49 protein-coding genes and 3 pseudogenes (2 of these 52 cut by a window edge) are annotated in these 56,580 nt (G+C 65.4%); 28 read left to right on the top strand and 24 right to left on the bottom strand.

The genetic code is table 11. The features are described 5' to 3' along the window. Window positions 1–1,977, top strand: the 3' portion of a protein-coding gene (locus tag PSEMO_RS24905; RefSeq protein ID WP_075805594.1) for a TonB-dependent receptor plug domain-containing protein. 411 nt of this gene lie to the left of the window's left edge; the window shows 1,977 of its 2,388 coding nt (coding positions 412–2,388); its start codon lies beyond the left edge, outside the window; its stop codon occupies window positions 1,975–1,977. Between the two features lie 32 nt (window positions 1,978–2,009). Here the strand turns inward: PSEMO_RS24905 and PSEMO_RS24900 are convergent, their stop codons facing one another. The 3 genes and pseudogenes from PSEMO_RS24900 to PSEMO_RS34400 form a co-directional block, all read right to left on the bottom strand. After that, window positions 2,010–2,468: a DUF3574 domain-containing protein gene (locus tag PSEMO_RS24900; RefSeq protein WP_075805593.1), complete on the bottom strand. Its 459-nt coding sequence runs from the start codon at window positions 2,466–2,468 to the stop codon at window positions 2,010–2,012. 274 nt (window positions 2,469–2,742) lie between these two features. Then, window positions 2,743–3,006 (bottom strand): annotated as a pseudogene (locus tag PSEMO_RS34405) (methyl-accepting chemotaxis protein); the annotation flags it as partial. A 12-nt stretch (window positions 3,007–3,018) separates the two neighbouring features. Beyond that, window positions 3,019–3,276 (bottom strand): annotated as a pseudogene (locus PSEMO_RS34400) (PAS domain-containing protein); the annotation flags it as partial. Between the two features lie 631 nt (window positions 3,277–3,907). On the opposite strand from PSEMO_RS34400, the gene PSEMO_RS24890 reads away from it, so the two are divergent. The 4 genes from PSEMO_RS24890 to PSEMO_RS24875 all read left to right on the top strand — a co-directional run bounded on the left by PSEMO_RS24890 (window position 3,908) and on the right by PSEMO_RS24875 (window position 6,812). Beyond that, window positions 3,908–5,176, top strand: coding sequence for an MFS transporter (locus PSEMO_RS24890; RefSeq protein WP_075805591.1), 1,269 nt, complete (start codon window positions 3,908–3,910; stop codon window positions 5,174–5,176). Beyond that, window positions 5,173–5,616 carry a GlcG/HbpS family heme-binding protein gene (locus PSEMO_RS24885; protein ID WP_075805590.1) on the top strand — a complete coding sequence of 148 codons (444 nt, stop codon included), beginning with the start codon at window positions 5,173–5,175 and terminating at the stop codon, window positions 5,614–5,616. The genes PSEMO_RS24890 and PSEMO_RS24885 overlap by 4 nt, the downstream gene beginning before the upstream one ends. Further along, the gene (locus PSEMO_RS24880) at window positions 5,613–6,275 is read left to right on the top strand and encodes a helix-turn-helix transcriptional regulator (protein ID WP_075805589.1); all 663 of its coding nucleotides are present in this window, start codon (window positions 5,613–5,615) and stop codon (window positions 6,273–6,275) included. The genes PSEMO_RS24885 and PSEMO_RS24880 overlap by 4 nt, the downstream gene beginning before the upstream one ends. 162 nt (window positions 6,276–6,437) lie before the next feature. Then, window positions 6,438–6,812, top strand: coding sequence for a GFA family protein (locus PSEMO_RS24875; RefSeq protein WP_075805588.1), 375 nt, complete (start codon window positions 6,438–6,440; stop codon window positions 6,810–6,812). A gap of 4 nt (window positions 6,813–6,816) precedes the next feature. Here PSEMO_RS24875 and PSEMO_RS24870 read toward each other — a convergent pair whose 3' ends face one another. Beyond that, window positions 6,817–7,689 carry a phosphate/phosphite/phosphonate ABC transporter substrate-binding protein gene (locus PSEMO_RS24870; protein WP_075805587.1) on the bottom strand — a complete coding sequence of 291 codons (873 nt, stop codon included), beginning with the start codon at window positions 7,687–7,689 and terminating at the stop codon, window positions 6,817–6,819. Further along, complete coding sequence (locus tag PSEMO_RS24865; RefSeq protein WP_075805586.1) at window positions 7,677–10,004, bottom strand: putative bifunctional diguanylate cyclase/phosphodiesterase; 2,328 nt, start codon at window positions 10,002–10,004, stop codon at window positions 7,677–7,679. The genes PSEMO_RS24870 and PSEMO_RS24865 overlap by 13 nt, the downstream gene beginning before the upstream one ends. 156 nt (window positions 10,005–10,160) lie before the next feature. On the opposite strand from PSEMO_RS24865, the gene PSEMO_RS24860 reads away from it, so the two are divergent. The 4 genes from PSEMO_RS24860 to PSEMO_RS24845 all read left to right on the top strand — a co-directional run bounded on the left by PSEMO_RS24860 (window position 10,161) and on the right by PSEMO_RS24845 (window position 13,976). After that, window positions 10,161–10,979, top strand: coding sequence for a molybdenum cofactor biosynthesis F family protein (locus tag PSEMO_RS24860; RefSeq protein ID WP_075805585.1), 819 nt, complete (start codon window positions 10,161–10,163; stop codon window positions 10,977–10,979). Continuing rightward, window positions 10,976–11,767, top strand: a complete 792-nt coding sequence (locus PSEMO_RS24855; protein ID WP_075805584.1) for an SDR family NAD(P)-dependent oxidoreductase — start codon at window positions 10,976–10,978, stop codon at window positions 11,765–11,767. The genes PSEMO_RS24860 and PSEMO_RS24855 overlap by 4 nt, the downstream gene beginning before the upstream one ends. Beyond that, window positions 11,764–12,534, top strand: a complete 771-nt coding sequence (locus tag PSEMO_RS24850) for an SDR family oxidoreductase (protein ID WP_075805583.1) — start codon at window positions 11,764–11,766, stop codon at window positions 12,532–12,534. The genes PSEMO_RS24855 and PSEMO_RS24850 overlap by 4 nt, the downstream gene beginning before the upstream one ends. Before the next feature lie 113 nt (window positions 12,535–12,647). Further along, on the top strand, window positions 12,648–13,976 hold the full coding sequence (locus PSEMO_RS24845) for a hypothetical protein (protein ID WP_075805582.1): 1,329 nt from the start codon (window positions 12,648–12,650) through the stop codon (window positions 13,974–13,976). A 214-nt stretch (window positions 13,977–14,190) separates the two neighbouring features. On the opposite strand, the gene PSEMO_RS24840 is transcribed toward PSEMO_RS24845, so the two are convergent. The 6 genes from PSEMO_RS24840 to PSEMO_RS24815 form a co-directional block, all read right to left on the bottom strand. Then, entirely contained in the window at window positions 14,191–14,382 is a 192-nt protein-coding gene (locus tag PSEMO_RS24840) for a hypothetical protein (RefSeq protein WP_075805581.1), read from the bottom strand. A gap of 110 nt (window positions 14,383–14,492) precedes the next feature. Beyond that, window positions 14,493–15,326: an alpha/beta hydrolase gene (locus PSEMO_RS24835; RefSeq protein WP_075805580.1), complete on the bottom strand. Its 834-nt coding sequence runs from the start codon at window positions 15,324–15,326 to the stop codon at window positions 14,493–14,495. A gap of 14 nt (window positions 15,327–15,340) precedes the next feature. Further along, window positions 15,341–17,698 carry a TonB-dependent siderophore receptor gene (locus PSEMO_RS24830; RefSeq protein ID WP_075805579.1) on the bottom strand — a complete coding sequence of 786 codons (2,358 nt, stop codon included), beginning with the start codon at window positions 17,696–17,698 and terminating at the stop codon, window positions 15,341–15,343. A gap of 78 nt (window positions 17,699–17,776) precedes the next feature. Beyond that, window positions 17,777–18,676 carry a DUF4880 domain-containing protein gene (locus PSEMO_RS24825; RefSeq protein WP_075805578.1) on the bottom strand — a complete coding sequence of 300 codons (900 nt, stop codon included), beginning with the start codon at window positions 18,674–18,676 and terminating at the stop codon, window positions 17,777–17,779. Further along, window positions 18,673–19,191: a sigma-70 family RNA polymerase sigma factor gene (locus PSEMO_RS24820; RefSeq protein WP_075805577.1), complete on the bottom strand. Its 519-nt coding sequence runs from the start codon at window positions 19,189–19,191 to the stop codon at window positions 18,673–18,675. Before PSEMO_RS24820 ends, PSEMO_RS24825 begins: the two co-directional genes overlap by 4 nt. 196 nt (window positions 19,192–19,387) lie before the next feature. Continuing rightward, complete coding sequence (locus tag PSEMO_RS24815; RefSeq protein WP_075805576.1) at window positions 19,388–20,167, bottom strand: IclR family transcriptional regulator; 780 nt, start codon at window positions 20,165–20,167, stop codon at window positions 19,388–19,390. A 325-nt stretch (window positions 20,168–20,492) separates the two neighbouring features. Here PSEMO_RS24815 and PSEMO_RS24810 point away from each other — a divergent pair, with 325 nt between their 5' ends. From PSEMO_RS24810 to PSEMO_RS24775, 8 genes are all read left to right on the top strand, one after another. Next, the gene (locus tag PSEMO_RS24810) at window positions 20,493–21,863 is read left to right on the top strand and encodes an aminotransferase (protein ID WP_075805575.1); all 1,371 of its coding nucleotides are present in this window, start codon (window positions 20,493–20,495) and stop codon (window positions 21,861–21,863) included. A gap of 35 nt (window positions 21,864–21,898) precedes the next feature. After that, a complete protein-coding gene (locus PSEMO_RS24805; RefSeq protein WP_178392055.1) occupies window positions 21,899–23,014 on the top strand; it encodes an ABC transporter ATP-binding protein in 1,116 nt (371 codons plus the stop codon). A gap of 87 nt (window positions 23,015–23,101) precedes the next feature. Further along, entirely contained in the window at window positions 23,102–24,151 is a 1,050-nt protein-coding gene (locus PSEMO_RS24800) for an ABC transporter substrate-binding protein (RefSeq protein WP_075805574.1), read from the top strand. A 28-nt stretch (window positions 24,152–24,179) separates the two neighbouring features. Next, window positions 24,180–25,397 (top strand): ABC transporter permease, encoded by a 1,218-nt coding sequence (locus PSEMO_RS24795; protein ID WP_075805573.1) that lies wholly within the window; start codon window positions 24,180–24,182, stop codon window positions 25,395–25,397. Further along, window positions 25,394–26,194 carry an ABC transporter permease gene (locus PSEMO_RS24790; protein ID WP_075805572.1) on the top strand — a complete coding sequence of 267 codons (801 nt, stop codon included), beginning with the start codon at window positions 25,394–25,396 and terminating at the stop codon, window positions 26,192–26,194. The genes PSEMO_RS24795 and PSEMO_RS24790 overlap by 4 nt, the downstream gene beginning before the upstream one ends. 488 nt (window positions 26,195–26,682) lie before the next feature. After that, window positions 26,683–28,011 (top strand): MFS transporter, encoded by a 1,329-nt coding sequence (locus PSEMO_RS24785; RefSeq protein WP_075805571.1) that lies wholly within the window; start codon window positions 26,683–26,685, stop codon window positions 28,009–28,011. 9 nt (window positions 28,012–28,020) lie between these two features. Next, entirely contained in the window at window positions 28,021–29,148 is a 1,128-nt protein-coding gene (locus tag PSEMO_RS24780; protein ID WP_075805570.1) for a class II histone deacetylase, read from the top strand. Between the two features lie 96 nt (window positions 29,149–29,244). After that, window positions 29,245–30,468, top strand: a complete 1,224-nt coding sequence (locus PSEMO_RS24775; protein ID WP_075805569.1) for an OprD family porin — start codon at window positions 29,245–29,247, stop codon at window positions 30,466–30,468. A gap of 93 nt (window positions 30,469–30,561) precedes the next feature. Here PSEMO_RS24775 and PSEMO_RS24770 read toward each other — a convergent pair whose 3' ends face one another. From PSEMO_RS24770 to PSEMO_RS24755, 4 genes are all read right to left on the bottom strand, one after another. After that, window positions 30,562–31,362 carry an IclR family transcriptional regulator gene (locus PSEMO_RS24770; RefSeq protein WP_075805568.1) on the bottom strand — a complete coding sequence of 267 codons (801 nt, stop codon included), beginning with the start codon at window positions 31,360–31,362 and terminating at the stop codon, window positions 30,562–30,564. 75 nt (window positions 31,363–31,437) lie between these two features. Beyond that, entirely contained in the window at window positions 31,438–32,778 is a 1,341-nt protein-coding gene (locus PSEMO_RS24765; protein ID WP_075805567.1) for an MFS transporter, read from the bottom strand. Between the two features lie 88 nt (window positions 32,779–32,866). Next, the gene (locus tag PSEMO_RS24760) at window positions 32,867–34,456 is read right to left on the bottom strand and encodes a GMC family oxidoreductase (protein ID WP_075805566.1); all 1,590 of its coding nucleotides are present in this window, start codon (window positions 34,454–34,456) and stop codon (window positions 32,867–32,869) included. Between the two features lie 162 nt (window positions 34,457–34,618). Continuing rightward, window positions 34,619–36,049 carry an NAD-dependent succinate-semialdehyde dehydrogenase gene (locus PSEMO_RS24755; protein ID WP_075805565.1) on the bottom strand — a complete coding sequence of 477 codons (1,431 nt, stop codon included), beginning with the start codon at window positions 36,047–36,049 and terminating at the stop codon, window positions 34,619–34,621. A 192-nt stretch (window positions 36,050–36,241) separates the two neighbouring features. Between PSEMO_RS24755 and PSEMO_RS24750 the strand changes: the two genes are divergently transcribed. From PSEMO_RS24750 to PSEMO_RS24730, 5 genes are all read left to right on the top strand, one after another. After that, on the top strand, window positions 36,242–36,634 hold the full coding sequence (locus PSEMO_RS24750; RefSeq protein ID WP_075805564.1) for a cupin domain-containing protein: 393 nt from the start codon (window positions 36,242–36,244) through the stop codon (window positions 36,632–36,634). Further along, the gene (locus PSEMO_RS24745) at window positions 36,631–37,398 is read left to right on the top strand and encodes an HpcH/HpaI aldolase family protein (protein WP_075805563.1); all 768 of its coding nucleotides are present in this window, start codon (window positions 36,631–36,633) and stop codon (window positions 37,396–37,398) included. Before PSEMO_RS24750 ends, PSEMO_RS24745 begins: the two co-directional genes overlap by 4 nt. A gap of 32 nt (window positions 37,399–37,430) precedes the next feature. Then, window positions 37,431–38,363 (top strand): DUF6282 family protein, encoded by a 933-nt coding sequence (locus PSEMO_RS24740; RefSeq protein WP_075805562.1) that lies wholly within the window; start codon window positions 37,431–37,433, stop codon window positions 38,361–38,363. Window positions 38,364–38,371: 8 nt separating this feature from the next. Beyond that, window positions 38,372–39,433: a dihydroorotate dehydrogenase gene (locus tag PSEMO_RS24735; protein WP_075805623.1), complete on the top strand. Its 1,062-nt coding sequence runs from the start codon at window positions 38,372–38,374 to the stop codon at window positions 39,431–39,433. Between the two features lie 263 nt (window positions 39,434–39,696). Beyond that, entirely contained in the window at window positions 39,697–40,863 is a 1,167-nt protein-coding gene (locus PSEMO_RS24730; RefSeq protein WP_075805561.1) for an MFS transporter, read from the top strand. Between the two features lie 21 nt (window positions 40,864–40,884). Here the strand turns inward: PSEMO_RS24730 and yghU are convergent, their stop codons facing one another. Continuing rightward, window positions 40,885–41,724, bottom strand: a complete 840-nt coding sequence (gene yghU, locus PSEMO_RS24725; protein ID WP_075805560.1) for a glutathione-dependent disulfide-bond oxidoreductase — start codon at window positions 41,722–41,724, stop codon at window positions 40,885–40,887. Between the two features lie 207 nt (window positions 41,725–41,931). On the opposite strand from yghU, the gene PSEMO_RS24720 reads away from it, so the two are divergent. Next, complete coding sequence (locus PSEMO_RS24720) at window positions 41,932–43,155, top strand: DUF1444 family protein (RefSeq protein ID WP_075805559.1); 1,224 nt, start codon at window positions 41,932–41,934, stop codon at window positions 43,153–43,155. 254 nt (window positions 43,156–43,409) lie between these two features. Next, complete coding sequence (gabP, locus tag PSEMO_RS24715) at window positions 43,410–44,810, top strand: GABA permease (protein ID WP_075805558.1); 1,401 nt, start codon at window positions 43,410–43,412, stop codon at window positions 44,808–44,810. 220 nt (window positions 44,811–45,030) lie between these two features. Here gabP and PSEMO_RS24710 read toward each other — a convergent pair whose 3' ends face one another. Together PSEMO_RS24710 and PSEMO_RS24705 are read right to left on the bottom strand one after the other, a co-directional pair. Then, entirely contained in the window at window positions 45,031–45,762 is a 732-nt protein-coding gene (locus PSEMO_RS24710) for a carbon-nitrogen hydrolase family protein (RefSeq protein ID WP_075805557.1), read from the bottom strand. Between the two features lie 23 nt (window positions 45,763–45,785). Then, window positions 45,786–47,639, bottom strand: coding sequence for an ABC transporter ATP-binding protein (locus PSEMO_RS24705; protein WP_075805556.1), 1,854 nt, complete (start codon window positions 47,637–47,639; stop codon window positions 45,786–45,788). A 229-nt stretch (window positions 47,640–47,868) separates the two neighbouring features. Here PSEMO_RS24705 and PSEMO_RS24700 point away from each other — a divergent pair, with 229 nt between their 5' ends. The 3 genes from PSEMO_RS24700 to PSEMO_RS24690 all read left to right on the top strand — a co-directional run bounded on the left by PSEMO_RS24700 (window position 47,869) and on the right by PSEMO_RS24690 (window position 51,839). Further along, window positions 47,869–48,354: a sigma-70 family RNA polymerase sigma factor gene (locus PSEMO_RS24700; protein ID WP_075805622.1), complete on the top strand. Its 486-nt coding sequence runs from the start codon at window positions 47,869–47,871 to the stop codon at window positions 48,352–48,354. Then, entirely contained in the window at window positions 48,351–49,292 is a 942-nt protein-coding gene (locus tag PSEMO_RS24695; RefSeq protein ID WP_075805555.1) for a FecR domain-containing protein, read from the top strand. Before PSEMO_RS24700 ends, PSEMO_RS24695 begins: the two co-directional genes overlap by 4 nt. Window positions 49,293–49,379: 87 nt before the next feature. After that, window positions 49,380–51,839 carry a TonB-dependent siderophore receptor gene (locus tag PSEMO_RS24690; RefSeq protein ID WP_075805554.1) on the top strand — a complete coding sequence of 820 codons (2,460 nt, stop codon included), beginning with the start codon at window positions 49,380–49,382 and terminating at the stop codon, window positions 51,837–51,839. 20 nt (window positions 51,840–51,859) lie between these two features. Here the strand turns inward: PSEMO_RS24690 and PSEMO_RS24685 are convergent, their stop codons facing one another. The 4 genes from PSEMO_RS24685 to PSEMO_RS24670 are packed head-to-tail and all read right to left on the bottom strand — an operon-like array spanning window position 51,860 to window position 55,001. Continuing rightward, window positions 51,860–52,399, bottom strand: a complete 540-nt coding sequence (locus tag PSEMO_RS24685) for a histidine phosphatase family protein (RefSeq protein ID WP_075805553.1) — start codon at window positions 52,397–52,399, stop codon at window positions 51,860–51,862. A 30-nt stretch (window positions 52,400–52,429) separates the two neighbouring features. Further along, complete coding sequence (locus PSEMO_RS24680) at window positions 52,430–52,933, bottom strand: flavin reductase family protein (RefSeq protein WP_075805552.1); 504 nt, start codon at window positions 52,931–52,933, stop codon at window positions 52,430–52,432. Window positions 52,934–52,954: 21 nt separating this feature from the next. Continuing rightward, window positions 52,955–53,989, bottom strand: a complete 1,035-nt coding sequence (locus tag PSEMO_RS24675; RefSeq protein WP_075805551.1) for a methionine synthase — start codon at window positions 53,987–53,989, stop codon at window positions 52,955–52,957. Window positions 53,990–54,017: 28 nt separating this feature from the next. After that, a complete protein-coding gene (locus PSEMO_RS24670) occupies window positions 54,018–55,001 on the bottom strand; it encodes a DUF1852 domain-containing protein (protein WP_075805550.1) in 984 nt (327 codons plus the stop codon). Window positions 55,002–55,123: 122 nt separating this feature from the next. Between PSEMO_RS24670 and PSEMO_RS24665 the strand changes: the two genes are divergently transcribed. After that, complete coding sequence (locus tag PSEMO_RS24665; RefSeq protein ID WP_075805549.1) at window positions 55,124–55,603, top strand: AAA family ATPase; 480 nt, start codon at window positions 55,124–55,126, stop codon at window positions 55,601–55,603. A gap of 419 nt (window positions 55,604–56,022) precedes the next feature. Here PSEMO_RS24665 and PSEMO_RS34495 read toward each other — a convergent pair. Together PSEMO_RS34495 and PSEMO_RS24660 are read right to left on the bottom strand one after the other, a co-directional pair. Then, window positions 56,023–56,100 (bottom strand): annotated as a pseudogene (locus PSEMO_RS34495) (hypothetical protein); the annotation flags it as partial. A gap of 187 nt (window positions 56,101–56,287) precedes the next feature. Next, window positions 56,288–56,580 carry the 3' end of a TonB-dependent siderophore receptor gene (locus tag PSEMO_RS24660; RefSeq protein WP_075805548.1) on the bottom strand. The gene runs 2,134 nt beyond the window's last position, so only the last 293 of its 2,427 coding nucleotides appear in the window; its start codon lies off the right edge, out of view; it ends in the stop codon at window positions 56,288–56,290.

The following is a 56,580-nucleotide window of genomic DNA, read 5'->3' as shown; positions in this document are numbered from 1 at the left end:
CGCGGCACCGCCCCGGTGGACTTCAACTCGATCCCCATCAGCGCGATCAAGCGCATCGAAGTGCTGCGCGACGGTGCCGGGGCGCAGTACGGCTCGGACGCCATCGCCGGGGTGATCAACATCATCCTCGACGACGCCCCCGAGGGTGGTGAGGTCTCCACTACCTACGGCGCCTACCACACCCACCAGGACGCCATCGGCCGCACCACCACCGATGGCCAGAACAGCCTGACCACGGCCAAGGGCGGCGTACGCCTGGGCGAGGATGGCGGCTTCCTGCGTGGCGGCGCCGAATACAAGGAGCGCAACCCGACCAACCGCGCCGGTTTCGACGGTTTCGACAGCACGCCAAACCAGCGCAACTATGTGATGGGCGACGGCTCGGCGCGGGACGTCAACCTGTGGTTCAACAGCTCGCTGCCCCTGGGCGAGCGCGAGCTGTATTCCTTCGGCACCTGGAACGAGCGCCATTCCACCGGCGCGCAGTTCTACCGCTACCCCTACGAGCAGCCGCAGTTCTACCCAAATGGCTACCTGCCGCAATCCCTCGGCACCAACCAGGACCTCTCCGCCACGGCCGGTTTCAAAGGGCTGCTGGGCGCTGGCTGGGACTTCGACAGCAGCCTGACCCACGGCCGCAACCGCTTCGAATCGGCAAGCCGGCGGACCCTGAACGTCAGCCTCGGCGCCGACTCGCCGACCCGCTTCGACACCGGCGACTACGAGCTGCGCCAGACCACCGCCAACCTCGACTTCAGCCGTGAACTGCGCCTGGCCGAGCGCTCCTTCGTGCTGGCCGTGGGCGGTGAATACCGCTACGAAAACTACCTGACCACGGCCGGCGACCCGGCGTCGTACTTCGGCAGCGGCGCCGATGGTGCCAACGGCCTGCGTCCCAGCGAGGAAGCCGACCTGGAGCGCAAGGTATTCGGCACCTATGCCGAGCTGTCCGGCGACCTCACCGACCGCCTGTTCGTCGATGCCGCCACGCGATGGGAGCATTACGACGATGCCGGCAGCAAGCTCACCGGCAAGCTCAGCGGGCGCTATCGCCTGACCGAGCAATGGGCGCTGCGTGGCGCGGTCTCGAACAACTTCCGGGCGCCGTCCCTGGCGCAGATCGGCTTCCAGCACACCACCAGCAACTTCGGCGATGGCGGCACCCTTACCGATGTGCGCGTGCTCTCGGTCAACGACCCGATCGCCAGGGCCCTGGGTGCGGAAAAGCTCGACCCGGAAACCTCGAAGAACTTCAGCCTCGGCGTCACCGCCCAGCTCAGCGAGCGCTTCGATGCGTCCCTGGACGTGTTCCGCATCGACGTGAAGGACCGCGTCACCCTGTCCCAGCGCATCGGTGGCGACGCCCTGGAGCAATACATCAATGACACCTTCGGCGTGGCCGGGGTGCATGACGTCAACTTCTTCACCAACGCCGCCGACACCCGCACCGATGGTGCCGAACTGGTGCTCAACTATCGCCAGCCGTTCTACGACGGCCAGTTGGCCCTGACCGGTGCCTACACCTGGAACCACACCAAAGTGACCAAGACAAAGGGCACGCCTTCGCAGCTCACCGCCCTGGGTATCGGCAACGATGCACTGGTGGGTGTAGAGGAGCGCAACACCCTGACCGACGCCGCGCCCAAGGACCGTTTCGTGGTCTCGGCCAACTGGACCAGCCAGCACTGGGGCCTGCTCGGCCGCCTGACCCGCCAGGGCGAGACCACCCGGGTCTTCGACTTCGGCGACAGCCAGCCGGAGCAGACCTATGGTGCGGTATGGCAACTGGATGCGGAGGTGCAGTACAAGTTCACCCCGACCTTCGATATTGCCGTGGGCGGCAACAACATCACCGACAACTATCCGGAGCGTTCGAATTCGACCATCAACTATGGGGGTAACTTGCCGTATGACGTGCTATCGCCGATCGGCACCAACGGAGCTTATTACTATGCCCGGGTAACTTACGGATTCTGACAATCAGGGGACTTCGGTCCCCTGATGCGTTTTCAGAAGGAGACTTGCGCCGGCTGTGACAGGCGCAGTACCGACAGGTCCCCGGTAATCCGTTTCCAGGCCAGGCGAATGGCCTCGATATCCTTGCCGGCCTGGGCGGTGTCGGGATGCAGGATCACGATGACGCGGGTGTCCAGGCGCTCGGGTTCCTTCGCCCCGTGATCCCGCCATTGGCCGTAGGCGTTCAGCACGCTGAAGCCATCGGGGAAGCGCGGGGTCACTTCCTGGTCGAGAAATTCGCGCCAGCGGGATTCGCTGATCACCTCCTTGCCGCCCTCGAGTCGACCGAGGGCGAAATACAATTCGGTGCGCTGCCAGGCGGCCTGGGCAGGACGGCTGGGGTCGCCTTGCAAAGTTGAACTTTCAGGGTGGGTTGTGTGAACGGGAAGTTGGGTATTGGCACAGCCGGAAAGTGCAACCAGCACCGAGGCAAGAACAAGACGGCGAAACATGGAATATCCTTTTCGAGTTATAGGCGAGGCACTATAGGAAGGAATATCCGGAGTTCAAAATAACCAATTAACAGTGAGATATAGCTGTGTTGACTGTAATGGCCTCATCGCTGGCAAGCCAGCTCCCACAGGGATCGCGTGCACCGCTGAACCTGTGCTGTACCTGATGCATCCATCACAGGCACAGCACAATCCCCAGAGCACCGCTGAACCTGTGGGAGCTGGCTTGCCAACGATGAGGCCATCACAGACAACACACCTCTTATCTGTCACTCAACATCGCCTGAATCTGCTGCGTCGCCTGCCGGGTACTCTCCGCCAGCTTCTTCACCTCCTCCGCCACCACCGAGAACCCGCGCCCCACCTCCCCGGCCCGGGCCGCTTCGATCGCGGCATTCAGCGCCAGCAGGTTGGTCTGCTCGGCAATGCTCTTGATCACCCCCACCACCGTGGCGATCTGCGCGTAGGTGGTCTGGTTCTGCGAGAGCATCTGCTCATGGCTGGCCTGGGCACTGCGCTCGTCGCTGATATCGCGCACCGCGCCGATCACCCGCACCAGCACGCCACGCTCGTCGCGCACCGCACAACCGCGCTCACGGCACCAGATATAACCCCGGGCCTTGTGCCGCATGCGGTACTCGAACACGTACTCGCCACTGGCCCCCGGCTTGAGGATCTCGCGGTCGAAGATCGCCATGATCTGCGGCAGGTCGTCCGGGTGGGTGATGCCGACCTGGGTGTCCCAGCCGTCCGGCATTTCCGTCGGCCCGTAGCCCATCACCGCACGGAACTGGTTGGAGATGCGCATATGGCTGTCCGGGTGCTGCAGGTCGCCCTGGACCACCTTGATGTCCCAGGTGCCCTCGGTGATGGTGGATTCCAGCTGCGCCCAGATCGCCGCCTGCTGGCGGTGCGCGTCGAGCTGCTGCTCCAGGTCGCCGACAAAGGCCTGCAGGTCGCTGCAACGCTGCTCCAGGCGCTGCACCTCGGCCTCGGCATTGCGGCTCTGGCCCCGGGCCTGCTCGACCTGCTGGCTCAGGTCACTGCCGAGGGCGCGCACCTCGTCGAGCTGTCGGCCATCCTGCTGACGGGCCATGGCCAGCTCGCGCAAGGCTGCCAGCACGGCCGGATGACGCTGCAACTGCGGCGTTTCCACATCGCCCCACAGCTGGCCCTGACTGACCCGCGCCAGCAAAGGCTCCAGCTCCCGCACCCAATGATCGTTCCTGAAAAACATCAGTGCACACCGTTCGGCAGTGAAAAACACCGAGTTGACCGGATTGTGCCGGTTACGTCTTGCATACGGGTGCCGGGCACTTGACCGTCGCTGCCAGAGGCCGCGCCGTGCCTGGCAGGCAGACACATGCCCACGACAGGCTGGGTCAAGACGGCGCAGGCGCAAGCGGGTAAAGTCGGGCGGGCCCGTTCTTCCTCCGGCCATGGCATCCCGTATCGTGAAACCCGAGCAACAATCCCGCCCCAACCGCTGGCCCGCCGTGCTGCGCTCCCTGCACCACCGCAATTTCCGCCTGTATTTCATCGGCCATGCGGTGTCCACCCTCGGCACCTGGGTGCAGACCGTGGCCCTGTCCTGGCTGGTCTACCGCCTGACCGGCTCGGCCGCACTGCTGGGCATCACCACCTGCGCTACCCTGCTCCCACAACTGCTGGTAGGCCCGATCGCCGGGGCCTGGATCGACCGCCACGACAAGCGCCGCCTGCTGATGAAGGTCGAAGCCATGCTCGGTGCCCAGGCCCTGTTGCTGGCGGCGCTGACCGGGCTGGAGTTGATCACGCCCACGCTGATCGTGATCCTCGCCACCACCCTGGGCATCCTCAATGCAGTGGACACGCCACTGCGCCAGTCCCTGCTCAGCCGCCTGGTGGACGACCGCGACGACCTGCCCAATGCCCTGGCCCTCAACGCCATGCTGTTCACCTGCTCGCGCTTTATCGGCCCGCCGCTCGCAGGCCTGCTCCTGGCGCTGACCGGCGAGGCGCTGTGTTTCGCTCTGAATGCGCTGTCCTATGGCGGGCTGATCCTCGGCCTGCTGCTGATCCGCCTGACACCGGGGGAAAAGGCCAGCGGCAGCATGCGCAACATGTTCCGCGAAGGGCTCGACTACGTGCTGGCCTCGCCCTCGTTGCGCGGCCTGATCTTCGGTGTGCTGATGGTCAACCTGACCGCCTCCACCTATGCCGTGCTGCTGCCGGTGTTCGTCCACGATATCTTCGCCGGCGACGCGCGCACCCTGGGCTGGCTGTGGGGTGCTGCCGGGCTGGGTTCGCTGTTGTCCACCGTGCTGCTGGCCGGCAACCAGAGCAGCGAGCGCCTGCGCGGACTGATCCTGTTCTCCGCGATCGCCAGCGCCCTCGGCCTGCTGCTGTTCGCCAGCAGCCGCAGCCTGCCGCTGTCGTTGCTGGCGATGCTGATCCTCGGCTTCGGCGTGACCATAAACAACGTCGGCACCAATATCCTGTTGCAAGGCCAGGCCCCGGAGGCGCTGCGCGGGCGCGTGGTGTCTATCTACACCTCGACCCGCTTCGGCTTCGATGCCATCGGCGGCCTGCTCGCCGGAATACTTGCCGCCCATATCGGCGGTCCCTGGGCGATGCATATCGCCGCCGCCCTGCTGGCCCTGTACTGCCTCTGGCAACTGTTGTTGCGTGCCCGTCCTGAATCCACCCTTGAGGAACCTGCCCCATGAGCGACCTGCTGCGTCAGCAACCGACCATCACCCTGCGCCTGGCCATGCAGGCCCTTGGCGCCGCCGTGGACTTCGCCGAACAGGCTGGCGTGCGGGTCAGCGTGGCGATCCTTGACGCCAGCGGCCAGCCGATCCACAGCGCCCATATGGACGGCGCGCCCAGGCCCTGCCAGACCATCGCCCTGAACAAGGCGCGGACCGCTTCCGGGTTTGGCGTGCCCACCTCGGCGTGGGAAGAGCGCCTGCAGAAGACCTCGCAGGCGGTACGCGAAGGGCTGCCACTGCAGGCGGACCTGGCGCTGTTCGGTGGTGGCGAGCCGTTCGTGCATCAGGGCCAGGTGATCGGTGCCATCGGCGTCTCGGGGGCGTCCGAGGCCATGGACGTGAACTGCGCCCGCGCCGCCGTGGACAAGGTCCGCGCGCTGCTGGAAGGCGCATGAACGGCGTCAGCACGGAAGAGCTCGGGCGTTACTGCCTGCACGCCTTCAGCCAGCAGGTGCCGGCCAGCCTGGCGGCGTTCTATCGGGTCGACGAGCAGTTGCTGGCCTGCGATTTCCAGTTGCTCGGCATGCAGCCGCCGATGCACCACCGCTATCTGGAACACTACCGCCATCTCGACCCGCTCAAGCCGGACAACTGCAAGGCCATCGGCTTGCCGGTGGTCTCGCTGCGCCAGGGGCTGGCTCATCACGATGCGGCCCATGGCCGTGAATACCTGGGTTTTCTCGACCAGCACCGGGTGGTGGATGTGGTGGAGATCATGGCCTGGGTCGACGGGCGGCTGGCGGCAGGGGTTTCGTTGTTGCGGGATGGTTCGCTGGGGGCGTTCAGGGTCGAGGAGCTGGAGCGCCTGTTGCCGCTGCACGGGTTGATGCAGATGGCGGCGCGGCAGTTGCCGGTAGCGGCGCCTGACCGGCTGGGCGGGTTGACGCCGAGGGAGCGGGAGATCGCCCTGCTGCTGCGTGACGGGGCCTGCAACAAGACCCTGGCGCGGCAACTGGAACTGGGCTTGCCGACGGTGAAGACCCATCTGATCAATCTGTTTCGCAAGGTGGGGGTGAGGAACAGGACGGAGTTGGTGGGGGTGTTGTTCCTTTAGTTTTCCGGCGCTGCTGATGGCCTCATCGCTGGCAAGCCAGCTCCCACAGGGATCGCGTGCACCGCAGAACCCTGTGGGAGCTGGCTTGCCAGCGATGAGGCCATTAGCAGCAACACATAATCCTGATCTAATCTCCCAGCTTGCCTCCAAAGGACTGCCCCGATGCCCCAAACCACCTACCAAGGCGGCTGCCTCTGCGGCTTCATCCGCTACAGCGCCCAAGGCCCCGCCGAGAAGCCCCACACCTGCTCCTGCCGCAACTGCCAGCAGCACAGCGGTGCCCTCACCACCCTCTGGGTCGAATTCCCCCGGGACCACATCGAATGGACCGGCCCAGGCGGCGCCCCTGCCCTCTACCGCTCCTCGGACTATTCCAGCCGCGCCTTCTGCCCGCGTTGCGGCAGCTCCCTCGGCGCGGTGGACGACGAACCGGTGATCGCCCTGCTGGTCGGCGGATTCGACGACCCGAGCGGCCCCGAGCTCAAGCCCGAATACCACTCCTTCGAAGACTGCCAGCCCGCCTGGTGGCGCACCTGACCACTCAGCCCCCTGGCCGCGTCTCCATCATCCGCAGCAGCGGCGCATATTCCGCGCGGCTCACCGGGGCGATGCTGCTGGCGTCCTGGGACGCGAGAAACGCCGCCAGCCCGTCCTGGTTCTCCAGCATCGCCTTGCGAATCAGCGCCTTGTACTCGGCGCAGAGATTGCCGCGGAATACGTAGGGGTCGTAGTAGATCCGCTCCGAGCGCCAGAGCACATTGAAGGTGTCCCGGTTGATCCTGCCGCTGTTGAGATAGGCATCGGCCCGCACGCTGGCGACGAACGCCGCATCCACCCGCCCTTCGAGCAAGGCGTCGATTGACTTGTCATGGGACCCGGAATACGCCACCGAACCGAAGAAGCGCGACAACGGCATGCCCACCTGGGCGGCGAACTCGACATTGGGCACCACGCTGCCCGAGGTGCTGGCCGGGTCGCTCAGCGCCCCGCGCTTGCCGCGCAAGGCTTCAAGATCTCCCGCAACCTCGCGTTTTGCCAGCAGCAATGCCTGATAGTGATGCCCCGCCGGGGTGAAGTAACCATTCTTGATCGCCAGGCTGGCGAACGGCTCGATCCGCGGATCACGCTGCTGCGCCAGCGCATAGGACGCCGGCCCCAGCCAGGCAATATCGACGCCACCGGAGACCACCGCATCCACCACGCTTTCATAGGACGACGCCGGAACGATGGACACCGGAATCCCCAACGTGTCGCTCAGCCGCTCCAGCAGCGGCTGATAGTCCTTCATCAGCTCTTCCATGCTCTTCTTCGGAATCACCGCGATGCGCAAGCTGGGCTGCCTGCACTCGGCGTAAACGGACAGGCTGAACAACGTGGCGAACATCAGGCAAAACAGTCGGGTCAGTGCTCGCATGCGGTTTCCGTCGCGTCCATGAAGGGAGGGTATTCGTGCAACTGGGCCACCGTCAGCGGCCGGCTGAAGTGGTAGCCCTGGGCATAATCACAACCGGCCAGGCGCAGATAGACCACCTGCTCGCGGGTCTCCACGCCCTCGGCCACCACCTCCAGCCCCAGACGCTTGGCGAGAATGATGGTGGACAGGACGATCGGGCTGTCGTCATGGCTGTTGGAGAGCTGGGCGATCAGCGAGCGGTCGATCTTCAGGCGGTTGATCGGCAGCGCCTGCAAATGGGAGAACCCGGAATAGCCCTGGCCGAAGTCGTCGAGGCTGATGCTCAGGCCGGCGTCACGCAGGGCCTTGAGGTGCTTGATGCCCTGGCCTTCGTCGTCGAGCACCGTGGTTTCGGTGATTTCCAGCTCCAGCCGGCGCGGGTCGACGCCATGCTGGCGGACCTCCTCCAGCAGCCGCGCACTGAAATCCGGCTGGCGCAGTTGCAAAGGCGAGACATTCACCGCCAGCCCCGAGGGAATCCCCCTTTCCTGCCAGCGCACCAGTTCCTCGCAGGCCAGGCGCAGCACTTCCCAGCCGAGGGCGACGATAAATCCGCTGCGTTCGGCCAGCGAGATGAAACGGTCCGGGTAAAGCAGGCCGAACTCCGGGTGCTGCCAGCGCACCAGGGCCTCGTAACCTTCCACCTGCATCGAATCGAAACGCACCTGCGGCTGGAAATGCAGGACGAACTGGCGCTCCTTCAAGGCCGAGCCAAAGGCCTGCTCCAGGGCGAACTCGCCGACATTGACCACGTTCAGCGACGGATCGAAGAAACGGTACTGCCCGCGCCCGGCCTGCTTGGCCGAGTACATGGCGGCGTCGGCATGGCGGATCAGCTCGTCCACCGACTGGCCATCCCGCGGGCAGATGCTCACGCCGATACTCGGGCTGCTGTTGAGTTCATGCTTGTCCAGGGAATAGGTGGCCGACAGCTTGTTCAGCAGCATGCGCACCCACAGGTCGATCTGCTCCTCGGTACGACTGCCGGCCAGCAGCACGACGAATTCGTCACCACCAAAACGCGCCGCTTCATCCCCCGGTTCCAGGGCCCGGCTGATGCGTCCGGCCACCGCCTGCAGGAGCAGGTCGCCGACCTTGTGGCCGAGGGAGTCGTTGATCGACTTGAAGCGGTCCATATCGATGAACAGGACCGCCATCAGGCGCCGCTTGCTGCGCTGCTCGCCCAGCACCCGCGCGGCGGTTTCCATGAACTGGCGACGGTTGTGCAGGCCGCTCAAGTGATCGGTGGCCGCCGCATGGCTGCTGCGCCGGTGTTCTTCTTCCAGGCGCTGGATCAGTTGCTGGTTGATGGTCTGGGCCTGCTCCAGGGCGGCGAAAGCTTCCTCGCGCTTGCCCAGCACGCGCCAGGTCCACAGCGCGCCACCGAGGACCAGCAGGGTCATGGCCAGGTTGAGCCAGAGCTGACGTTCGTATAGCGCCTGCGACGGCGCAAGGATCTCCTCCTCGCGCTGGCTCACGGCAATGCTGAAGCCCCGTGGCAGGACCTTGCGGAACAGGCTCTGGTAATGCCCGTCGAGGCTGTACTGGCTGACGCGCCCGGCGGCTTCGACGCTGTCCGGCAGCTCCGGCTTGAGCGCCTCGCCGGCCACCAGCACGCCGCTGTTGCCGATGCGCAGGCGCTCGTGGCCGGCGCTGTCGAGCAGGCGCATCAGGCCGCTGCTGCCCAGGTCGATATGCTGGAACAGCACCGCCAGGTAGCCGATATCCAGTTGCACCAGGAGGATGCTTTCGGCATCGCCCCGGGACGGATCGGTCAACGGCAGCAGGAATGGCAGACGCCAGTTGATCTCTTCGGCATCCTTGGCCGAAGCGTCCAGCGGCGGCAGGAAGGGCTTGAAGCCATAGCGGCTGGTATGTTCGCGCAGCGCACGCAGCCAGGGTTCGGGCAACTGGCCGGGTTCATCGCGGTGGCTGGCGGACAGCAGGCTGCCGTCGGCGCGGTACAGGCTCATGCGCTTGAGCACCGGGTCTTCGGCGAGCATGCGCACCAGGCTCAGGCGGCCCTGGCCACCGTCGCGCATATCGGCCTGGGCGGCACGGCCGATGGTCTGCGCACGATCCACCAACTGACTGAGGTTCTCGGCAGCCATGGTGGCCAGGTTGAGGTGTTCGGAGGCCTTGGCGGCCAGCGCTTCCTGCGCGGACGTGGCCTGCTGCTGGAAGAACAGCCCCCAGAGGAACAGCAGAATCGCCGCAGACGAGGAAAGCAGCAGGAACTGCAGCACATTGAGAGAGGAAAAAGATCGGCGGATCACTGCAATTCATTCCTGCCGCTGAGTGATGGCACATTACTACCGCTTTATGACAGCCAGATGACTGGTATACCGCCACCTCAACCATCCGGTTGATACCGCCCGACCGCCCTGCCCGGCACCATCACGGCTCCAATCAACAACAACGAGCCACCTCCCATGACCACCCATACCGACTGGATTTCCGTAGGCGCCCTGGCCGACGGTTTCGCCCCCGAAGCCTTTATCCTGCCGCGACTGGCCGAGCTGGCCGGGCAGCGCATGACCCTGAACTTCGCCAATGGCTGGTCCATCGAGCACCGCTTCGACGCCGAGCAACTGCACTGGCATGCCGCCGACGGCCACTCCACGGGCAGCGCGCCGTACCGCGCCACCTCGGTGCGTCCGGGCATCGTGCTGGTGGACTTCCTCAAGACCGAGAACGGCCAGACCTGGTCGATCTCCCTGGTCCTGGACACCCTGAGCCAGTCCTTCACCGCCGTGATCGGCAGCATGCCCGAGGCCGAGGAAACCCACCAAGGCATGTTCCACCGCGCCCTGTCCGGCAAGGCCCTGACCTGCGTCGAAGCGCAGTTCCTCCACGGCACCCTCGACCGCCCATGGCAAGACGGCGCCTGCCCGCACGCACTGACCACCGAGCTGGTGGGTATCCGCAACCGTTACCGCTACAGCCCGACCGAGGAATACGAGCACATCTACCTCAACGAGAACTTCTATACCTGGCAGTGCCTCAAGGGGGTCGAAAAAGGCCTCTGCGACACCGACCGCTGCCACTACTACAAGATTGCCGACGAGCTGTACCTGTTCGTCTGGCGCGAGAAGATCATCCCGACCCTGGGCCTGGTGATGATCGACCTGCGCGAGCACCGCAGCGACGGCAAGATCTTCGGCCATGCCGAAGGCGGCTTCGAGGCCTTCAGCAACTTCCCGGTGTCGTCCTACTGCAACCTGATCAACACCACGGTCCACGACAAATGAGCCGCACCGTGCTGGTGACCGGTGCCGGCAGCGGCATCGGTGCAGCCTGCGCGCGGCGCCTGGCGGCGGCCGGCGACCAGCTGGTGCTGGTTGGCCGGCGCCGCGAGGCACTGGAACAGGTGGCAGCGGACACCAATGCCCTGGTGCTGGCCGGCGATGCCGCCGACAGCGCCACCTGGCACGGTTTCGTCGAGCAGATCCGCGCCCGCTTCGGCGGCCTCGATGCGTTGGTCTGCTGTGCTGGCGGGCATGGCCTGGGCACGGCGCTGGACACCGACGACGCCGCCTGGGAAGCCGCCATGCGCGGCAATCTGCACAGCGCCTTCCACAGTGCCCGGGCCTGCCTGCCGCTGCTGATCGAGCGGCGCGGCAGCATCGTCCTGCTCGGCTCCATCGCCTCATTGGCGGCGGGTCCGGAGGTGTGCGGCTACACCACCGCCAAGCATGCCCTGGTGGGGCTGAACCGCTCCCTGGCGCGGGACTTCGGGCCGCAGGGTGTGCGGGTCAACTGCGTCTGCCCGGGCTGGGTGCGCACGCCGATGGCCGATGCCGAGATGCAGCCGCTGATGGAGCGTTACGGCGAAGACCTCGATGCGGCCTACGCCCGGGTCACCGCCGACGTGCCACTGCGCCGCCCGGCCACGGCGGACGAGATCGCCGCGCTGTGCCAATTCCTGGTCAGCAGCGAGGCGTCGATCATCACCGGGGCGGTGATTGCGGCGGACGGTGGTTCGACCATCGTCGACGTGCCGACCCTGGCTTTCACCCGCATGGAGAACGACGCATGAATGCACGCTTCGATTTCAGTGGCCAGCAGGTGCTGGTCACCGGCGGCGCCCAGGGTATCGGCCGGGCCATCGTCGAGGGCTTTGCCCGGGCCGGGGCCGAGGTGCTGATCGCCGACCTCAACCTGGCCGGTGCCCAGGCGCTGGCCGATGAGCTGAATGGCCAGGGCCACCGGGTCAGCGCCAGCGGTATCGACCTGGCCGACCGCCAGGGCATCGCCGGCCTGCTGGCGGGCCTGCCGCGCCTCGATGTGCTGGTGCACAACGCAGCGTACTTCCCGCTGACGCCGTTCGAGCAGATCGACGAACCGCTGCTGCGCCGGACCCTGGACGTGAACCTGTCGGCGCTGTTCTGGTTGACCCAGGGCGCGCTGCCGCTGTTCCGTCGCCAGGGTCGCGGCAATGTGCTGGTGACCTCCTCGGTCACCGGGCCGCGGGTGGCCTATCCCGGGCTCAGTCACTACGCCGCGTCCAAGGCCGGGGTCAACGGCTTCATCCGCAGTGCGGCGCTGGAGCTGGCGGCCCATGGCGTGCGGGTCAACGGCGTCGAGCCGGGGATGATCCGTACCCCGGCCATGGGCAACCTGGGCGACGACGGCCTCAATGCGCGGATCGCCCGTGGCGTGCCCCTGGGTCGCCTGGGCGAGCCGGAGGATATCGCCGCGGCGATGCTCTTCCTCGCCTCGGACAATGCCGCCTATATCACCGGCCAGACCCTGATCGTCGATGGCGGCGCAACGCTGCCGGAAACCATGGCGGCACTGGACTGAAGACTGGCCATTGCGGTCAAGAGCGCTGGCAGCCACGAACAAGACTTGCCCCGACTGCCAGCGCCCTAATAGCCACTGATCTGCCAAACAAGAACCGCATTGGGGAAGCACACATGGACAAGCAACACCGCCTGTTACCACTGGCCCGGGCCGTCGGCCTGAGCCTTGCCAGCCTGGCAGCGGCGCAACCGGCCCTGGCCTACGAGCTGTACGCCGACGAAGACACCCACCTCAACGCCGATATGCTCGCGGTGTACGGCATGTTCAACAGCCGCAAGAACTACGACGGCAGCAGCGGCGGCTCGACCTGGCGCGAAGGCTTCATCAAATACGGGGTCAGCGGCGACCAGGGCCTGGGCGGCAACGGCACCTTGTACGGCACCTTCAACCTGGTCAGCTCGGCGACCTGGGGCGATGGCGATGCCGCCGGCAATACCGATGGTTCCGAACGCACCACCAAGATCGAGGATGCTTTCCTTGGCTGGCGTTCCGGCGACCTGTTTCCGGCCCTGGGCAAGGATGGCGTGGACTTCTCCGCCGGGCGTCAGGTGGTCAAGCTGGGTAGCGGCTTCCTGATCAACGACGACGGTCCCAACCTCGGCAAGGGCCCGGCGGACGGCGCATTGAACCGTGGCGGCGCCTACTACCTGGCAGCCCGTCATGCCTTCGACCGTACCGCCGTACTGAAACTCGGTGGCCAGGACGGCCTGCACGGCAGCGTGGTCTGGCTGAAATCCGACAACCGCGCCCAGGCCGAAACCGAACTGGCGGCGGGTACCCTGGACTACACCGCCGAAGCCGGCACCCTGGGCCTGACCTGGGTGCATGGCCTCGACGTGGTCGACCAATGGGCCAGCGACTTCCAGAAAGAGCGGGAGAACATGGACGTCTACAGCCTGCGTGGCGAAGGCAATGCGGGCATCGAGAATGCCAGCTTCGCCTTCGAATACGCCTGGCAGGACAAGGACGCGGGCCCGGAAAAAGCCTGGTACGCCGAAGCGGGCTATACCTTCGCTGATGTCGCCTGGTCGCCCAAGGTCACCTATCGCTATACCCGTTACTCCCAGGGTTGGGACTCGCTGTTCACCGGCCTGAGCACCGGTTACGGCACCTGGTTCCAGGGTGAAGTGGCGGCCAACTATTCGGGGCCGTTCAACAGCAATACCGGTATCCATCATGTCGGCCTCAAGGCCACGCCGCTGGAGAACCTGACCGTGGGCGCGCTGTACTTCGATTTCCATACCCTGAGGACCCGCGACACCCTGAATCTCGATGCCCGCGAGCTGGATTTCTATGCGGAATGGGCGGTGAACGAGCACCTGATCATCAGCCCGGTGATCGGCTTGTACCAGCCGAAGAAGGATGAGACGACCGGGGGGAATCAGGTGGGGGGGAATGGGACCAATGTTTATAGCCAGCTGACGGTGGCGGTACCGTTCTAGATCTTCATTGCTCTTGAGGGCCCTATCGCTGGCAAGCCACACAGGTACAGCGGTGCACGCGGTCCTTGTGGGAGCCAACTGACTGTGGCGGTACATTCTAGATCTCTATTGCTCTTGAGGGCCTCATCGCTGGCAAGCCAGCTCCCACAGTGTCCGCGGCGCTGCCGAACCCTGTGGGAGCTGGCTTGCCAGCGATGAGGCCCGAGAGAACACCTCAACCATCCGCCTTCTTGTCCGCCGTCTCCTGCTTCACCAACTGCTGTTCCCGGTCGCCCCACAGCCGGTCCTGCTCGGCCTGGAACTTCGCCTGGAACTCCTGGATCCGCTCCATACCGTCCGCCGCCTGGGCCGTGCCGACCATTGCCGACAACAGACCCGCCACCGCCATCACCTTGAGCATCCGCATCACTCACCTCGAGCATTCCGGGCGCACCAGGAAAGTGGCCCTTGTTGCGAGCCAGTCTATGGAGCAACAGCTAACGCCAAGGTGAGGCGCGGATGACAATTTCGAAAGCTTCAGTAGCGCCGCGTGCTCATCAGCTCATCCAGCACCCGGTTCGGCACGCGGAACGGAATCGCCGCATGGTCCTCCCCCGCCTCGATCTGCAGGTCACTGCGCAAGCCATACTGCGACAGGTTCTCCAGACGCAGTTGCAACGAGCGTACATCCTGGATCTCCTGGGGCATCTCCCGGTCGCCAGCGCTGAGGCTCAGGCTGCGGTGGATCAGGTCCAGCTTGCCGGCATGGGCCTTGGCGGTGAACGCCCGCTCATGGGCCAGCAGGAAGCGGTCCTGCCACCACAGGCTCGGGCTGATCGCCACGTAGTGCTGGAACAGCTCGGGCCGGGTGAACAGCGTATAGATGGCGAACATCCCGCCGAACGAATGGCCGACCAGGCTGCGCTGGTCCTGGTCGATCTTGAAGCGCTGGTTGACCTTGGGCATCAGGCGCTTCTCGATGAAGTCGAGGAACACATCCTGCCCGCCCTGGGGCGGATCGTTGCGGTCGGCCGGAGCCGGCGGCGACAGATCGTAGGCGCGGCGAACGAAATCCAGCGGCGTGTCGCTCGGGTAACCGATCGCCACCAGTACCGCCCCGCGCAGGCGGCCCTGGGCGCGCTTGGCGGCATGGAAGGCCGGGAAGTAGGCATTGCCGTCGAGCAGGTAGATCACCGGGTAGCCGCCGGTCCAGGGCACATCGCCCTCCGGCAGGCTGACCATGATCCGGTACTCGCGCCCCTCGGCACTTTTCATCGTCCATTGCTCGGTGCCATCCAGGGTCACCGGCTCGGCCCGGGCCAGCCCGCTGAACAGCAGGACCGCCAGGCTCATCATCCAGGTACGCAGCATGTCCGTTCCTCCCCTTACCAGCGATAGCTGAGGCTGGTGACCACGCTGCGCGCTTCGCCGCGGTAGCAGTAGCCGTCCTGGCAATTGATGAAGCGCTCATCGAACAGGTTGCGCGCATTGACGCCCACCCGCACGCCGTCGAGACCGCCGCCGAAGTCGTAGTGCACGCCGGCATCGACCAGGGTGTAGCCCTCGTTCTTCACCAGGTTGGCCGCGTCGCCATAGGTGCTGCCGGTGTAGCGCGCACCACCGGAAATGCCGAAGCCGAACGGCAGCTTGTAGTCCAGCCACAGCGAGGCCAGGTGGCGCGGCACGTTCTTCGGCACCTTGCCCTGGTCGCCGTTGTTGCCCTTGGTCACCTCGGCATCGTTGAAGGCGTAGCTGGCGGTCAGGCGCAGGTTGTCGTTGACGTCGGACACCGCTTCCAGCTCAAGCCCACGGGACACCTGCTCGCCGGTCTGCACGTTGTTCAGCGGGTTGACCAGGTCGCGGGTCTGCACGTTGCTCTGGGTCAGGTGGTAGAGCGAGGCGGTCAACAGCGTGCTGCTGCCCGGCGGCTGGTATTTCACGCCAACTTCGTACTGCTTGCCTTCGGTGGGCCTGTACGGCTGGCCCGTGGCGTTCACGCCGCTGACCGGCAGGAACGAGGTGGCGTAGCTGGCATAGGGCGCCAGGCCGTTGTCGAACAGGTAGAGCACGCCGACCTGGCCGGTGGTGGCCGAGTCGCTGGTGGTGCTGTTGATATCGGTGAGGTTGTCGTCACGCCGCACATGCACCCAGTCGCGGCGCAGGCCGGCGGACAGGCGCCATTGATCGAGTTCGATCTGGTCCTGCACATAGGCGCCCATGCGGTGTTCGAGGCCGTCCCGGTCGGCCAGCGGCGAGGTCGGCTTGGCCACCGGCTGGTGGTAGTCGGGGTTCCAGCGGTCGATGGTCGGCGCGGGGCCCATGGCATAGAGCAGCGAGGTGTCGAGCCAGGCATAGTCGACACCGCTGACCACGGTGTGGTGCAGGTTGCCAGTGGCGAAGCGGCTGACCAGGCGGGTGTCGGTAGACAGGGAGTTCATGTCCTCGTACAAGCCCACGGCGGAGCGTTCGAGGATATGCCCGTCGATAACCGCGGTCGGCTGCAGGTACTGGTTGGTGGTGCTGACCTGGCCGTAGCGCAGGTTCTGCTGGACGCTGAAGGTGTCGTTGAAGGCGTGCTCGAACTCGTAGCCGAAGGTCCACTGGCGCTGGTGCAGCTTGTCGAAGTACTCGTCGCCCTGCCAGAAGTGGGTCAGGTGGTCGCCTTCCTGGAGCATCATCGGCGAGGCAGCGGTCTGGCGTTCCTGGTACTGGGCCAACAGGGTCAGGCTGGTGTCCGGGTCGATCTGCCAGCTCAGGGATGGCGCCAGCAGGCGCGAATCGTTGTCCATCTGGTCGACCGAGTAGCCGGAGTCGCGGTACAGACCGACGGTACGGAACAGCACGTCGCCGGCCTCGTCCAGCTTGCCGCCGATATCGAACTGGCCCTGCTGGTGATCGTAGCTGCCGCCCTGCACCTGCACTTCGTTCTTTGCCAGCAGGCTCGGGCGCTTGCTGACCCGGTTGACCATGCCGCCGGGGCTGATCTGGCCGTAGAGCACCGAGGCCGGGCCCTTGAGCACCTCGATGCGCTCCAAGGCATAGGCCTCGGTGGAGTACAGCGACAGCCAACCGCTGCCGGGCTGGCGCAGGCCGTCGAGGAAGTCGGCAGCGATGGTGGTCTCGAAGCCGCGCACCTGGATGTTGTCGAAACGTGGGTCCAGTCCCGAACTGCCGACCCGCACCCCGGCGCTGTAGGCCACCGCGTCCTCGACCTTGTTGACCTTGCGGTCGTTGATCTGCTCGGCGGTGACCACGCTGACGCTCTGCGCGGTTTCCAGGATCGGCCGCTCACTCTTGGTGGCGCTGCTGGCATTGCTGGCGAAATAGCCGGTGACCGGGGCGAAGGCGCTTTGCATCGAGGTGCTTTCGATGCTGGTCGGCGCCAGTTGCAGGCTGGCCTCGGTATCACGCAGCACCACGTAGCCGGAGGCGGTCTTGTGCGCCACCAGGCCGCTGCCCTTGAGCAGCCGGTTCAGGCCGTCTTCCAGCGAACCGCCGCCACCGAGGCCGGCGGTGCTCAGGCCGCGCACATCATCGGGGGCGAACGACAGGGTGATCCCGGAGCGTTCGGCGAAACTGCTCAGGGCCTGGGCCAGCGGACCGGCGGCTACGGCCGGTGCTACCGGGGTTTCGGCGCGGGCCGGCAGGCTGGCGACAGCGCCACCCAGGGCCAGGGCCAGGCACACGGCGCGGGACAGGGAGCGAGGCTGGAAAGGGATCGACGGGGGACTGTTACGGCGCATTCAGGAGTCCAATAAGGGAAGTGATATCCCATAACCGGACGAGTCCATGAAGTCCGACAAAAAAATTTCAGCTGGCGTCTATGCCGGCACTACCCGTACCCACCAGCGGGTGCGCTCGACCACTTTCACCGGCAGCAGATGGCTGATGTTGTCCAGCAGCGACGCCGGATCATCGAGGCGGAACACCCCGGACAGGCGCAGGTCGGCGATCCGCTCGTCGCAGCCCAGCCAGCCATGCCGGTAGCGCCCGGCCTCGGTGAGGAATTCGCCCAGGCGGATATCGTTGACCACCAGCAGGCCACGGCTCCAGGCGAACGGGTCGAGGGGGCTCTTGCCCAGCACCGTCATCGCCGACGTTGACACGCCAAGCCCCTCGCCCGCCAGCACGCGGCGCTGGCCGACCGGCGAGGTGACCAGCACCTCGCCGCGATCGACGCGGATCTCGCTGTAGCCATCGCGCTCGCGCAACGACACCCGCGCCTCGCGGCCGCTGCACTCGGCGAAGCGGCAGCGCGCATGCCAGCGCGCACCGTCCAGCAGCACTTCGCCGGACAGCAGCAACAGTTCGCCGCCCTGCACGTCCACCGAGCTGTCGCCGTTGAGGGTGACCCGGGTGCCATTGCCGAGGTTGATCTGCCGGCGCTCGCCCAGGTGGGTGATGTAGTCGGCATGCCAGGCCGGTGGTGCGCTGACCGCCGCCAGGGCCGTGCCGCCGGCGACCAGGCCGAGCATCTTGAGCATCCTGCGCCGGCTGAGATCGGCGGAGGCACGCTGGAGCAGCGGGATACTCTGCTCGGCCCGGGGCAACTGGCTGGACTGAAACATCCCGGCCATCTGCTGCAGGCGTTGCCAGGCCAGTTGATGACGCGGGTCGCGGCGCAGCCAGTCATTGAACGGGGCCTGCAACTCGGGGTGGCCGCGCAGGCGCATCTGCCAGTCGATGGCGGCACGCACCACGCTTTCCGGCAGGCGGCTCATGGTGTTGCCTCGAAACACAGGCGGTAACAGTGCAGCAGGGCATTGGCGACATGGCGTTCCACGGTACGGCTGGACACGCCCAGTTGCGCGGCGATCTGCGCGTGGGTCAGGCCGCCGAGCTGGTACAGCAGGAAGGCTTCGCGGGCCGCCGGCTTGAGGCCTTCGAGCATCTGCGCGATGCGCTCCAGGCATTGCAGGGCTTCATGGCGGACTTCCGGCGAGGGGTAGCTGGCTTCCGGCAGATGGGCCAGGGCTTCGAGGTAGGCACGCTCCAGGGCATCGCGGCGCCAGTGGTCGATCACCAGGCCGCGGGCGATGCGCGCCAGCAGGGCGCGGGGCGAGCGGTTGGTGACCGGCTGGTTGCGCACCAGCAGGCGCACGAAGGTGTCCTGGGCGAGGTCCGCGGCCTGCTGCGAACAGCCCACCGAACGCCGCAGCCAGCCGTTCAGCCAGCCGTGATGGGTGCCGTAGAGCACGTCGAAAGGCACGATGGAATCCGCTTCATGTAGCGACATGGCACCCCCTTCGGAACCAGAGCGGCTGAAATACGGGGGCACATTAATAGCGAATCATTCTTATTTCAATATGTAGATTTGTGTTGTTCTTACTGGCCTCATCGCTGGCAAGCCAGCTCCCACAGGGTCCGCGGTGCATGAGATACCTGTGGGAGCTGGCTTGCCAGCGATGAGGCCCTCAGCCACACAGGAAACCTCAAGGCCCATCCCTGTACCCAAGATTCCACGAAGCCCGCAACGCCGCCTTCTTCAAGGCATGCACCTGCGCCGGGTCCACCTGGCGGGTGATGTTCTGCACCGTCGCCACCAACGCCACCGCGCCGATGAACTCGGCATTCAGCCCGAGGATCGGCGCGGCAATCGCCGAGATGCCCAGGGTCTCTTCCTCGATCGCCGCCGCCCAGCCCTGGGCCCTGACTTCTGCGACCTGGCGCTTGAGTTCCTGACGATCGGTCACGGTGTTCACCGTCACCGCCGGCAGCTCCGCCGCCCCCAGCTGATCCACCCCCAACTGCCGGGCAAAGGCCAGCGCCACCTTGCCCTGGGCATTGCAGTGCAACTGCAGCTCGGTGCCGGTGCGCACTCCAATCTCCAGCGCCGACTTGCCCAACTGGGTGTCCACCACCACCAGGCGCCGCCCCTGCAGGACCGAAAGCACCACCGACAGCCCCAGTTCGTCACGCAAATCGCGCAGGGCATCGGCCGAGGCGCTGAGCAGGTCGATGCCCCCCGCCGCCGCATGCCCCAGCACATAGGCCTGCACACCCAGGCGGTAGCGCGAGGTCTGCGGGTTCTGGCTGAGGTAACCGCGTTCCACCAGGGTTTTCAGATGGCGAAACACCGAACCCTTGGTCGTGCCCAGTTGCACCGCCAGCTCGCTGACGCCGATGTCCTCGCTGGCCCCCGCCACCCGCTCCAGCACATCCAGGGCGAGCTGCACCGAGCGCACGCCGCCCGAGGTCGTTTCTTCCTTCATCGTGAAGATCCCTGATTGGGTAGAAAAATGGACCGCGTTCGCATAGGCGAAACGCGACGATGGCCGGACTATCTCGCAGTTTCATGAAAGCTGACAAGCCCCGCTCCGGCCCGTCCAGGTCCACCCAGATGGCGTATTGCTACGCAACTACATGATTTAACGAGAATTATCCTTTTGCCTCGAACCATCATCATCTGGATAGTTCTTTCAGCGAAAAGCCATTCTTTTAAAAGAAACAAAAAGGATTTGACGAAATTTGCGACCAGTCGTAAAAATGAAACCACGTACCGCATACGCATACAAAAATCGCATCGAGGATAACGTCATGACAGCTCGTGGTTCGGCCCTGGCCCAGCGCGACATCGCCTACCATCTGCACCCCCAGACCAACCTGCGCCTGCACGAGGAGGTCGGGCCGCTGCTGATGGAACGTGGCGAGGGCATCTATGTGTTCGACGAACAGGGCCAGCGCTATATCGAAGGGATGTCCGGCCTGTGGTGCGCGACCCTGGGCTTCAGCCAGCCGCGCCTGGCCGAGGCGGCCTACCAGCAGTTGCTCAAGCTGCCCTACCAGCAGACCTTCGCCCACCGCAGCCACGGCCCGGCCGCTGACCTGGCCGCGCTGCTGATCGAGCACGCTCCCGCCGGCCTGACCAAGGCGGTGTTCCAGAGCTCCGGCTCGGAAGCCGTGGACACCGCGCTCAAGTTCGTCCGCTACTACCACACCGCGATCGGCAAGCCGGGCAAGACCCGCCTGATCGCCCGCCAGCGCAGCTACCACGGCACCACCCTGGCCGCCGCCAGCCTGACCGGCCTGCCGAACATGCACAAAGGCTGGGGCGAGCCCCTGGCCGACGTAATTCATGTGCGCTGCCCGCACCTGTATCGCCAAGGCCTGCCGGGGGAAAGCGAGGAAGCCTTCGCCACCCGCCTGGCCGAAGAACTGGAGCAGACCATTCTTGAAGCCGGCCCGGACACCATCGGTGCCTTCTTCGCCGAACCGGTGATGGGCACCGGCGGGGTGATCCTCCCGCCCGCCGGCTATTTCGCCAAGGTCCAGGCGGTGCTGCGCAAGTACGAGATTATGATGGTCGCCGACGAGGTGATCTGCGGTTTCGGCCGCACCGGCCACTACTGGGGTTGCGACGCCATGGGCATCGAGCCGGACATGCTGACCTGCGCCAAGGGCCTGTCGGCGGCGTTCCAGCCGATCTCGGCGCTGCTGGTCAGCGAGCGCATCTACCAGGTGATCGCCGATCAGAGCCAGGCCCTCGGCGGCCTGGGCCATGGCTACACCTACGGCGGCCATCCGGTGGCGGCGGCGGTGGCCCTGGAAACCCTCAAGCTCTACGACGAGCTGGATATCGTCGCCCATGTCCGCGACGTGGCCCCGGCGTTCCAGGCCGGCGTGCGCGCCCTGGCCGACCATCCGCTGGTGGGCGAGGCCCGCGGCATCGGCCTGATGGCGGCCCTGGAATTCGTCGCCGACAAGGACAGCCGCACGCCCTTCCCCGCCGAGCTGAAGATCGCCCAGCAGGTCAGCAACGCCCTGCAGCGCAACGGCATCCTCCTGCGCGCCCTCGGCGACACCCTGGTCATGGCGCCGCCGCTGATCGTCGATGGGCAGCAGATCGCGACTATCCTCAAGGCACTGACCCAGGCCCTGGACGACGTGCTGGCAGGTATCCGGCCATGATCGCCCAGGACCTCCGCCCCTTGCCCAAGGCTGCCATGAACACCGAGCCCGACGCCCCCGACCCGCTGGCCGACGCCCCGCTGCTGGTGCGTTTCGAGGAGGTCTGCAAGACCTACGACGAACGCGCCTGGGTGGTCGACAACCTGCACCTGGATATCCGCCAGGGCGAGTTCCTGTCCTTGCTCGGCCCCAGCGGCTCGGGCAAGACCACCACACTGATGATGCTCGCCGGCTTCGATGCCCCGGACCGCGGGCGCATCCTCATGGACGGCGCCGATATCAGCCGCCTGCCGGCCTACCGCCGCGATATGGGCGTGGTGTTCCAGAGCTACGCGCTGTTCCCGCATATGAGCGTGGCGCAGAACGTGGCCTTCCCTCTCAACCTGCGCAAGGTGGGTGCCGCCGAAACCCGTGAGCGGGTGCGCGAAGCCCTGGCCCTGGCGCGTCTCGAGGGTTTCGAGGACCGCCAGCCGGGCCAGCTCTCCGGCGGCCAGCAGCAACGGGTCGCCCTGGCCCGGGCCCTGGTCTACCGGCCGCGCATGCTGCTGATGGACGAACCCCTCGGCGCGCTGGACAAGGCCCTGCGCGAGCATATGCAGCTGGAGCTCAAGGCGATCCACAAGCAACTGGGCATCACCTTCATCTATGTCACCCATGACCAGGACGAGGCGATGACCATGTCCGACCGGGTGGCCGTGTTCAACGAAGGCCGCATCGCCCAGATCGCCGCGCCGCAGACCCTGTACAACCGCCCGGCGACGCGCTTCGTCGCCAACTTCCTCGGCGAGACCAACCTGCTGGAAGGCCGGGTGGTCAACAATGCCGACGGCTTCGCCACCCTGCGCCTCGACGAGGACGGCTCGCTGCACCACGCCCGCTGCGCCGACACCCGCCTGACCGTGGGCGACAGCGCAGCCCTGGCGATCCGCCCGGAAAACCTGCGCCTGGCCAGCGGCGACGAGCCGGCCGTGGCCGCGCGGGTGATCGACAGCATCTTCCATGGCGCCCACTGCCGCCTGCGCCTGCACATGGCCGGCGGCAGCGAGCTGTCGATGACCTACAACCCGGGCAGCCTCGGCCGCCCGGCGCCGCTGCCGGGCGAGGCCGTGACCCTCGGCGTGCCGCCGCAGCTGGCGATGATCCTGCGCTGATCCACTACAAGAACAAGCACCACCCGATTCGATGAACCGCTCTGACACTGCCGTCCAAAACCAATTTCAAAGGCTGGGAGTTCCATCATGTTCAGCACCCGCTCCGTCCGTCATTTCACCCTCACCCTCTGCGGCCTTGCCCTGTGTGCCGGCGCGGCCCAGGCCCGCGACCTGACCGTGGCCTCCTGGGGCGGCGCCTACCAGGACGTGCAACGCAAGATCTTCTTCGAGCCCTACAGCCAGGCCAGCGGCAACAAGGTGGTCGATGACAGCTGGGAAGGCGGCATCGGCCTGCTGCGCACCCGGGCCGAAGGCCAGGACGGCGGCTGGGACCTGGTCCAGGTGGAAGCCGAGGACCTGCAACTGGGTTGCGGCGAAGGCCTGTTCATGGCCCTGGACTTCAACCGCATTGGCGGCAAGGACAGCTACATCCCCAGCGCCGTCAGCGAATGCGGCGTGGGCAACGCGGTGTACAACTTCGTCATCGGCTACGACACCAGCAAGCTGTCCCGCGCCCCCACCGGCTGGGCGGATTTCTTCGACACCAGGACCTTCCCCGGCAAGCGCGCCCTGCGCCAGGGGCCCAAGGGCAACCTGGAAATCGCCCTGATGGCCGACGGCGTGGCCCCGGCCGAGGTGTACAAGACCCTCAACCTGCCCGGCGGCGTCGATCGCGCCTTCAAGAAGCTCGACAGCATCAAGGACCAACTGCTGTTCTGGAAAGCCGGCGGCCAGCCGATGCAACTGCTGGCCTCGGGCGAAGTGGCCATGACCACCTCCTACAACGGCCGGGTGACCAATGCCATCCGCCAGGACCACAAGCCCTTCGGCCTGGTCTGGAACCAGTCGCTGCAGACCATGGACAGCTGGGTGATCCTGGCCAACTCGCCTAACGAGGACAAGGCCTACGGCCTGCTCAAGGTGATGGGCGAAGGCGAGCACCAGAAGCTCTGGCCGGCCCTGCAACCTACCGGGATCACCTCGCGCAAAGGCATCGCCGACACTGACCCGGCCGCCCTGGCCGACTCGCCGAGCGCCCCGCAGAACGCCGCCAATGTGCTGGTGCTGGACGACAAGTTCTGGGTCGACCGCATCGACGAACTGAATGCCAAGTGGACCGCCTGGTCGGCCAAGTGACCCTTGCCACCGTTGCCGAGGAATCGACATGAGCGCTGTAGCCCTCACCCCTTCACTGCCAGTGGTCGCGCGCAAGGACCGCGCCGCCCTCTGGCGCGCCTATGGCCTGCTGGCGCCACTGGTACTGTTCCTGCTGCTGACCTTCGTCGGCCCGATCGGCACCTTGCTGTGGCGCGCCGTGGCCGACAACGAACTGCCCCAGGCCCTGCCCACCACCGCCCGCGCCCTGTCGGCGTGGGACGGGCGTTCGGCGCCGGACGAAACCCTGTTCAAACCCTTCGTCGCCGACCTGCGCCAGGCCAGCCCCCGCGACCTGGCGGCCCTGGCCCGGCGCCTGGCCTATGAAGCGCCGGCCCTGCGCAGCCTGCTGGCCACGGCCAAGCGCGAAGTCGCCGGCCTCGACGGCAGCGCCGCAGCCATGGGCGCCCTGGACCCGCGCTGGCTGGAAAACGCCACCTGGCAGACCTTCAAGCGCGCCGCCGGGCCGGTAGGCAGTTACCACCTGCTGTCGGCGGTGGACCTGAAGCACGACTACCAGCAGGGCCTGGTGAACAAGGACGAAGCGGGCCTGTACCGCTCGATCCTGGCGCGCACCTTCAGCATCGCCGCGCTCACCACCCTGTTCGGCGTGTTGCTGGCGTTCCCGCTGTGCGTGTTCCTCGACCGGCGCACGCCGCGCACGCGCAACCTGCTGCTGTTGATGATCCTGCTGCCGTTCTGGACCTCGATCCTGGTGCGGACCACGGCGTGGATGGTGCTGTTGCAGGACGGCGGCATGGTCAACGCCCTGCTCATGGCCCTGGGCTGGATCGACAGCCCGGTACACCTGCTCTACAACCGCTTCGGGGTGATCCTCGCCCTGGTCCATGTGATGTTGCCGTTCATGGTCTTCCCGCTGCTGGCGGCCATGGCCGGCTGCAACCGCCTGCTGGTGCAGGCCGCGTATTCCATGGGCGCGCGACCGCTGCGGGTGTTCTTCCAGGTCTACCTGCCGCAGGTACTGCCGGGGCTGGCGGCCGGGGCGCTGATGGTGTTCATCGTCACCCTTGGTTTCTACATCACCCCGGCGCTGCTGGGCGGGCCGGCGGACCAGATGATCAGCTTCTATATCGCCCAGTTCACCACCGGCACCCTCAACTGGGGCCTGGCCTCGGCCCTCGGCCTGGTGCTGCTGGTCGCCACCACCCTGCTCTACCTGATCCAGGCGCACCTGGCCAGGCGTGGCGCGCAAGGAGTCCAACGATGATCCGCAATCCCAACAGCGGCCGCCTGGCCTGGTTCGGCAACCTCGGGCTGTCGCTCAGTGGCTGGCTGGTGCTGGCCTTCCTTCTGCTGCCGATCCTGGTGGTGCTGCCGCTGTCGTTCAGCGACAGCCGCTATATGTCATTGCCGCTGGGCAACTTCACCCTGCACTGGTACGAGGCGTTCTTCGGCTCGGCGCAGTGGCTGGGGGCCTTGTTCAACAGCTTTGCGATTGCCGTGGCCAGTACCGTGCTGGCCGTGGTCCTGGGTGGACTGGCGGCGCTGGGCCTGCGCCATCCGGCGATGCCGGGCAAGCGGGTGATCGAGGTGCTGCTGATCGCGCCGATGATCGTCCCGGCGGTGATCGTCGGAGTGGGCATGTACTTCGTCTTCGCCAATGCCGGGCTGACCCGCAGTTATCTCGGGTTGATCCTGGCGCACACCACGCTGGCGGTGCCCTTCGTCATCGTCAACGTCGGCTCGGCGCTGGGGGGCTTGAACCAGCGCTTGCTGTGGGCAGCGGCGAGCATGGGCGCGACGCCGTGGATGACCCTGCGCAAGGTGACCTTGCCGCTGGTCTCGCCGGGGCTGATTTCCGGCGGGTTGTTTGCCTTCGCCACTTCGCTGGACGAAGTGGTGGTGACGCTGTTCCTCGCCGGGCCTGACCAGCGCACCTTGCCGCGGGAGATGTTCACCACGGCGCGGGAAGCGTTGAGCCCGGTGCTGCTATCGGCGGCGACGATCATGGTGCTGTTTGCCACGTTGCTGTTGCTGGTTTCGCGGTCGTTGAGCAAACGCTGAACTATCACTGACTTGCCGAGAACCCCTGTGGGAGCTGGCTTGCCAGCGATTTGGCCCGACCTGGCAACCTCTTTGTCCAGGCCGGCCTCATCGCTGGCAAGCCAGCTCCCACAAGGTCCGCGCCAAACACTGATCTGGGGACTGGCATAGAACCTGTGGGAGCTGGCTTGCCAGCGATTTGGCCCGACCTGGCAACCTCTTTGTCCAGGCCGGCCTCATCGCTGGCAAGCCAGCTCCCACAAGGTCCGCGCCAAACATTGATCTGGGGACTGGCATAGATCCTGTGGGAGCTGGCTTGCCAGCTCCCACAGGGTCTTCGGCTGCCTGGGAGATAGCGGTGAAAAACCCGCCGAAATGCCCCGCCAAGATCCTTGACAGCCCTCCCAACCCCTCCCTAACATCACCAACCAGAGAAACACTGTTTCTTCAAAAAGAACAAAACCCACATTGCTCACTGCCAACAACAATTCCCATAACAGAGAGACGCAATGAACCTGATCTCCCGCCGCACCTTCGCCAACGACCAGGACAGCATCCTGTACAACCGCATCGCCTGGCGCATCCTGCCGTTCCTTTTCGTGCTCTACGTGGTGGCCTTTCTCGACCGGGTCAACGTCGGCTTCGCCAAGCTGCAGATGGCCGCCGATATCGGCCTCAGCGACATGGCCTTCGGCTTCGGCGCCGGGGTGTTCTTCCTCGGCTACTGCCTGTTCGAGATCCCCAGCAACATGATGCTGCAGAAGGTCGGCGCACGGCTGTGGATCACCCGCATCATGGTGGCCTGGGGCATCATCTCGACCTCGATGATGTTCGTCTCCAGCCCCACCTCCTTCTACATCCTGCGCTTTCTCCTCGGCGTCGCCGAAGCCGGCTTCTACCCGGGCGTGGTGCTTTACCTGACCTACTGGCTGCCGTCCTATGCCCAGTCCCAGGGACTGGCCTGCCTGAGCCTCGGCGTGGGTATCGCCGGGGTGATCGGCGGGCCGCTGTCGGGCTGGATCATGCAGACCTTCGCCGGCATGGGCGGGCTGGCCGGCTGGCAGTGGCTGTTCCTCCTCGAAGGCCTGCCGGCGGTGATCCTCGGTATCGTGGTGTTCTTCTACCTGGATGACCGCCCGGGCAAGGTGCGCTGGCTGAGCAAGGAACAGAACGCCAAGGTGGTGGCCGACCTCGACCGTCAGCGCCAGAGCTTCGAAAAGGCCGGCGCCACCCACACCTTCGGCAGCGCCTTCCGCCACCGCGGCCTGTGGTGCCTGGTGTTCGTCAACTTCGCCCTGCTCTGCGGCACCTACGGCGTGTCGTTCTGGCTGCCGCAGATCATCCGCAGCCTGGGTGAACAGACCCTGCTGCAGACCGGGCTGATCTCCGCCATTCCCTTCGCCGTGGGCTCGGTGTGCATGCTGATCGTCGGCAAGCACTCCGACCGCACCCGCGAACGGCGCTGGCATGCCTCGCTGTCGATCCTCGCCGCCTGCCTCGGCCTGACCCTCAGCGCCGCCCTGCAGGCCAACCCGTTCCTGTGCCTGTTCAGCCTGTGCATCGCCATGGCCGGCTGCCTGTCGGCGTTCAACGTGCTCTGGGCGATCCCCGGCACCCTGCTGACCGGCAGCGCCACCGCCGCCGGCATCGCCCTGATGACCACCGTCGGCAACCTCGGCGGCTATGCCAGCCCGTTCATGATGGGCTGGGTCAAGCAGGCCAGCGGGCACCTCGAGTACGGCCTGTACATCCTCGCCGCACTGACTTTCGCCGCCGCCCTGGTGATGGCGCGCATGCGCCCGCAAAGCCAGCCCGCCGCCCTCGCCGCCTCGCACTAAGGAGCCCGCATGAGCGCTACCCGTTTTTTCCATGACGAACACTGTTTCTGGCACAGCGGCGGTATGTTCGCCCTGACCCTGCCGGTGGGCGGCTGGGTCGAACCGCCGTCCGGCTCGGCCCATGCCGAATCGCCGGAATCCAAGCGCCGCCTGAAGAACCTGGTGGAGGTTTCCGGCCTCGGTCGCCAGCTCACTCACCAGGGTGGCGAGCCGGTGAGCCTGGAGCAGATGCTGCGCGTGCACACCCCCGGCTACCTGGAGCGCTTCCGCCAGCTCTGCGAGAACGGCGGTGGCCTGCTCGATCCTGGCGCGCCGGTGGGTCCGGACACCTGGGCGGTGGCGCGGGTCTCCGCCGGGCTGGCCTGCAACGCCGTCGGCCAGGTGCTGCGCGGTGAATGCCGCAATGCCTACGTGCTGAGCCGGCCACCGGGGCACCACTGTCTCGCCGACCAGGCCATGGGCTTCTGCTACCTGAACAATATCGCCATCGCCATCGAGGAAGCCCGGGCGCAACTGGGCCCGCTGCGGGTCGCGGTGCTGGACTGGGACGTGCACCACGGCAACGGTACCCAGTCGATCTACTACGAGCGCGACGACGTGCTGACCCTGTCGATCCACCAGCAGCGCGCCTACCCTCGCGGCTATACCGGTGAAGAGGACGTCGGCAGTGGCGCCGGCCATGGCTGCAACCTGAATATCGCCCTGCCACCAGGCAGCGGCCACGAGGCCTACGTACATGCGATGAACAGCGTGGTGGTCCCGGCCCTGGAAGCCTTCGAGCCGCAACTGATCATCGTCGCCTGCGGCTTCGACGCCAACGGTGTGGACCCGCTGGGGCGCATGCTCCTGCACAGCGACAGCTTCCGCGAGCTGACCCGCATCACCCGGGAAGTCGCCGAGCGGGTGTGCCAGGGCAAGCTGGTGCTGGTCCATGAAGGCGGCTACGCCGAAGCCTACGTGCCGTTCTGCGGCCTGGCGGTGATCGAGGAACTGGCCGGCATCCGCACGGCAGTGGCCGACCCGATGCTGGACATGCTGGTCGCCCAGCAGCCAGACGCGCATAACGTGGCGCACCAGTGCGAGGTGATCGACCGCGGCGCGCGGCTCTGGCGACAGCAGGTCGAGCGATCTCACTGAGGTAAAACCTTCCCTTTCTACAACCCTGCGGTCCACGCCCTGTTCCGATCCCGGAGCAGGCCGCGTGCCCGCGCACCTGCCTGGAAACCTAAAACAATGAATGGCAAAACCCTTCTCGCCCTGGCGATTCCCTGCGCCCTTCCCTTCAACGCCCTGGCCGAGGGCGGCGGCTTCGTCGAGGACGCGCACTTGTCGATCAAGGCGCGCAACTTCTACATGAACCGCAACTTCCTCGACGACCGCACGTCGCAGAACTACTCGGAGGAATGGGCCCAGGGCTTTATCGGCATCTTCGAATCCGGCTTCACCCAGGGCACCGTCGGCTTCGGCGTGGATGCCATCGGCCTGCTGGGGATCAAGCTCGACACCGGCAACGGCCGCAAGGGTGGCGGCACCCTGCTGCTGGAAGAGGACAGCGACGGCGCCAAGGGCAGCTACGGCTACGGTGGCGCGGCGGTGAAAGCGAAGTTCTCCAACACTGTGCTCAAGTACGGCGACCAGTTGATGAACCTGCCGGTACTGGCCACCAGCGACAACCGCCTGCTCCCGGAAACCACCCAGGGCTGGCTGCTGACCAGCAAGGAAATTGACGGCCTGACCTTGCATGCGGGGCACTTCACCGCCCTGCGCAGCCGGGACCAGAGTGAGCATGACAGCGGCGGCATGACCACGGTGGACCTGGTCGGCGGCAACTACCAGTTCAACCGCGACCTCAGCGCCCGTCTCTATCACTCGGACGTCGACGACTACTGGCGCAAGACCTACGCCGGCGCCACCGCGCTATGGCAGCTGGCGCCGAACTGGCTGGGCAAGTTCGACTTCAACGGCTATGACACCCGCAGCCAGGGCCGTGAGCTGGGCGGCAAGCTGGACAACCGCATCTGGAGCCTGTCGGCGACCCTGAGCACCGGCCCCCACAGCGTGATGATCGCCCACCAGCGGGTCAGCGGGGATGGCAACTACACCTATGGGGTGGACGGCAACAGCACGGTGTTCCTGGCCAACTCGGTGCAGTATTCGGACTTCAACTACGAGAACGAGCGCTCGTGGCAGGCGCGTTATGACTTCGATTTTGCGGCGGTGGGGGTGCCGGGGCTGAGCTTCATGACCCGGTATCTGCGCGGTACCGATTTCCATACGGCGCAGACCACTGACGGCAAGGCCTGGGAACGGGATATCGAGCTGAAGTATGTGGTGCAGTCGGGGGCGGCGAAGGATCTGTCGATGCGTGTGCGCCAGGCGAGCTTCCGCAGTGCGGACCGGGGGCTGAACTTCAATGAGGTGAGGTTGATTACCGAGTATCCGTTGAACATCTTCTGAGGATTCAAGGGCCTCATCGCTGGCAAGCCAGCTCCCACAGGGACCGCGTGCACCGCTAAACCTGTGGGAGCTGGCTTGCCAGCGATTGCGGTTCTACAAGCGCTGATAAGTCCCCGCATGCAACCGCTCGCTGATCTCCGCCGCCGCCGATTGCAGCTCCCGCAGCATCGCCGCCGGGGGTGGTGACGGGATCGCCGCGCTCGGCCCGACAATGCCGATGGTCCCGACGATCTGGTCGTTCTCCCTGAACAACGGGCAGCACAAGGCATTGATCCCCAGGGTCACCTCCCCGTCCGCATCGTCATACAGCCGCTGCCGAATCAGCTCAAGACGCGCCGCCAACTGCTCCGGCTCATGCAGGGTACGCTCGGTCAGCTGCGGCATCTTGCGCCGCATCACCCGCTGCTGGCTGGCCGCATCGGCAAACGCCAGCACCGTCCGGCCCTGGGCCGAGCAGTACGGCAGCACACGGTTGCCCGGCTTGACCGAGATGCACACGTTGGCCTTGGATTCGACGCAGGACACCACCAGCGCCGTGTCGTGGGTGGCCACGGCGAGCAGCGCGGTCTGACCGGTGGCATCGCGGATACGGGTGAGATAGGGGTCGGCGATGGCGCGCAGGTCGAACTGCTCGCCGGCCGCCTCGCCATAGGCCACCAGGCGCGCACCGAGCATGTACTTCTCGCTGGCCGGATCCTGTTCGAGGATGCCCAGCTGGCGCATCGAGGCGAGGTGGCGGTAGGTACGCGGCTTGGCGGTCTGCAGCAGTTGCGCCAGTTCGGTCACGCCCAGGGGACGGCGGGCGGCGGTGAGTTCATCGAGCAGGCGGAAAACCATTTCCACCGACTCCAGCAGCGCAGGACCGCTGCTGGGCTTTTCTTCATTCTGGTCCAATCGATCACCTCGTACCGGTAACGGGAAAGTGATCGATTGTATCGCTGCGCGAAACGCTTGTGTTGGTGCGCAACACTAAATTGCTGAAGGTTGGCCGACTCGCTGTGCCTGTCCGCTGCCCGGAGTCTTCACCGAGAACATCGCCAGCGCGCCGAGTACGGTCATCACCGCCAGCACGTACAGACCGTATTCCAGGTGCCCGCTGCTCTGCTTGACCCAGCCCATCATGAACGGGCTGGCATAGCCGCCGAGGTTGCCGATGGTGGCGATCAGGGCGATGCCCGCCGCCGCCGCAGTCCCGGTTAGCAATACGCCTGGCAAGGCCCAGAGCACGCAGAACCCGGCCAGGCCACCGGACATCGCCAGGCTCAGCCCGGCCAGGGACAGCACCGGCTGGTCATGGAAGAACGCCGCCATCGCCAGCCCCGCCGCCGAGGCCAGGTTGCATAGGGTGCCGTGCCAGCGCCGCTCGCGGGTGCGGTCGGAATGGCGGCTGACCAGGATCATCACCACCGAGGCGATGGCGAACGGGATCGCGGCGATAAAGCCGGTGCGGGTGAGGCTCTCGATCCCCAGGTTGCGGACGATCTGCGGCAGCCAGAACGACACGCCATACGTGCCGCAGAGCAAGGCGAAGTTCACGTAGATCAGGCGCCACAGGTCCTTGTTGACGAAGGCCGCGCGGAAGTTGTGCCTGGCACCGGCCTGCTCCTGCTGGCGACGCTGTTCGGCCAGCTGGCGCACTACCCGCTCGTTCTGCTCCGGGGTCAGCCAGTGCACCTTGCCGGGACGATCATCCAGGTAGAAGAACACCACGATGCCGAGGATCACCGCCGGCATCCCTTCGAGCAGGAACAGCCATTGCCAGCCGGCCATGCCCGCCACGCCGGCGAAGGTCTGCATGATCCAGCCCGACAGCGGGCTGCCGATCACCCCGGCCATGGCGATGCCGAGGTTGAACCAGGCCATGCCCTGGGAACGGGCGTGGGACGGGAACCAGTAGGTCATGTACAGGACCACGCCGGGATAGAAACCGGCCTCGGCCATGCCCAGGAGAAAACGCAACACGTAGAACTGGTTCGGCGTGCTGACGAACATCATCGACACCGAGAGCAGCCCCCACATCACCATGATCCGGGTGATCCAGAAACGCGCCCCGACCCGCTGCAGCATCATGTTGCTGGGGATCTCGCACAGGCAGTAGCCGATGAAGAAGACCCCGGCACCGAAGCCGAAGGCCAGGTCGCTGAGGCCGATATCGGCGGACATCTGCAACTTGGCGAAGCCAACGTTGACCCGGTCGAGGAAGGCGATGATGTACAGCACGAAGAGAAACGGCAGCAGCCGCCAGGCAATGCGGTTGTAGAGCTGGCTGTCCTGCTCGTTGTCGAAGGTATTGCGGGCTATGAGGTTCATCGCGGCACTCTTGTAATTGTTGTCTCGGCGAAGGGTGTAAAGCGCATCCGTGCGGGCCGGCGTCAGCGCCGGCCTGAAGAACCTCCGGTCATGCCTGGGCGGCGAGGATGAAATCCGCGCAGCGCTCGCCGATCATGATGCTCGGCGCATTGGTATTGCCACTGACGATCGTCGGCATGATCGAGGCGTCGGCCACGCGCAGGCCCTTGATCCCGTGCACGCGCAGGTCAGGAGCGACCACCGCATCCCGGCCCTGGCCCATGCGGCAGGTGCCGGCGGGGTGGAACACGGTCTTGGCGACCATGCGCACATAGTCCTCGAACACTTCGTCGGGAACATCGTCCTCTTCCGGTAGCAGCAGCATGCTTTCCACCAGGGAGGCCAGGGCCGGGGCACGGAGGATGCGGCGAGCCATCTTTACTCCGGCGACCATGGTACGCATGTCTTCCGGGTCGCTGAGGTAGTTGGCGTTGAGCGCCACCTCGTCCTGCGGGTCGGCGCTTTTCAGGCGCAGGCGCCCACGGGAACGGGGACGCAGGGCGCAGGGGTTGATGGAAACACCATGGCCGTCCGGCGGCAGGCGGTCGATATCGCCGACCAGCGCCGGAACAACATGGAACTGCACGTCCGGGCGACCGCAACCGGTGGCATCGACGAAAGCACCGCTTTCCACCACATTGGAACTGAGCAGGCCGCGGCGCGAGGCCAGGTACTTGAGGCCGTGGCCGAGGGCACGCAGGCCGCGGTCATGTCCGAGCAGGCTGTCGGGCGTGCGGATACGGGCGTAGACCGAGGCGCTGAGGTGGTCCTGGAAGTTCTCGCCGACACCGGGCAGGTCGAGGCGCACCGGGATGCCCAGTTCGTCCAGGTGGGCACGGGGGCCGATGCCCGAGAGCATCAGCAGTTTCGGCGAGGCGATGGCCCCGGCGCTGACGATCACTTCGGCGCTGGCGCGGAAGCTGACGGTGGCGCCACGGCTGTCCACGGCCTCGACACCGACCACGCGCTCGCCTTCGAACAGCAGGCGGGTGGCGAGGGTTTCGGTCATTACGGTCAGGCGCGGATCACCGCGCAACGGCTTGAGATAGGACACCGCCGAGCTGGCCCGACGGCCCTGGCTGGTGGTGGTCTGGTAGAAGCCGGCGCCTTCCTGGCGGGCGCCATTGAAGTCGTCGTTGGCCGGGACCCCGGCCTCCACGGCGGCGCTGACGAAGGCTTCGCTCAGCGGGTGGCGGTGGCGTGGGTCGCTGACCTTGAGCGGCCCGGCCTGGCCGTGGAGTTGGCCGCCGAGACGGGCGTTGTCCTCGCAGCGACGGAATACCGGGAGCACGTCGTCCCAGCCCCAGCCGGGGCAGCCGCTGGCCTTCCACTCGTCATAGTCCTCGGCCTGGCCGCGAATATAGATCATCGCGTTGACCGCGCTGCCGCCGCCCAGGGTACGGCCCTGGGGGATGAAGACCTGGCGCTGGTTGACGAAGGGTTCCGGCTCGGTGCGGTACATCCAGGTACGGCGGGTGCCGTGGACACGGATGAAGGTGCCGGGGATATGGATATAGGGATGGTTGTCGGCGGGGCCGGCTTCCAGCAGCAGCACGCGGCGCCCGGCCCGGGCCAGGCGCGCGCTGAGGGCGCAGCCGGCGGAACCGGCGCCGATCACGATGTAGTCGAAGGTTTGCATTGTTCTTGTTCTCGCCATAAGTCGTTGGACTCAAGAAGCGGGAGCGGCGCGGACCTTGTGGGAGCTGGCTTGCCAGCGATGACGTCAGTGAATTCACTATCGCTATCGCTGGCAAGCCAGCTCCCACAGGTTCCCTGCTAGCTCAGGAGGTCATGTGCTCGATCAGCCCACCTGGCTGACGAACTTGGTGGTGAAGTAGGCGTCCAGCCCTTCGCTGCCGCCCTCGCTGCCATAGCCGCTGTCCTTCACACCGCCGAACGGCGTTTCCGGCGCGGCCAGGCCGAAGTGGTTGATCGAGACCATCCCCGACTCCAGTTCGTCAGCGAGCAAGGTGGCGCGCTGGATCGAACGGGTGAAGGCGAACGCAGCCAGGCCAAACGGCAGGCTGTTGGCCTTGTCGATCACGTCCTCCAACGTGGAGAAACGCACGATCGAGGCGATCGGTCCGAACGGCTCTTCGCTCATGACCCGGGCATTCTCCGGCACGCCCGTCAGCACCGTGGCCGGATAGAAGAAGCCCTCGCCCTCCCCGCGCTGACCGCCCAGGGCCAGTTGTGCCCCCACCGCCAGGGCATCGTCGACATACTCCTGCACCGCCGCCACCCGCCGCGGGTTGGCCAGCGGGCCGAGCTGGCTGGACGGGTCCTGGCCATCGCCCATCTTCAAACCGGCACCGGCACGGCAGAAGGCCGCGACGAACTGGTCGTACACCGCATCCTGCACATAGAAACGGGTCGGCGAGGCGCAGATCTGCCCGCCGTTGCGGAATTTCAGGCCAGCGCCCAGCGCGGCCACCGCCTCGACATCGACGTCATCGCAAACGATGAACGGCGCATGCCCGCCCAGCTCCAGGGTGCAGCGCTTGAGGTACTGCCCGGCCAGAGCGCCCAGCGCACGCCCCACCGGCACGGAACCGGTGAAGGACACCTTGCGGATCACCTCGGAACGGATCAGGTAGTCGGACACCTCCGCCGGCACGCCGAACACCAGGTTCAGCACGCCCGGCGGCACCCCGGCATCCTGAAACGCGCGGCACAGCTCGATGCAGGACGACGGGGTTTCCTCCGGGCCCTTGGCGATGATCGAGCAACCTGCCGCCAGCGCCCCGGCGATCTTGCGCACCAGCTGGCTGACCGGGAAGTTCCACGGGCTGAACGCCGCCACCGGGCCGATCGGCTCGCGCAGCACCACCTGGCGCACGCCACGGGCACGCGGCGGAATCACCCGGCCGTAGGCGCGCCGCCCCTCTTCGGCGTACCAGTCGATATGGTCGCCGGCACCGAAAGCTTCCATCTTCGCCTCGGCCAGCGGCTTGCCCTGCTCCAGGGTAATCAGCGCGGCGATTTCATCGGAACGCTCGCGCACCAGGTCGGCGGCACGGCGCAGCACCTTGGAGCGCTCGTAGGCCGAGACCTTGCGCCAGGCCTGGAAACCGCGCTGGGCAGCGGCCAGGGCGCGGTCCAGATCGGCAGTGGAGGCCAGGCCCAGGCGGGCGATCAGCTCGCCCGTGGCGGGGTTGAACACATCGGCCTGGCGCTCATGGCCACCTGCCGACCATTGACCATCGATAAGAAGAGACTCGATAACGCGCATGGACCAACTCCTCCAGAGCTTTCTATTTCTTGCATAGAAATGTTGTTTTGGTGTGCGACACATCCTATGAGGCGATCCGAGCACCTGTCAAGGCATGAAAAAGGCACTTGACCGGCGCTGCCAGCGAGGATTAGCTTTATCGAACAGCGAAACAATATTCCTACAAAAGAAATACAATACGGAGTGATACCGATGAGCCTCGCCCAAGCCCTGCTGCATAACTGGAACGATCTGCCCCGCGAAGTGGTACGCAAGGGCGTGGAGCGCGTCGCCTTCCGCGGCGACGACACCCTGTGCGTGATGAACTGGCTGAGCCCGGGTATGGATGTCTTCCCCCACAGCCACACCTTCGAGCAACTGGTGATCATCGTGCAGGGCCGGGTGCGCTTTCACCTGGACGACGAGGTGGTCGAGGGCGGCCCCGGCAGCATGATCCGCATCCCGCCGCACGTGGTGCACTACGCCGAGCCGCTGGGTGACGAGGTGGTGATGAACCTCGACGTGTTCTCGCCGATCCGCGACGACTACCGCCACCTGATCGAATACCAGGCCACCGAGTTCGCCAACGTGGAAGCCTCGGCATGATCAGCCCGACCTTCACCCAGCGCCTGCGCGCCGGGGACACCCTGCTGACCAGTTTTATCAAGACCCCGGCCCATGCCGTGGTGGAGATCGCCGGGGATGCCGGGCTGGACGGTGTGGTGCTGGACACCGAGCACGCACCCTTCGATGCCGCCAGCCTGGACCGCACCCTGCTCGCCTGCCGTGCCGCTTCAGTGGCGGGCTTGGTGCGAGTAGCCGACCAGCGCCCGGCCACCCTGCTCCAGGCCCTGGACCTGGGCGCCGACGGCCTGGTGCTGCCGCATATCGTCGGCGCCGAACAAGCCCGCCACGTGCTGGCCGCGACCCGTTATCGCGACGGTTGCCGGGGCTTCTCCAACTCGCCCCGGGCCGGTGGTTATGGCCGCGCCAACCTGGCCGAGCACCTGGCGGCGGAAGACGGTCGCCACGCCATGGTCGCGCAGATCGAGGACCGTGAAGCGCTGGACAACCTGGCGGCCATCGCCGCCGTCGCCGAGATCGACTGCCTGCTGGTGGGGCGTGCCGACCTCAGCGTGTCCCTCGGCGCCAGCCGCCTCGACGATCCCCGGGTCGAGGACGCCACCCTGCGTGCCATCGATGCCGCCCGCAGCGCCGGCAAGACCGCCGGGATCTTCGTCGCCAGCCTCGAGGATCTCGACCGTTTCGCCGAACGCGGCGTGACCCTGTTCATTCTCGGCTCCGACCAGGCGCTGCTGCGCGCCGGCTGGAGCCAACAGGTCAGGCACCTGCGCAACCGCGCCCGCTGACCCCACCCGACAATAAAAAAGAGGTACCTGCCATGAATGCCATCCTGACCCCGACTGCCAGCGAAGAACGCCAGGCCCGCATCAACGACCTGCTGCGCGGCGCCATCGACCTGCACTGCCACAGCGGCCCTTCGGTGATGCCGCGCTACTGCGACCATATCGAAGCCATGCGCGAAGCCTCCGAGGCCGGGCTCAAGGCCGTGTTGCTCAAGGACCACTACTACAGTTGCACGCCGGTCACCACCCTGCTCAACAAGCACTTCAGTGAACTCGACGTGCACATGCTCTCCGGCGTGCCGCTGAACAACTCGGTGGGCGGCCTCAACGTGCATGCGGTGGAGCACGGCCTGAACCTGGGCGCCAAGCTGGTGTGGATGCCGACCTTCTCCTCGGCCAACCACATTGCCCACCATCACCAGGACGTGAAGTTCGTCGAGAAATTCCCCCAGACCACCCAGCGCATGCTGCAGCCGATCCCGCTGACCGTGCTCGATGACGACGGCAAGCTGAAGGAAGAGGTCAAGGCCATCCTCGACCTGATCGCCGCCCAGGACGTGGTGCTCTCCGCCGGGCACCTGAATATCCGCGAGATCTGGCCGCTGTTCGAGGAAGCGCGCAAGCGCGGGGTCAAGCGCCTGCTGGTCAACCACCCGACTTATGTCGTGGACGCCACCCTCGACGACATGCGCCAGCTGGCCAGGGAAGGCGTGTTCATGGAGCACTCGATGTGCATGTGGGTCCCGGGCTCCAAGTTCAAGTTCTATGACGACACCTTCCTGCGCCAGGTGATCGAGGCCGGCACCATCGACCTCACCATCCTCGGTTCCGACCTTGGCCAGCAGGGCAACCCGAGCATCGCCGACGGTTTCCGCAACGTGATCGGCCAGTTGCTCGACCTGGAATACAGCGACGCCGATATCCGCAAGATGATCTCCGGCAACGCCGCCCGGCTGATGAACCTGTGAGCGCCGTCATGACCCGACTCACCACCCGCATCGGCAACCTGACCCTGAAGAACCCGGTGATCTGCGGCGCCGGCGAGCAGACCATGACCGCCGAGGCGATCCGCGCCGCCCTGCACAGCGGCGCCGGGGCGGTGGTGGCGAAATCCACCAACGAGTCCCAGGCCGCCAAGGCCCAGCTGGACAAGACCGACTACGTGCTGCTGGACAGCCACTGGCGGCGCCTGCCGTGGAACTTCGCGCCGCCGGCCGATGCCCATCTGTTCGGGCGCTCCGGGCTGGTCCAGCGGGACTTCGACCAGTGGCTGGAAGAACTGGCCGGGCTCGACCGCGAAGCGCGGATGCTGGACAGCTATGTGGTGCCGAGCCTGATCCTCAGCGACCTGGAGCAATGCGCCGAATTTGCCCGGCGCATCGAGCAGGCCGGGTTGCGGGTGCTGGAGCTGAATATCGGTGCGCCCCATGGCGAGGAAGCGGCCAAGGGCGCCATCGTCCTGGAACGTGGCGCGGCGCGGATCGAGACGATCGTCCGCAGGATCCGCGAAGCGACCCGCCTGCCGCTGTGGATCAAGCTCACCGGGCAAAGCGAGGATGTCGTCGGCCTGGCCCAGGCGGCACGCCGTGGCGGGGCTGACAGCGTGGTGATGATGGGGCGCTTCATGGGCTTCCTGCCGGACCTCGACACCGGTTTGCCGCTGCTGGGCACCAGTGCCGCCATCGGCGGTGCCTGGGCCCTGCCCCTCACGGCGCGCTGGCTGATGCTGACGCGCAAGGCCATGGCCGATGACTATCCGCTGATCGCCACCAATGGTGCGCGCAACGGGCTGGATGTGGCGCGCTTCCTGTTGGCCGGGGCCTGTGCCACGGAGATGACGTCGGCGGTGTTTACCGGCGGCTATGAAGTCCTGAGCCGGGCCGTCGAGGAGCTGGATGCCTACGTCGCCAGTCGCGACAGCAGTGTCGAGGCCTTGCTCGGCAGTGCGGCGGATCGGGTCGAGAGCTACCAGCAACAGGCCGACCGACCGGGCTGGTGGCAGGGCTTCGCCCCAAAGCCGACGGGGTCTCCCGAGTGAAGCGGTTGTGTCGGGAGATCACTGAGAGTTGGCGGATGCTGGCACCCTGAGAGGTTGAGAGTGTTCTTCAGGGCCTCATCGCTGGCAAGCCAGCTCCCACAGGTTCAGCGGCGCACGCGATACCTGTGGGAGCTGGCTTGCCAGCGATGAGGCCCGGGCGAACGACAGATTAATATCTGCCTGACTCAACTCCACCATTCCCATGACAATCCCCCACCCCGCCCATGCTAGAACGACACCTTCCCCCGACCCGGAAGGTATCAATGTCCGCCAGTTCCCGCTTCACCCTGTTCTGCATCGCCTGCTTCCTGCTGTCCATTTCCTACGGTGCGACCTTCCTCCTGTCGCTGCTGGTGCACTCTTTCGGCGGTAACGAGCGCGACGCCGGCCAGGTGTTCGCCGTGGCCATGTGCACTACCCTGGTCGCAGTCCTGCTTTCCGGCCACCTGATGCAGCGCATCGGCGCTGCCCGTGGCGTGGCCTGGGCAGCGGTCTCACTGGTCCTGGCCTCGCTGGGCTTCGCCCTGGTGCCCGGCCTGGGCAATGCCCTGCTGGGCTGCGGCGTGCTGCTCGGCATTGGCTGGGGCATTTTCTACACCCTTGGCCCGATCATGGTCGCGGCCATGGTCGAGCCCGCGCGCCGCACCCACTGCTTCGCCCTGCTTTCCGGCAGCATGCTCAGCGGCATCGGCAGCGGACCGTTGCTGGGCAAGCTGGCCAGCCTCGGCGGCCTGCCGGTGCAAACCGCATTCTTCGGTGCCGCCGTGGCGGCGACCTTGAGCGCCATCTATTTCTGGCGCCTTGGTGCAGGCCTGGACGGACAGAAACCCGCCGAACGGGAGCAGATCAGCCTCGCCGCCACCGGCCGGGTACTGGGCTCACGCTCGGCATTCTCGATCCTGCTGGTCGGCCTCGGCGGCGCGATCTTCGGCGGCATGGGCAGCTTCCAGACCAGCTACGCGGCGAGCCTGGGGCTGGATTATTCGCTGTTCTTCATCGGCTTCATGGGCGCGGCGATCTGCTGTCGGCTGCTGATCGCCGGCTGGGTGGTCAAGCGCAATCCGTTCGCCAGCGCCTGGGTGCTGACCAGCCTGATGCTCCTGGCGGTACTGGGCTTTGGCGGCTGGGTACATGACAGCGTCGGCTATCTGTTGATGGCAGCACTGCTCGGCGTCGGCTATGGCCTGAACTACTCGGTGATCAACGGCCTCGCCGCCAATGAAGCGCCCCAGGGCCTGACGGCGCAGGCCTTGCTGCTGTTCAGCCTGTCGTATTTCATCGGAGTGTTCGGCTTCCCCTTCGTCGCCGGCAAGCTGATCAGCCATGGCGGGGTGCAGGGGATGCAGGTCAGCGTCGGGGTGATTGCCGGTGTGGTCTGGCTCGTGAGTGGTGGGCGCTGGGTGGCCTGGCGACTGGCTTGCAGAACCTGACCACTGCGCTCGCCGCGACGATCAGTCGAAATCACTCGCCGCATGCCGCTCCGGCAACTGCTCCGCCTCATCCCCCCAGGTCTTGTTCACCCGCTGCCCGCGCTTGACCGCCGGGCGCTCGGCAATCTCGTTGGCCCAGCGCAGCACATGGGTGTAGCTGGCAGCGTCGAGGAATTCGGCAGCGCCATACACCTTGTTGCGCAGCATTTCGCCGAACCAGGGCCAGCAGGCGATATCGGCGATGCTGTATTCGTCCCCGGCGACATAGCGGTTTTCCGCCAATTGCCGGTCCAGCACGTCGAGCAGGCGCTTGACCTCCATGGTGTAGCGGTTGATCGGGTACTCGAACTTTTCCGGCGCATAGGCATAGAAATGCCCGAAGCCGCCACCGACGAAACCGGCGCCGCTCATCTGCCAGAACAGCCAGTTCAGGCATTCGGCGCGCCTGGCCGGGTCCTTGGGGATGAAGGCGCCGAAGGAGTCGGCCAGGTACAGCAGGATCGAGCCGGACTCGAACAGGCGCACCGCCGGTTTCTGCCGGGTGTCCAGCAGCGCCGGGATTTTCGAGTTGGGATTGAGCTCGACGAAGCCGCTGCCGAACTGGTCGCCCTCGCCGATGCGGATCAGCCAGGCGTCGTACTCGGCATCCTTGAAGCCGGCCGCGAGCAACTCCTCGAGCAGGATGCCGACCTTGGCGCCGTTAGGTGTGGCCAGGGAATACAGCTGCAGCGGATGGCGGCCCTGGGGCAGTTCGCGCTCATGGGTCGCACCGGCGATCGGCCGGTTGATGTTGGCGAACTGGCCACCGCTGGCCTTGTCCCAGGTCCAGACCCTGGGCGGGGTATAGGGTTTGTCTGACACGGAAAAGCCCTCCTTGATCGGCTCGGAAACGAGTCTTTATCAGGGATTTCGGCAGCGCGAGGCAAGCCCGGGTTCAGTTTTTGGAAGGATTGCCCGGGACGGGTTTGCCCCTATGAGTGAATTTCCCTCGCTGAACACGGTCATCTACAGGCTCGCGCTGTTGCCGCGCGGGGTCATGGACCACTGCCACTCACGGAGGAGCCCCACGTGCTCGGCGCCCTGCTCGACAAAGTCTTCAACCGCCCCCTCGACGAACACGGCTTCGCCCGCAAGATGATCGAAGCCGCCCGCAGCGCAGGTTATCGAGAGCCGCTGGACTACCTGCCGGACGAGTTCCGGCTGCGCCACGGCGATGGCGCCTACTTCAACCTGCACAACGCCTTTCGCGATTATCGAAACGCCGAGCGCCCGAAACAGAGCGCGGTGCTCGAAGGCTACGTGGCGACCCTGCTACGTTCGCGGGACAAGGCCGCGCGCAGCCTCGACGAGGTGCGCCCGCTGCTGCGCCCGGTGATCCGCAACCTGGCCATGCTCGAAGAGGTGCGCCTGCACCATCTGCGCAGCGAAGCCGGCGGCGCCGGCTACGAGGTGATCCACCGCAGCCTCGGCAAGGACTGCGTGATCCTCCTGGCCATCGACCATCCGGAATCCACCTCGACCCTGACCAAGGGCCCGGAACCAGGCTGGGGCCTGAGCATGGACGATGCCTTGGGCATCGCCCGCGACAACCTCCGGGCGAGCACGCCCGAAGCGTTCGAGGAGATCGTCCCGGGCCTGTACATCGGCCGCTGGAACGATGGTTACGACGTCAGCCGCGCCTTGCTCCCGGATGTCCTGCAACGGGCGCCGATCAAGGGGCAGCCGGTGTTCATGATCCCCACCAACGACGTTCTGCTGGTGGCCGGCGACCATGACCCGGCGGCGTTGCGGCAGATGGTCGAGCTGAGCTTCAAGGCCCAGGAAAACGGCCGCCCGGTGTCCAGCCAGATCTTCACTTACCAGGACCAGCGCGTAGTGGCGTTCAAATCCAGTGACGACATGCTGCTCGCCCGCCTCGCCACCCTCGACCACCTGCTGCTGCAAGGCGCCTATCACGCGCAGAAGGAACTGCTCGACAAGCTCCACGAAGCGCGCAGCGAGGACCTGTTCGTCGCCAGCTACATGCTCTACGAACTGGCTGACAGCGGTGGTCGCACCTTCTCCATGTGCAGTTGGACGCAGACGGTAAACAGCCTGCTGCCGCGCACTGACCGGGTGGCCCTGGTGGAACTGGGGCCGGACGGGGTGAGCAATACGCGGCTGGTGGCATGGGCGGAGCTGGAGAGCAAGGCCGGTGGCTTGCTGGAGCAGGTCAGCCTGTATCCGCCGCGGTATCGGACCTTGGGGTTTCCCTTGCCGGAGCAGTTGGGGCAGATGGCGGTGCTTGGCTGAACAGGCTTCGTCGTCCTCCAGGCCTCATCGCTGGCAAGCCAGCTCCACACAGGGAGCTGGGCGAGCCACAGAATTGTGTTCGCCGCAGCACCGCCCTCCGGCATGCCAATGTCGCTTTCAGCAATGAACGCGGCAAACCCAGGCAACAGACACCTTCCGTAACGGCCTAGCTTCGGCACAGGGCTGCGCTGCGTGCCCGAGCGCAGTCCTTCAGTGCCATTGCATAACAAGTCCAATAACAAAAGGCCTTCAGGATGAATACACCCTCCACGTCGCGTGATCGTGCACAACTGGCGCAGGGTTTCAAACCGCGCCATGTCACCATGCTGTCCATCGCCGGGGTGATCGGCGCCGGACTGTTCGTCGGTTCCGGACATGCCATTGCCGCCGCCGGCCCCGCCGCCATTCTCGCCTACGTCATGGCCGGCTCCCTGGTGGTGCTGGTGATGCGCATGCTCGGGGAAATGGCGGTCGCCAGCCCCGATACCGGCTCCTTCTCCACCTACGCCGACCGCGCCATCGGGCGCTGGGCCGGGTTCAGCATCGGCTGGCTGTACTGGTGGTTCTGGGTGCTGGTGATCCCCATCGAAGCCATCGCCGCCGGCGTGGTACTCAATGCCTGGTTCCCGCAGGTCGATGCCTGGCTGTTCGCCCTCGGCCTGACCGTGGCCCTGACCACCACCAACCTGGCCAGCGTCGGCAAGTACGGCGAGTTCGAGTTCTGGTTCGCCATGCTCAAGATCATCGCCATCGTGGCCTTCATCGGCCTGGGCTTCTTCGCCCTGCTCGGCGGCCTGCCAGGTCGCGAGGTCAGCGGCCTGAACCAGCTCCTGCAGACCCAGGGCGGCTTCCTGCCCAACGGCTGGACCGCGATCATCGGCGCCCTGCTCACCACCATGTTCAGCTTCATGGGCACCGAAGCCGTGACCATCGCCGCCTCGGAGTCCAGCAACCCCGCCGGCAACATCGCCCGCGCCACCCGCTCGGTGATCTGGCGGATCAGCGTGTTCTACCTGCTGTCGATCTTCGTGATCATTTCCATCGTGCCGTGGAACGACCCGCTGCTGCCGGTCCAGGGCTCCTACCAGCGCGCCCTGGAAATCATGCAGATTCCCTACGCCAAGCTGCTGGTGGACGCGGTGGTGCTGGTGGCGGTCGCCAGTTGCCTGAACTCGTCAATCTACATCTCCTCGCGGATGGTCTTCTCCCTCGGCAAACGCGGCGACGCCCCGGCGCTGCTGCAACGCACTTCATCCCGCGGCGTACCGCGCGCAGCAGTGATCGCCAGCACCCTGATCGGCATGCTCGCCACGGTGGTCAACTATTTCGCCCCGGCCCACGTGTTCCAGTTCCTGCTGGCCACGTCCGGGTCGATCGCCCTGCTGGTGTACCTGGTGATCGCCTGCTCGCAACTGCGCATGCGCGGCATCCTGCGCCGTGAAGGCAAGGCGCTGGAGTTCCGCATGTGGCTGTTCCCCTGGCTGACCCTGGCGGTGATCGCCTTTATCGTGTTCGCCCTGGGGGTGATGTTCGTGATGCCGGCGCACCGCCTGGAAGTGACGGCGACGCTGGCGTTGGCGGGGGGCATTGCGTTGCTGGGGGTGATGCGTTCACGCCGGCAGGGGCTCGGTGCGCAGGCCTGCGGCCAGGCCTGACGATTCACGCCCCACAGCCCTGGGCCTGAGGCAACAGATGGATATCCACGCGCCGGTTGGCAGCACGCCCCGGCGCGTGGTCATTGCTGGCGACGGGCTGGCTGTCGGCGGCATGGCGAATGGCGAACGGTTCGGCACTCCGACAAGCCAGCGCAGTGCTCGAGCACTGTTCTGCGCATGACAACGCAGCCCGCAAAGAGTCCTCATCGCTTCCCGGGCGTCACTGCAACCCGATTACCTCACCCTCCCCGGTCCCGAGCTCATACACCACCAGCGCTTCGCTGACCGCATCGGCCCCGGCCACCAGTAGGCCCTCGGCGTTCCACACCCCCGACTGCCCGGCCGCGATAGAGTCATCCGCCCGCCCCACGCAGTTGGCCATCAGTACCGTCATGCCATGCTCCCGGGCAATCATCGGGTAATGCCCATAAGCGCTGTCCACCCCGCGCTGCGATTTGGCCACGCTGGTGAAATACACCTGTGCTCCGGCCTGCGCGGCATGTTGCGCATGCTCGGCTTGCAGCGACTCGAAGCAGATGGCCGGGGCCAGACGATAGTCGCCGCGGGTAAACAGGCTTTGCCCGGCCCCCGGCAGGAAGAACGGCAGCTCATCCGGATGCAGGCGCTGCTTGCAGTACAGGCTGCGCGGCAGCTCCGGCTGGAACACCAGCATGCCGATGCGGTTGCCACCGGCCTTGCGGATCGGCGCCCCCACGGCGATCAGCAGGCCGAAACGGTCGCTCAGCCACTGGAAGACATCCAGCCGCTCGTCCTCCGGCTGCATCGCCAGCACCTCGGCCAGGCGCGGTTCATAACCGGTCAGGGACAGTTCCGGAAAGACGATGGCATCGGCCCCCAGGCTGGCGGCGATCTCGATGATATCGACATGCTTGTCGAGGTTGTGCTCGACATCGCCAGGAACGCAGGCGATCTGTGCGGCGATCAGTTTCATTGCAGCTCCTTGTGAATCCGTCATTACTCCACGGCCTCGACCACACCCTGGTCCTCACCGAGGAAGCCACCGCTCTGGTGCTGCCAGAGCCGGGCGTAGGTGCCGTTTTTCGCCAGCAGTTCGGCGTGGGTGCCCTGCTCGATGATCTGACCGTTGTCCATGACGATCAACCGATCCATGGCCGCAATGGTAGACAGCCGGTGGGCGATGGCGATGACGGTCTTGCCCTGCATCATCTCGTCGAGGCTTTCCTGGATGGCGACCTCCACTTCCGAGTCTAGGGCGCTGGTGGCTTCGTCCAGCAGCAGGATCGGCGCGTTCTTCAGCATCACCCGGGCAATGGCGATGCGCTGGCGCTGGCCGCCGGAAAGCTTGATACCGCGCTCGCCGACCAGGGTGTCGTAGCCGCTATGACCCTGGCGGTCGCTCAACTGGCGGATGAAGTCGTCGGCCTGGGCGTTGATCGCAGCCGCCCGGACTTGCGCATCGCTAGCTTCCGGGCGGCCGTAGGCGATGTTGTCGCGGATCGAGCGATGCAGCAGCGAGGTGTCCTGGGTGACCATGCCAATGGCGCTGCGCAGGCTGTCCTGGGTGACTTTGGAAATGTCCTGGCCATCGATGCGGATCGTGCCGCTGTCGACATCGTAGAAGCGCAGCAGCAGGTTGATCAGGGTCGACTTGCCGGCGCCGGAGCGGCCCACCAGGCCGATCTTCTCGCCCGGACGGATGTTCAGGCTCAGGCCATCGAGGACCTGGCGCTCGCCGTTGTAGTTGAAGCACACGTTGTCGAAGCTCACCGCACCGCCGGAGGTCTTCAACTCGCCGGCGTCGTCGGCATCCACCACCTTGGGGCCCAGGGTCAGGGTCTGCATGCCGTCCTGCACGGTGCCGATGCTTTCGAACAGCGAGGTCATCTGCCACATGATCCAGTGCGACATGCCGTTGATGCGCAGGGCCATGGCGGTGATCGCCGCCACCGCGCCGGTACCGACATCGCCCTGGTGCCAGAGCCACAGGGAATAGCCGCCGGCACCGATGATCAGGCCGACCACCAGGGCCTGGTTGACGATCTCGAACAGGCTGACCAGGCGCATCTGGCGGAAGCCGGTTTCCTTGAAGTCCTCCATCGCCGCGCGGGCGAAATGCGCCTCGCGCTTGGAATGGGAGAACAGCTTGACCGTGGTGATATTGGTGTAGGCATCCGACACCCGCCCGGTCATGGACGAACGCGCATTGGCCTGCTCCTGGCCGACCTTGCCCAGGCGCGGCACGAAATACAGCATGGCCAGGCCGAACAGGACGATCCAGGCAATGAACGGCAGCATCAGCTTGAGGGCGAAGCCGCCGGCCAGGGCGATGATCGCGATGAAGTACACGCCGATGCCGGGAAGGATCTCGATCAGGGTGAACAGCACTTCGCGCACCGCCAGCGCGGTCTGCATCACCTTGGTAGTGACCCGCCCGGAGAACTCGTCGGAGAAGAACGACAGGCTCTGGCGCAGCATCAGGCGGTGGAAGTCCCAGCGCAGGCGCAGCGGCAGGTTGATCGCCAGTACCTGGTGCTGAACCATGGTGCGTAGCGCCACCAGGCCGATGCTGGTCACCAGCACGATGCCGATGCCCCACAGCACGCGGCTCTCCTGCTCGCCTGCCGTACCGCCGGCCTGCCAGGCGGACAGCAGATCGACGACCTCGCCGAGGAAGGAAAACAGCCAGGCTTCGTAGATCGAAACGGCGGCGCTCAACAGGGCGAAAAGCAGCACGTAACCCCGGGCGCCGCGGGTGCAGGCCCAGAGGAAACGCAGCAGGCCAACGGGAGGTGGCGGGAGTTCGTCAGGCGGGAATGGGTCGAGGCGGCGTTCGAAAACACGAAGCATGGAGCATCTCTACAAAGGTGGTGGTGGGGAGAGTCTGCCATCTGATGGAGGCTTTGCGGGGGTTTTTGGTTCCAGGAAACTCGGGAAGTTGAACGACATGCCAGAAACCTGGTGATTGCAAAGTCCTTGGCGAAGCGTACAATTGCGATCAATTCTTATCCGCGTTAGTGGGCTCAAGGAGTTCCCGGTGTCCAACGGCTCGCTGCCCCCCTCTTCCCTGCACGACGACATGCACGGCCTTTATCGCGACCACAACCAATGGCTGCTGGGCTGGCTGCTCCGACGCCTGGGCGACCGCGAGCAGGCGGCGGACCTGACCCAGGACACCTTCGTGCGCCTGATCAGCAGTGCGCTGACCCGCGTTCCACAAGAGCCACGCAGTTACCTGGCGACCGTGGCCAAGCGCCTGATGATCGACCAGTTGCGCCGTCGCCAATTGGAAAGGTCGTACCTGGAATACCTGGCCAACGAGCCTTTGATGCAGGAGTGCTCACCCGAACGCCGGATCATGGTCATGGAAACCCTGCTGCAGCTGGATGCGATGCTCGACGGCTTGGACACCAAGGTGCGCCAGGCCTTCTTCTACGTGCAGCTCGACGGCATGGCCTACGGCGAAGTCGCCGCGCGCCTCGGCGTGAGCGTCAGCTCGGTGACCAAGTACATGGCCAAGGCCACCGAGCGCTGCCTGTTCTTCGAGCTGGACTCGCAGGCATGACCCTGTCCGATCGCCACCTGGCCCTGCGCGCGGCGGCACAGTGGCATGCCCGGTTATGCGCCATGCCGCACTGCCAAACTACCCGCGAGCAATTGCAGGACTGGTTGCTGGCCGACCCGTTGCATCCCTGGGCCTGGCAGCGGGTGGAGCGTCTGCAGGCCGGCCTGCAAGGGATTTCCGGCGGCCTGGCCCGATACACCCTGAGTACCGATGCCAGCGCCAGCGGACGCCGCGCGCTGCTCAAGGGCATGCTCTTCGGGTTGGGCGCGGCCGGCCTGGCGTGGGGCGGTTACCAGCGCTCGCCGGTATGGCTCGCCGATCTGCGTACCGCTATTGGCGAACGCCGCAACCTGCTGCTGGCCGACGGCTCGCGCCTGTTCCTCAACACCGGCAGCGCAGTGGATATCCGCTACGACGCAGATCAGCGCCTGATCCTGCTGAGGGCCGGGGAAATCCTCGTGGAGACCGCCGCCGACCCGCGCCCGCTCAGCGTGCGCAGTCCTCACGGTGACATGCGCGCCCTGGGCACCCGCTTCGGCATCCGCCTGTTCGACGACCACACCCGCCTCAGCGTGCTGGAACATGCGGTGGCCGTCAGCAATGCCAGCGCCGGCACGCCACTGCGGGTGGATGCCGGCATGGGCCTGGACTTCGACACCGGCCCCCTGCCCGCGCCGCACGTCACGGACGTCAGCCAGGGCGCCTGGAGCCAGGGTCGCCTGGTGGTCGACGACTGGCGCCTGGACCGCACCCTTGCCGAGCTTGAACGTTACCGCCGCGGCTTCATCCGCTGCGACGAGTCGATCGCCGGCCTGCGGGTGTCCGGGGTCTATCCGCTCGACGATATCGACCGCACGCTGCAGGTCATCGCCCAGGCCCTCAAGCTCCAGATGCACACGCGTACCCGCTTCTGGACGCGGTTCACTGCAGCAGCGTGAAAAAAGTTCGCAGGTCCGTTGTCGGATTCCGCGAGTTGTCCGTGCTCTCCTGACAACCGCCTGAAACAGGCCTTCGAAGGAGCCGTCATGCCACGCTTTATCCGCCCCCTGATCACCCCTGGTCCGACCCTGCCCAGGTTGCTGCTGGGCGCCGCCGTCGCCCTGCAGGCCGGGATCATCCAGCCGCTGCTGGGCGACGCTGGCCAGGCCTACGCCGAACAGCCATCACGCACCTACAGCATCGCCCCGGGTGCCCTGGGCAGCGCCCTGAACCAGTTCGCCCGCGAAGCCGGCGTGGTGCTGTCGTTCGATGCCGCCTTGACCCATGGCCGCCAGACACCAGGCCTGCAGGGCAACTACAGCGTGGACCAGGGCTTCGCCGTGCTGCTGCGCGGCTCAGGACTGCAGGTGCTCAGGACGGGCGACAACTACCTGCTTGAAACCATCAGCAGCGAGGCCTCCGTCGTGCAACTGGGCGCCACCAGCATCGAAGCCCAACGCCTTGGCGATATCACCGAAGGTACTGGCTCCTACACCACCGGCGCGCAAAAGACTGCGACCAAACTGGCGATGTCACTGCGGGAAACCCCGCAAAGCGTCACGGTGATGACCCGCCAGCGCCTCGACGACCAGGCCCTGGCCGACCTCAACGACGTGGTGCAGAACACCCCGGGCATGGTCATCCGCCGTACCGGCCCGGAGCGCTCTACCTATTACGCCCGGGGCTTTGCCCTCGACAACCTCATGTACGACGGCCTGCCCACCAGCCTCGACAGTTCGCAGTTGTCCCAGGACCTGCTGTCCGCCGACATGGCCCTGTACGACCGGGTCGAAGTCGTGCGCGGCGCCACCGGCCTGATGCAGGGCGCGGGCAACCCGGCGGCAGCCATCAACCTGATTCGCAAGCGGCCCACTCCTGCCTTCCAGGCCAGCATCCAGGGCAGCGCCGGTACCTGGGACCGCTACCGCACCGATGTCGACCTGTCCGGTCCGCTGACCGACAACGGTACGGTGCGCGGCCGGCTGGTCAGTGCCTACCAGACCCAGGGCAGCTTCCGCGACGCGCTGGATAACGAGCGCAGCCTGTTCTACGGGATTCTCGAGGCAGACCTGAACGACAGCACCACCCTGACCCTGAGTGCCTCGCGCCAGCAGGACAACTACAACGGCAACGGCTGGACCGGCCTGCCCGTAGGCTTCGACGGCAGCGACCTGAAGCTGTCGCGCTCCACCTCGCTGAGCAATGACTGGGAATACTGGAACAAGACCAGCACGTCGGCCTATGCCGCCATCGAGCACGCCCTGGACAACGGTTGGAAACTCAATGTGTCGGCCACGCGGACCTGGGCCGACCTGGACATGCTGGGCACCTATATCCTGGGGCGCACTGCCACCCGAACCTACGACCAGTTCGTCGGCGCCGGCCACTACCGGGAAACCCAGAACAGCTTCGATGCCTATGCCAGCGGTCCCTTCCGCCTGCTGGACCGCGATCACGAACTGGTGCTCGGCGCCAGCCATCGCCGCGTGGTGTTCAATGGCGATGTGCCGACCAATGTCCTGCTGCATAGCAACATCGATCCCTACAACTGGGACGGCAACACCCGGAAGATCGACAGCCAAAGCAAGTACGCCTGGCAGAACACCAACGCCAAGCTCAACAGCGTCTATGCGACCACCCGCTGGAGCCTGGCCGAGCCGTTGAAACTGATCCTCGGCAGCCGCCTGGACTGGTACGAAAACAACACCAGCGCCCCCTACAAAGGCACCTCGACCGAACTCAAGGTCAACCGCCACGTGACCAAATATGCGGGCCTGGTCTATGACCTGGCCCCCCATCACTCGGTCTATGTCAGCTACACCGATATCTTCAAGCCGCAGAGCTACTTCGACACCTCGGGCTCGATCATCGCGCCCATCACCGGCAAGAACTACGAACTGGGTATCAAGGGCGAGTATTTCGACGGCGGCCTGAACGCCTCGGCGGCCATTTTCCAGCTGGACCAGGAAAACCGCGCCAAGACTATCACCGACCAGAGCCTGTGCCCGAGCTATCCCACCACCTCATGCTATGAGGCCGCAGGCAAAGTGCGCAGCCAGGGCATCGAGCTGGAACTCCAGGGGCAGCTCACCCCCGACTGGCAAATGGGCGCTGGCTACACCTTCACCGAGGCCAAGTACCGCAAGGATGCCAACAAGGCCAACGAGGGCCGTCTGTTCGACACCGACATCCCGCGCCACCTGTTCAAGCTGAGTACCACCTATAGGTTGCCGGGCATGCTCGATCAGTGGCGCGTCGGCAGTTCGCTCTACCACCAGAACCGTATCTACAACAAAGGCACGACCTACCTGGTGGAGCAGGATGGCTACACGCTGGTGGACCTCATGCTGGGCTTCAAGCCGACCGAGCATATCGATGCGCAGCTGAACCTGAACAACGCGTTCGACAAAAAGTACTATAACTCGCTGAGCTCCTCGGTCACGGTGCCGAGCAATGTGTACGGGGAGCCGCGGAACATGATGTTGTCGGTGAAGTATGACTTCTGAGGCCAAGCGCTAGCCTTCGTTCAGCCGGCCTTGAACCGCCAGCGTCCATAGTGGCTGAGTTGCACCACGGACAATGGCGGCACATCGATTCGGTGGAAGGTGTCCAGCGGACAGCCCAGCACATGGATCAGTGCCGCCCTGACCACCATCGGGTGGGTCACCACCTGCCAACTGCCCCCCCGCGCCATGCCCTCCACCCAGCGTGCCACACGCTGGCACACATGCTCGATCGACTCGCCGTCGTGAGGCGCGGCGCACGGGTCGCCGAGCCACTGCTGCAGCGCCTCCGGCTCCTGCGCCTCCAGGTGCTTGAGCAACATGCCCTGCCAGCGCCCGAAATCGCAGTCGCGTAGCTCGTCATCCACCTGCCCTCGCAAGCCCAGGGCCTCGGCGGTCTGCCGGGCACGCAGCTCCGGCGCGACCAGCACGTGGTCGGCCACAGGCAGCGATAGCCGCACCTGCGCCACGTCGCGGGGAGTTTCGTCAGCCCCCGGGAAACGCCCCACCCGCTGGGCCTCCGTCGGGGCGTGGCAGATCAGGCTCAGCGTGGTGCTTTTCATGGGAAACCCTTGTTTGAACGAACGCGCGTATCAGGCGTGTGCGGCAAGATTGCAGTATTCCCCCTTGAAGTACAGCAAGGGCTGCGCAACGTCGGTTTGTACCGGGCTCAACGCCTTGACTTCACCGATGACGATGAGGTGATCGCCAGCAACATGTTCGGCGTGGATCTCGCAATCGAGCCAGTGCAGGCTGCCGGCGATCAAGGGATTGCCCAGGGGCGAATCCTGCCATTCCACGCCCTGCCATTTGTCCATGCCACGCCGGGCGAACTGGTTCGAAATTCCCACCTGCGCGCCCGAGAGGATATTCACCGCGAAGCGCCCCGCCTGGCGAATTCTCGGATAGCTCCCCGAACCGGCCATCACGCTGAAGGACACTAGCGGCGGATTCACCGACACGCTGTAGAACGACTGGCAGGTGAAGCCGACCGGCTCGTCATCGATGAGTGAGGTGATTACCGTGATTCCGGAGGCGTAGTGCCCAAGCGCCTCACGGAAATGCAGCGGCTCGATGGCGGTACTGAAAAGTGACATGACAGGTCTCGACAGCCTGGATCAATACTGGTTGAGCAGTTCTTTGCGGACGATCTCCGCGCCCGCGCTCAAAGCGTTGAGCTTGCCCCGCGCCACCTGGCGCGGCAGCGGCGCCATGCCGCAGTTGGTGCACGGATAGAGCTTGTCGGCATCGACGAACTGCAGGGCCTTGCGCAGGGTGTTGGCAACCTCCTCCGGCGTTTCGATGGCGTGGTTGGCCACGTCGATGGCGCCGACCATCACCTTTTTGCCGCGGATCAGCTCGATCAGTTCCATCGGCACATGGGAGTTGTGGCACTCCAGCGAGACGATATCGATGCTGGACTTCTGCAGCCTGGGGAAGGCCTCTTCGTATTGGCGCCATTCCGAACCCAGGGTCTTCTTCCAGTCGGTGTTGGCCTTGATGCCGTAGCCGTAGCAGATATGCACGGCGGTCTCGCATTTCAGGCCTTCGATGGCCCGCTCCAGGGTGGCGACGCCCCATTCGTTCACTTCATCGAAGAACACGTTGAAGGCCGGTTCATCGAACTGGATGATATCGACGCCTGCCGCTTCCAGCTCGCGGGCCTCCTGGTTGAGGATCTTCGCGAACTCCCAGGCGAGTTTTTCGCGGCTCTTGTAATGGGCATCGTAGAGCGTGTCGATCATGGTCATCGGGCCAGGCAGCGCCCACTTGATCGGTTGCCCGGTCTGTTCGCGGAGAAACCTCGCATCCTCGACGAACACCGGTTTCTTCCGCGAAACCGCGCCCACCACGGTCGGCACGCTGGCGTCATAACGGTCACGGATGCGCACGGTTTCTCGTTTCTCGAAATCGACGCCTTCGAGGTGCTCGATAAAGGTCGTGACGAAGTGCTGGCGGGTCTGCTCGCCGTCGCTGACGATATCGATGCCCGCGTGTAGCTGTTCCTGCAACGCCAGGCGCAGGGCGTCCTGCTTGCCCTGGAGCAGTTCCTCGCCTTCGAGTTTCCAGGGAGACCAAAGGGTTTCGGGCTGGGCCAGCCAGGAAGGTTTTGGCAGGCTGCCGGCAGTGGAAGTTGGAAGCAGTTTTTTCATGAACAGATGACCTTGTCGTTTCGATTATTCAGAAGGCGTGGCTGGCGGACCATTGCTGAAGAACAGCCTGGTAAGGCTTGATGAACTGCTCTTCGGCGAACTTGCCCTGCTCGATGGCCAGGCGGGTGCGCTCTTCCCGGTCGTAGACGATCCGGGTCAATGAATAATCCTCGTGCTTCAGGCTCGGCTGGTAGGACTTACCGGCCGCGGAATTGGCGTTGTAGATTTCCGGACGATAGATCTTCTGGAAGGTGTCCATGGTGGCGATGGTGCTGATCAGCTCAAGATTGGTGTAGTCGCCAAGCAGATCGCCGGAGAAGTAGAACGCCAGCGGCGCAACACTGTTCGGCGGCATGAAGTAGCGCACCTTCAGGCCCATCTTGCGGAAGTAGTCGTCGGTCAGGGAGTACTCGTCCTGCTGGTACTCGAAGCCCAGCACCGGGTGCTGGTTTTCGGTACGGTGGTAGGTCTTGCTGCTCGATACGCTCAGGCAGATGACCGGCTGCTTGGCGAAATGCGCACTGTAGGCGCTGGAGTTCACGAAGCACTTGAACAGCTTGCCGTGCAGGTCGCCGAAGTCCTCCGGGGTACTGAACCCGGCCTGCCCCTTGTTGTGCCCCAGCAGCAACACGCTGAAGTCGTAATCACGGACATAGGACGAGAAGTTGTTGCCGACGATGCCTTCGCTACGCTCGCCGGTCTTCCGGTCGATGATGTTGGTCTTGAGGATTTCGATCAGTGGCAGCGCTTCAATACGGCGGTTGCCGTCGATATTCATCGCGACGGAGATGATCTCGAGCTCGACCGCGTAGCGATCGCCTTGCGGGTTGTCCCAGTGCGCCAGGGCATTGAAGCGGTTGTCGATCATGCGCAGGGTGTTACGCAGGTTCTCCCGGCGGCGGGTGCCACGGGCCAGATTGGCAAAGTTGGTGGTAATGCGGGTATTGTCGGCGGGCTGATAGTTCTCGTCGAAATCAATACTCTTGATGGTGAAGCTGAATTCGTTGTTCATCGCGGTCCTGCGCCCTGTAGCTGTCTCGATAGGGCGCATTCTAGGGCGCAAGGATCATGAGCAAAATTGAATTGATTTCAGCGAAGCATTAGCCGGACTCATGATAAGGAATCGTCGCCCCCATGCCTGTACTCCACCTCTTATGCGGCAAGATCGCTTCGGGAAAGTCCACCCTCTCCAGGTCGCTGGCAGCCAGGCACGCCGCCATCGTGCTCAGTGAAGATCACTGGCTGGCCCGGCTGTATCCCGGGCAGATCAGTTCAGTGGCCGATTACGTGCGCCATGCCCGGCAGATTCGCGAAGTACTGGGGCCGCTGGTGATCGATATCCTCAAGGCCGGCGCTCATGTGGTGCTGGATTTTCCGGCGAACACACTGGCAGACCGCAAATGGCTGAGCCATCTCGCCGATGTGGCGGGGGCTCAGCATTGTGTGCATTACCTGGAGGTCGAGGATGCGGTTTGCCGTGAGCGGCTGCGGGCGAGAAATGCCTTGGGTGAGCATGATTTCGCGGCCAGCGATGCGGAGTTCGACTTGATTACCAGCTATTTCCGGGCGCCGGAAGCGGCGGAGGGGCTGGAGGTACAGGTACATCGGGGTTAGCAGGAACGACGCGGACCTTGTAGGAGCTGGCTTGCCAGCGATTTGGCCGGCACTGGCAAAGAGGATGTCAGGACGGGCCTCATCGCTGCATGAGTATCTACACAGCTCTGTTTCTGGCACGACGCCGTCGGGGTGGGAGCGGATTCATCCGCGATTGGGCGCGAAGCGGCCATAAAACCTGACTCCCAGGTGTGTCAGGCAAACCTGGGACTTAGGTTTTACGACGGCTCCGCCGCCGATCGCGGATGAATCCGCTCCCACACCGACCGCGTCGTTTCAGCCGTACCCCCGGCAACCCGTTGGCCGGCGCAGTACCGGTGGCATCATGGAACCGCCGCAGGGTCGCCATGTGACCTCAGTTCTCGGAGCGCAGCGTAACGGCAAAGTTACGCGGCTCGCCGTAGTAATTGCCCAGGATAAAGGTCGCCACCCATGTGCCAGTCGCTCAGCTCGCCGGGCAGGCGGTAGCTGGTCGCCAGCTTGAACAGGCGCCGGGGATCGGTTTCAGTCATCTCATGGACCATGAGTTTCAAACTCCCGGATTCTCGCTCGCTACAACCTGTGCGATCTCCACCGCCCCCCCAGGGCAAGCTCACCAACCTATTGAGTGGGTTCAAGCGCGTTTGGAACGCGAGACTACACCGACCTGCGGAGCGGGCTGTCGATCCCGCAGGTCGGTATCGCTCAATTCTCGTAACGCAGCGTCAGCGCAAAATTGCGCGGTGCACCGTAGTAGTTGCCGAGGTCCGGGCTGAACACCGCCGTGTAGTACTTCTCGTCGAACAGGTTGTTCAGGTTGAGCTGCACACTGAGGTTCTTGTCGATCGCATACCGGGTATTGAGGTCGACCAGGTTGTAGGCGCCCTGCTGCACCTCATCCAGGTAGATCCTGCTTTGGTGATAGACGTTGGCGCCTACCGTCCAGCTTTGCAGGCCGCCCGGCAGCCGGTAGGTCGTCCCCGCCTTGAACAGGCGCT

The organism is Pseudomonas putida (genome assembly GCF_001941965.1).
Lineage (GTDB): Bacteria > Pseudomonadota > Gammaproteobacteria > Pseudomonadales > Pseudomonadaceae > Aquipseudomonas > Aquipseudomonas putida_L.
This window is presented reverse-complemented; position numbering and strand designations above follow the sequence as displayed.

Excerpts from the sequence above, each read along its gene's own strand:
- PSEMO_RS24885 (WP_075805590.1), top strand. The coding sequence starts at position 5,173 with ATGAGCGACCTGCTGCGTCAGCAACCGACCATCACCCTGCGCCTGGCC.
- PSEMO_RS24665 (WP_075805549.1), top strand. The coding sequence starts at position 55,124 with ATGCCTGTACTCCACCTCTTATGCGGCAAGATCGCTTCGGGAAAGTCC.
- PSEMO_RS24765 (WP_075805567.1), bottom strand. The coding sequence starts at position 32,778 with ATGAACCTCATAGCCCGCAATACCTTCGACAACGAGCAGGACAGCCAG.
- PSEMO_RS24815 (WP_075805576.1), bottom strand. The coding sequence starts at position 20,167 with ATGAAGGAAGAAACGACCTCGGGCGGCGTGCGCTCGGTGCAGCTCGCC.
- PSEMO_RS24785 (WP_075805571.1), top strand. The coding sequence starts at position 26,683 with ATGAACCTGATCTCCCGCCGCACCTTCGCCAACGACCAGGACAGCATC.
- PSEMO_RS24790 (WP_075805572.1), top strand. The coding sequence starts at position 25,394 with ATGATCCGCAATCCCAACAGCGGCCGCCTGGCCTGGTTCGGCAACCTC.
- PSEMO_RS24835 (WP_075805580.1), bottom strand. The coding sequence starts at position 15,326 with ATGCTGCGTACCTGGATGATGAGCCTGGCGGTCCTGCTGTTCAGCGGG.
- PSEMO_RS24755 (WP_075805565.1), bottom strand. The coding sequence starts at position 36,049 with ATGCGCGTTATCGAGTCTCTTCTTATCGATGGTCAATGGTCGGCAGGT.
- PSEMO_RS24880 (WP_075805589.1), top strand. The coding sequence starts at position 5,613 with ATGAACGGCGTCAGCACGGAAGAGCTCGGGCGTTACTGCCTGCACGCC.
- PSEMO_RS24730 (WP_075805561.1), top strand. The coding sequence starts at position 39,697 with ATGTCCGCCAGTTCCCGCTTCACCCTGTTCTGCATCGCCTGCTTCCTG.
- PSEMO_RS24760 (WP_075805566.1), bottom strand. The coding sequence starts at position 34,456 with ATGCAAACCTTCGACTACATCGTGATCGGCGCCGGTTCCGCCGGCTGC.
- PSEMO_RS24810 (WP_075805575.1), top strand. The coding sequence starts at position 20,493 with ATGACAGCTCGTGGTTCGGCCCTGGCCCAGCGCGACATCGCCTACCAT.
- PSEMO_RS24870 (WP_075805587.1), bottom strand. The coding sequence starts at position 7,689 with ATGCGAGCACTGACCCGACTGTTTTGCCTGATGTTCGCCACGTTGTTC.
- PSEMO_RS24850 (WP_075805583.1), top strand. The coding sequence starts at position 11,764 with ATGAATGCACGCTTCGATTTCAGTGGCCAGCAGGTGCTGGTCACCGGC.
- PSEMO_RS24740 (WP_075805562.1), top strand. The coding sequence starts at position 37,431 with ATGAATGCCATCCTGACCCCGACTGCCAGCGAAGAACGCCAGGCCCGC.
- PSEMO_RS24705 (WP_075805556.1), bottom strand. The coding sequence starts at position 47,639 with ATGCTTCGTGTTTTCGAACGCCGCCTCGACCCATTCCCGCCTGACGAA.
- PSEMO_RS24690 (WP_075805554.1), top strand. The coding sequence starts at position 49,380 with ATGCCACGCTTTATCCGCCCCCTGATCACCCCTGGTCCGACCCTGCCC.
- PSEMO_RS24820 (WP_075805577.1), bottom strand. The coding sequence starts at position 19,191 with ATGTCGCTACATGAAGCGGATTCCATCGTGCCTTTCGACGTGCTCTAC.
- PSEMO_RS24845 (WP_075805582.1), top strand. The coding sequence starts at position 12,648 with ATGGACAAGCAACACCGCCTGTTACCACTGGCCCGGGCCGTCGGCCTG.
- PSEMO_RS24680 (WP_075805552.1), bottom strand. The coding sequence starts at position 52,933 with ATGTCACTTTTCAGTACCGCCATCGAGCCGCTGCATTTCCGTGAGGCG.
- PSEMO_RS24735 (WP_075805623.1), top strand. The coding sequence starts at position 38,372 with ATGACCCGACTCACCACCCGCATCGGCAACCTGACCCTGAAGAACCCG.
- PSEMO_RS24840 (WP_075805581.1), bottom strand. The coding sequence starts at position 14,382 with ATGCGGATGCTCAAGGTGATGGCGGTGGCGGGTCTGTTGTCGGCAATG.
- PSEMO_RS24830 (WP_075805579.1), bottom strand. The coding sequence starts at position 17,698 with ATGCGCCGTAACAGTCCCCCGTCGATCCCTTTCCAGCCTCGCTCCCTG.
- PSEMO_RS24875 (WP_075805588.1), top strand. The coding sequence starts at position 6,438 with ATGCCCCAAACCACCTACCAAGGCGGCTGCCTCTGCGGCTTCATCCGC.
- PSEMO_RS24795 (WP_075805573.1), top strand. The coding sequence starts at position 24,180 with ATGAGCGCTGTAGCCCTCACCCCTTCACTGCCAGTGGTCGCGCGCAAG.
- PSEMO_RS24805 (WP_178392055.1), top strand. The coding sequence starts at position 21,899 with ATGAACACCGAGCCCGACGCCCCCGACCCGCTGGCCGACGCCCCGCTG.
- PSEMO_RS24695 (WP_075805555.1), top strand. The coding sequence starts at position 48,351 with ATGACCCTGTCCGATCGCCACCTGGCCCTGCGCGCGGCGGCACAGTGG.
- gabP (WP_075805558.1), top strand. The coding sequence starts at position 43,410 with ATGAATACACCCTCCACGTCGCGTGATCGTGCACAACTGGCGCAGGGT.
- PSEMO_RS24670 (WP_075805550.1), bottom strand. The coding sequence starts at position 55,001 with ATGAACAACGAATTCAGCTTCACCATCAAGAGTATTGATTTCGACGAG.
- PSEMO_RS24700 (WP_075805622.1), top strand. The coding sequence starts at position 47,869 with ATGCACGGCCTTTATCGCGACCACAACCAATGGCTGCTGGGCTGGCTG.
- PSEMO_RS24800 (WP_075805574.1), top strand. The coding sequence starts at position 23,102 with ATGTTCAGCACCCGCTCCGTCCGTCATTTCACCCTCACCCTCTGCGGC.
- PSEMO_RS24860 (WP_075805585.1), top strand. The coding sequence starts at position 10,161 with ATGACCACCCATACCGACTGGATTTCCGTAGGCGCCCTGGCCGACGGT.
- PSEMO_RS24900 (WP_075805593.1), bottom strand. The coding sequence starts at position 2,468 with ATGTTTCGCCGTCTTGTTCTTGCCTCGGTGCTGGTTGCACTTTCCGGC.
- PSEMO_RS24855 (WP_075805584.1), top strand. The coding sequence starts at position 10,976 with ATGAGCCGCACCGTGCTGGTGACCGGTGCCGGCAGCGGCATCGGTGCA.
- PSEMO_RS24710 (WP_075805557.1), bottom strand. The coding sequence starts at position 45,762 with ATGAAACTGATCGCCGCACAGATCGCCTGCGTTCCTGGCGATGTCGAG.
- PSEMO_RS24775 (WP_075805569.1), top strand. The coding sequence starts at position 29,245 with ATGAATGGCAAAACCCTTCTCGCCCTGGCGATTCCCTGCGCCCTTCCC.
- PSEMO_RS24890 (WP_075805591.1), top strand. The coding sequence starts at position 3,908 with ATGGCATCCCGTATCGTGAAACCCGAGCAACAATCCCGCCCCAACCGC.
- PSEMO_RS24685 (WP_075805553.1), bottom strand. The coding sequence starts at position 52,399 with ATGAAAAGCACCACGCTGAGCCTGATCTGCCACGCCCCGACGGAGGCC.
- PSEMO_RS24780 (WP_075805570.1), top strand. The coding sequence starts at position 28,021 with ATGAGCGCTACCCGTTTTTTCCATGACGAACACTGTTTCTGGCACAGC.
- PSEMO_RS24825 (WP_075805578.1), bottom strand. The coding sequence starts at position 18,676 with ATGAGCCGCCTGCCGGAAAGCGTGGTGCGTGCCGCCATCGACTGGCAG.
- PSEMO_RS24675 (WP_075805551.1), bottom strand. The coding sequence starts at position 53,989 with ATGAAAAAACTGCTTCCAACTTCCACTGCCGGCAGCCTGCCAAAACCT.
- PSEMO_RS24745 (WP_075805563.1), top strand. The coding sequence starts at position 36,631 with ATGATCAGCCCGACCTTCACCCAGCGCCTGCGCGCCGGGGACACCCTG.
- PSEMO_RS24750 (WP_075805564.1), top strand. The coding sequence starts at position 36,242 with ATGAGCCTCGCCCAAGCCCTGCTGCATAACTGGAACGATCTGCCCCGC.